This window comes from Streptomyces sp. NPDC026522, assembly GCF_055567555.1.
The window spans coordinates 200459-258129 of record NZ_JBVHQF010000010.1 but is presented as its reverse complement, the minus strand read 5'-3'; the positions used below and the strand labels follow the sequence as shown (position 1 = coordinate 258129).

General features: G+C 72.6%; 44 protein-coding genes, 1 tRNA gene, 1 pseudogene and 1 riboswitch (1 of these 47 cut by a window edge). Of the genes and pseudogenes, 25 read left to right on the top strand and 21 right to left on the bottom strand.

What is annotated here, in order from left to right:
* On the top strand, nucleotides 1-639 hold the 3' portion of the coding sequence (locus ACZ4M3_RS25875) for an acetyl-CoA C-acetyltransferase (protein ID WP_467736445.1). The gene continues 582 nt to the left of window position 1, outside the view; only the last 639 of its 1221 coding nucleotides appear in the window; the start codon falls outside the window, past its left edge; it ends in the stop codon at nucleotides 637-639.
* A 343-nt stretch (nucleotides 640-982) separates the two neighbouring features.
* A complete protein-coding gene (locus ACZ4M3_RS25870; RefSeq protein ID WP_467736556.1) occupies nucleotides 983-1816 on the top strand; it encodes a hypothetical protein in 834 nt (277 codons plus the stop codon).
* Here ACZ4M3_RS25870 and ACZ4M3_RS25865 read toward each other — a convergent pair.
* Nucleotides 1800-2159 (bottom strand): hypothetical protein, encoded by a 360-nt coding sequence (locus ACZ4M3_RS25865; RefSeq protein ID WP_467736443.1) that lies wholly within the window; start codon nucleotides 2157-2159, stop codon nucleotides 1800-1802. The genes ACZ4M3_RS25870 and ACZ4M3_RS25865 overlap by 17 nt on opposite strands.
* 98 nt (nucleotides 2160-2257) lie before the next feature.
* On the opposite strand from ACZ4M3_RS25865, the gene ACZ4M3_RS25860 reads away from it, so the two are divergent.
* The gene (locus ACZ4M3_RS25860) at nucleotides 2258-2488 is read left to right on the top strand and encodes a DUF4287 domain-containing protein (RefSeq protein WP_136213617.1); all 231 of its coding nucleotides are present in this window, start codon (nucleotides 2258-2260) and stop codon (nucleotides 2486-2488) included.
* A gap of 166 nt (nucleotides 2489-2654) precedes the next feature.
* Here the strand turns inward: ACZ4M3_RS25860 and ACZ4M3_RS25855 are convergent, their stop codons facing one another.
* Nucleotides 2655-3503 carry a Bax inhibitor-1/YccA family protein gene (locus ACZ4M3_RS25855; RefSeq protein ID WP_467736441.1) on the bottom strand — a complete coding sequence of 283 codons (849 nt, stop codon included), beginning with the start codon at nucleotides 3501-3503 and terminating at the stop codon, nucleotides 2655-2657.
* Between the two features lie 257 nt (nucleotides 3504-3760).
* Here ACZ4M3_RS25855 and ACZ4M3_RS25850 point away from each other — a divergent pair, with 257 nt between their 5' ends.
* The 13 genes from ACZ4M3_RS25850 to ACZ4M3_RS25790 all read left to right on the top strand — a co-directional run bounded on the left by ACZ4M3_RS25850 (nucleotide 3761) and on the right by ACZ4M3_RS25790 (nucleotide 20472).
* Nucleotides 3761-4150 (top strand): hypothetical protein, encoded by a 390-nt coding sequence (locus tag ACZ4M3_RS25850; RefSeq protein WP_467736439.1) that lies wholly within the window; start codon nucleotides 3761-3763, stop codon nucleotides 4148-4150.
* 97 nt (nucleotides 4151-4247) lie between these two features.
* Nucleotides 4248-5603, top strand: coding sequence for a type VII secretion integral membrane protein EccD (eccD, locus tag ACZ4M3_RS25845; protein WP_467736437.1), 1356 nt, complete (start codon nucleotides 4248-4250; stop codon nucleotides 5601-5603).
* Between the two features lie 61 nt (nucleotides 5604-5664).
* Nucleotides 5665-7293: a MinD/ParA family ATP-binding protein gene (locus tag ACZ4M3_RS25840; protein WP_467736435.1), complete on the top strand. Its 1629-nt coding sequence runs from the start codon at nucleotides 5665-5667 to the stop codon at nucleotides 7291-7293.
* 32 nt (nucleotides 7294-7325) lie between these two features.
* The gene (gene eccCa / locus ACZ4M3_RS25835) at nucleotides 7326-11300 is read left to right on the top strand and encodes a type VII secretion protein EccCa (RefSeq protein ID WP_467736433.1); all 3975 of its coding nucleotides are present in this window, start codon (nucleotides 7326-7328) and stop codon (nucleotides 11298-11300) included.
* Between the two features lie 57 nt (nucleotides 11301-11357).
* Entirely contained in the window at nucleotides 11358-12776 is a 1419-nt protein-coding gene (locus ACZ4M3_RS25830; RefSeq protein WP_467736431.1) for a DUF6177 family protein, read from the top strand.
* Between the two features lie 118 nt (nucleotides 12777-12894).
* The gene (locus ACZ4M3_RS25825; protein WP_467736429.1) at nucleotides 12895-13227 is read left to right on the top strand and encodes a hypothetical protein; all 333 of its coding nucleotides are present in this window, start codon (nucleotides 12895-12897) and stop codon (nucleotides 13225-13227) included.
* A 49-nt stretch (nucleotides 13228-13276) separates the two neighbouring features.
* The gene (locus tag ACZ4M3_RS25820; protein WP_467736427.1) at nucleotides 13277-13588 is read left to right on the top strand and encodes a pore-forming ESAT-6 family protein; all 312 of its coding nucleotides are present in this window, start codon (nucleotides 13277-13279) and stop codon (nucleotides 13586-13588) included.
* A 33-nt stretch (nucleotides 13589-13621) separates the two neighbouring features.
* Entirely contained in the window at nucleotides 13622-14062 is a 441-nt protein-coding gene (locus ACZ4M3_RS25815; RefSeq protein WP_467736425.1) for a DUF6507 family protein, read from the top strand.
* Nucleotides 14059-16863: a hypothetical protein gene (locus ACZ4M3_RS25810; RefSeq protein WP_467736423.1), complete on the top strand. Its 2805-nt coding sequence runs from the start codon at nucleotides 14059-14061 to the stop codon at nucleotides 16861-16863. The genes ACZ4M3_RS25815 and ACZ4M3_RS25810 overlap by 4 nt, the downstream gene beginning before the upstream one ends.
* A complete protein-coding gene (locus ACZ4M3_RS25805) occupies nucleotides 16860-17720 on the top strand; it encodes an immunity 49 family protein (protein ID WP_467736421.1) in 861 nt (286 codons plus the stop codon). Before ACZ4M3_RS25810 ends, ACZ4M3_RS25805 begins: the two co-directional genes overlap by 4 nt.
* A gap of 482 nt (nucleotides 17721-18202) precedes the next feature.
* On the top strand, nucleotides 18203-19105 hold the full coding sequence (locus ACZ4M3_RS25800) for an immunity 49 family protein (RefSeq protein ID WP_467736419.1): 903 nt from the start codon (nucleotides 18203-18205) through the stop codon (nucleotides 19103-19105).
* Nucleotides 19106-19151: 46 nt separating this feature from the next.
* Nucleotides 19152-19790 (top strand): hypothetical protein, encoded by a 639-nt coding sequence (locus ACZ4M3_RS25795; protein WP_467736417.1) that lies wholly within the window; start codon nucleotides 19152-19154, stop codon nucleotides 19788-19790.
* A 142-nt stretch (nucleotides 19791-19932) separates the two neighbouring features.
* Nucleotides 19933-20472: a hypothetical protein gene (locus tag ACZ4M3_RS25790; RefSeq protein ID WP_467736415.1), complete on the top strand. Its 540-nt coding sequence runs from the start codon at nucleotides 19933-19935 to the stop codon at nucleotides 20470-20472.
* Between the two features lie 62 nt (nucleotides 20473-20534).
* Here ACZ4M3_RS25790 and ACZ4M3_RS25785 read toward each other — a convergent pair.
* A tRNA-Leu gene (locus ACZ4M3_RS25785) sits at nucleotides 20535-20619 on the bottom strand.
* A gap of 406 nt (nucleotides 20620-21025) precedes the next feature.
* Between ACZ4M3_RS25785 and ACZ4M3_RS25780 the strand changes: the two genes are divergently transcribed.
* On the top strand, nucleotides 21026-21787 hold the full coding sequence (locus tag ACZ4M3_RS25780; RefSeq protein ID WP_463413988.1) for an ABC transporter ATP-binding protein: 762 nt from the start codon (nucleotides 21026-21028) through the stop codon (nucleotides 21785-21787).
* A 53-nt stretch (nucleotides 21788-21840) separates the two neighbouring features.
* Entirely contained in the window at nucleotides 21841-24393 is a 2553-nt protein-coding gene (locus ACZ4M3_RS25775; RefSeq protein ID WP_467736413.1) for an ABC transporter permease, read from the top strand.
* A gap of 89 nt (nucleotides 24394-24482) precedes the next feature.
* On the opposite strand, the gene ACZ4M3_RS25770 is transcribed toward ACZ4M3_RS25775, so the two are convergent.
* Nucleotides 24483-25871 (bottom strand): class I SAM-dependent methyltransferase, encoded by a 1389-nt coding sequence (locus tag ACZ4M3_RS25770; RefSeq protein ID WP_467736411.1) that lies wholly within the window; start codon nucleotides 25869-25871, stop codon nucleotides 24483-24485.
* A 327-nt stretch (nucleotides 25872-26198) separates the two neighbouring features.
* On the bottom strand, nucleotides 26199-27584 hold the full coding sequence (locus tag ACZ4M3_RS25765; protein ID WP_467736409.1) for an NAD(P)/FAD-dependent oxidoreductase: 1386 nt from the start codon (nucleotides 27582-27584) through the stop codon (nucleotides 26199-26201).
* A gap of 507 nt (nucleotides 27585-28091) precedes the next feature.
* On the opposite strand from ACZ4M3_RS25765, the pseudogene ACZ4M3_RS25760 reads away from it, so the two are divergent.
* Together ACZ4M3_RS25760 and ACZ4M3_RS25755 are read left to right on the top strand one after the other, a co-directional pair.
* A pseudogene (locus ACZ4M3_RS25760) lies at nucleotides 28092-28226 on the top strand (type II toxin-antitoxin system Phd/YefM family antitoxin); the annotation flags it as partial.
* Nucleotides 28227-28228: 2 nt separating this feature from the next.
* On the top strand, nucleotides 28229-28498 hold the full coding sequence (locus tag ACZ4M3_RS25755; protein ID WP_467736407.1) for a type II toxin-antitoxin system RelE family toxin: 270 nt from the start codon (nucleotides 28229-28231) through the stop codon (nucleotides 28496-28498).
* Nucleotides 28499-28574: 76 nt separating this feature from the next.
* On the opposite strand, the gene ACZ4M3_RS25750 is transcribed toward ACZ4M3_RS25755, so the two are convergent.
* The 7 genes from ACZ4M3_RS25750 to ACZ4M3_RS25720 all read right to left on the bottom strand — a co-directional run bounded on the left by ACZ4M3_RS25750 (nucleotide 28575) and on the right by ACZ4M3_RS25720 (nucleotide 35864).
* Nucleotides 28575-29516 carry a Ppx/GppA phosphatase family protein gene (locus ACZ4M3_RS25750; protein ID WP_467736405.1) on the bottom strand — a complete coding sequence of 314 codons (942 nt, stop codon included), beginning with the start codon at nucleotides 29514-29516 and terminating at the stop codon, nucleotides 28575-28577.
* A complete protein-coding gene (locus tag ACZ4M3_RS25745) occupies nucleotides 29513-30052 on the bottom strand; it encodes a DUF501 domain-containing protein (RefSeq protein ID WP_467736403.1) in 540 nt (179 codons plus the stop codon). The genes ACZ4M3_RS25750 and ACZ4M3_RS25745 overlap by 4 nt, the downstream gene beginning before the upstream one ends.
* 40 nt (nucleotides 30053-30092) lie before the next feature.
* On the bottom strand, nucleotides 30093-30581 hold the full coding sequence (locus ACZ4M3_RS25740) for an FtsB family cell division protein (RefSeq protein ID WP_136213601.1): 489 nt from the start codon (nucleotides 30579-30581) through the stop codon (nucleotides 30093-30095).
* A 115-nt stretch (nucleotides 30582-30696) separates the two neighbouring features.
* Complete coding sequence (gene eno, locus ACZ4M3_RS25735) at nucleotides 30697-31992, bottom strand: phosphopyruvate hydratase (protein ID WP_453355721.1); 1296 nt, start codon at nucleotides 31990-31992, stop codon at nucleotides 30697-30699.
* Nucleotides 31993-32242: 250 nt separating this feature from the next.
* Nucleotides 32243-32956 carry a transglycosylase family protein gene (locus ACZ4M3_RS25730; protein WP_467736401.1) on the bottom strand — a complete coding sequence of 238 codons (714 nt, stop codon included), beginning with the start codon at nucleotides 32954-32956 and terminating at the stop codon, nucleotides 32243-32245.
* Nucleotides 32957-32959: 3 nt separating this feature from the next.
* Nucleotides 32960-33131: riboswitch (cyclic di-AMP (ydaO/yuaA leader) on the bottom strand.
* A gap of 276 nt (nucleotides 33132-33407) precedes the next feature.
* On the bottom strand, nucleotides 33408-34475 hold the full coding sequence (locus tag ACZ4M3_RS25725) for a transglycosylase family protein (protein ID WP_467736399.1): 1068 nt from the start codon (nucleotides 34473-34475) through the stop codon (nucleotides 33408-33410).
* 114 nt (nucleotides 34476-34589) lie between these two features.
* Nucleotides 34590-35864 carry a cytochrome P450 family protein gene (locus tag ACZ4M3_RS25720; protein ID WP_467736397.1) on the bottom strand — a complete coding sequence of 425 codons (1275 nt, stop codon included), beginning with the start codon at nucleotides 35862-35864 and terminating at the stop codon, nucleotides 34590-34592.
* 120 nt (nucleotides 35865-35984) lie between these two features.
* Here ACZ4M3_RS25720 and ACZ4M3_RS25715 point away from each other — a divergent pair, with 120 nt between their 5' ends.
* Entirely contained in the window at nucleotides 35985-37202 is a 1218-nt protein-coding gene (locus tag ACZ4M3_RS25715; protein WP_467736395.1) for a globin domain-containing protein, read from the top strand.
* A gap of 32 nt (nucleotides 37203-37234) precedes the next feature.
* On the opposite strand, the gene ACZ4M3_RS25710 is transcribed toward ACZ4M3_RS25715, so the two are convergent.
* Nucleotides 37235-38227, bottom strand: a complete 993-nt coding sequence (locus ACZ4M3_RS25710; RefSeq protein ID WP_467736393.1) for a nucleoside triphosphate pyrophosphohydrolase — start codon at nucleotides 38225-38227, stop codon at nucleotides 37235-37237.
* A gap of 28 nt (nucleotides 38228-38255) precedes the next feature.
* The gene (locus tag ACZ4M3_RS25705) at nucleotides 38256-38879 is read right to left on the bottom strand and encodes a SurA N-terminal domain-containing protein (RefSeq protein ID WP_467736391.1); all 624 of its coding nucleotides are present in this window, start codon (nucleotides 38877-38879) and stop codon (nucleotides 38256-38258) included.
* Between the two features lie 195 nt (nucleotides 38880-39074).
* Here ACZ4M3_RS25705 and ACZ4M3_RS25700 point away from each other — a divergent pair, with 195 nt between their 5' ends.
* A complete protein-coding gene (locus ACZ4M3_RS25700) occupies nucleotides 39075-41417 on the top strand; it encodes a YfhO family protein (RefSeq protein WP_467736389.1) in 2343 nt (780 codons plus the stop codon).
* Between the two features lies 1 nt (nucleotide 41418).
* Here the strand turns inward: ACZ4M3_RS25700 and ACZ4M3_RS25695 are convergent, their stop codons facing one another.
* From ACZ4M3_RS25695 to mfd, 3 genes are all read right to left on the bottom strand, one after another.
* Complete coding sequence (locus ACZ4M3_RS25695) at nucleotides 41419-42921, bottom strand: protein kinase domain-containing protein (RefSeq protein ID WP_467736387.1); 1503 nt, start codon at nucleotides 42919-42921, stop codon at nucleotides 41419-41421.
* Nucleotides 42918-43538: a hypothetical protein gene (locus ACZ4M3_RS25690; protein WP_467736385.1), complete on the bottom strand. Its 621-nt coding sequence runs from the start codon at nucleotides 43536-43538 to the stop codon at nucleotides 42918-42920. The genes ACZ4M3_RS25695 and ACZ4M3_RS25690 overlap by 4 nt, the downstream gene beginning before the upstream one ends.
* A 155-nt stretch (nucleotides 43539-43693) precedes the next feature.
* Nucleotides 43694-47227, bottom strand: a complete 3534-nt coding sequence (mfd, locus tag ACZ4M3_RS25685) for a transcription-repair coupling factor (RefSeq protein ID WP_467736383.1) — start codon at nucleotides 47225-47227, stop codon at nucleotides 43694-43696.
* 341 nt (nucleotides 47228-47568) lie between these two features.
* Between mfd and ACZ4M3_RS25680 the strand changes: the two genes are divergently transcribed.
* Nucleotides 47569-48969 (top strand): DUF2079 domain-containing protein, encoded by a 1401-nt coding sequence (locus ACZ4M3_RS25680; RefSeq protein WP_467736381.1) that lies wholly within the window; start codon nucleotides 47569-47571, stop codon nucleotides 48967-48969.
* An 85-nt stretch (nucleotides 48970-49054) separates the two neighbouring features.
* Here ACZ4M3_RS25680 and ACZ4M3_RS25675 read toward each other — a convergent pair whose 3' ends face one another.
* Both ACZ4M3_RS25675 and ACZ4M3_RS25670 read right to left on the bottom strand, forming a co-directional pair.
* The gene (locus tag ACZ4M3_RS25675) at nucleotides 49055-51631 is read right to left on the bottom strand and encodes an ABC transporter permease (protein WP_467736379.1); all 2577 of its coding nucleotides are present in this window, start codon (nucleotides 51629-51631) and stop codon (nucleotides 49055-49057) included.
* A complete protein-coding gene (locus ACZ4M3_RS25670) occupies nucleotides 51628-52404 on the bottom strand; it encodes an ABC transporter ATP-binding protein (protein WP_467736377.1) in 777 nt (258 codons plus the stop codon). Before ACZ4M3_RS25670 ends, ACZ4M3_RS25675 begins: the two co-directional genes overlap by 4 nt.
* Nucleotides 52405-52772: 368 nt before the next feature.
* Between ACZ4M3_RS25670 and ACZ4M3_RS25665 the strand changes: the two genes are divergently transcribed.
* Both ACZ4M3_RS25665 and ACZ4M3_RS25660 read left to right on the top strand, forming a co-directional pair.
* Nucleotides 52773-54377 carry an MFS transporter gene (locus ACZ4M3_RS25665; RefSeq protein WP_467736375.1) on the top strand — a complete coding sequence of 535 codons (1605 nt, stop codon included), beginning with the start codon at nucleotides 52773-52775 and terminating at the stop codon, nucleotides 54375-54377.
* A gap of 87 nt (nucleotides 54378-54464) precedes the next feature.
* Nucleotides 54465-55400, top strand: coding sequence for a hypothetical protein (locus ACZ4M3_RS25660; RefSeq protein ID WP_467736373.1), 936 nt, complete (start codon nucleotides 54465-54467; stop codon nucleotides 55398-55400).
* Between the two features lie 48 nt (nucleotides 55401-55448).
* On the opposite strand, the gene ACZ4M3_RS25655 is transcribed toward ACZ4M3_RS25660, so the two are convergent.
* Both ACZ4M3_RS25655 and ACZ4M3_RS25650 read right to left on the bottom strand, forming a co-directional pair.
* Nucleotides 55449-56279, bottom strand: a complete 831-nt coding sequence (locus tag ACZ4M3_RS25655; RefSeq protein ID WP_467736371.1) for a cellulose-binding protein — start codon at nucleotides 56277-56279, stop codon at nucleotides 55449-55451.
* Nucleotides 56280-56471: 192 nt separating this feature from the next.
* Nucleotides 56472-57671 (bottom strand): SUKH-4 family immunity protein (locus ACZ4M3_RS25650; RefSeq protein WP_467736369.1); only part of this gene is annotated, 1200 nt, incomplete at its 5' end.

Sequence of the window (57671 nt, the reverse complement as noted above, 5' to 3'; positions counted from 1 at the left end):
GGCGTGCGGTCGCAGAACCTCGCCGAGGAAGCCATCAAGAACGGGTTCTGGGCGCGCGAGATCACCCCGGTCACCACCCCGGACGGCACGGTCGTCGCCACGGACGACGGCCCGCGCGCCGGCGTCACGCTGGAGGGCGTGCAGGGCCTCAAGCCCGTCTTCCGCCCCGACGGCCTGGTGACGGCCGGCAACTGCTGCCCGCTGAACGACGGCGCCGCCGCGCTGGTCATCATGAGCGACACGAAGGCGCGGGAGCTGGGCCTGACGCCGCTGGCCCGGATCGTCTCCACCGGCGTGACCGGCCTCTCCCCCGAGATCATGGGCCTGGGCCCGGTCGAGGCCTCGAAGCAGGCCCTCAAGCGGGCCGGCCTGACGGTCGGCGACATCGACCTCTTCGAGATCAACGAGGCGTTCGCCGCCCAGGTCATCCCGTCGTACCGGGACCTGGAGATCCCGCTGGAGAAGCTCAACGTCAACGGCGGGGCGATCGCGGTCGGCCACCCGTTCGGCATGACCGGCGCGCGCATCACCGGCACCCTGATCAACAGCCTCCAGTTCCACGACAAGCAGTTCGGCCTCGAAACGATGTGCGTGGGCGGCGGCCAGGGCATGGCGATGGTCATCGAGCGGCTGAGCTGAGCCGTAGCGGAGGGTAGGGGTGCCCCGAGGAACGAGGGGCGCACCTGCCCGCAGCGGTGGCGAGGCTCAGCGCGACCACGAGAACCAGCGGCTGAGCTGAGCCGTAGCGGAGGGTAAGGAATCAACCCCGCCGCGGCCGACCTGTGACCGAATCTCCCCCAGGATGTGACCTATGTCCTGGGGGATCGGCATTTCCGCAGGTCAGAGAAGTACGCCGGAGCGCCGAGGGACCTTTGGCCTGTCCAATTCATGACGTAATGCACTGCATGCCATTCCCAGCACAGGTCAAGCTGATGTAGGAAGTCGGGGGATCGAATCAACCAGGAGTTAGTCAGTGAGCGCCATGTCTCTTGCCCTGCTGCTGACCACGGCCGCTGCCACGGCCGTGGGCGCCGCTGCGCTGCACGCCGTACACGGACTGCGTAAGCAGGTCACGGCCCTGCGCGGCGAGCTGGCGGTGCCGGCCCACCCGCGCGCCGCGAGCGTCCCGCACGCCCGTAGCGCCGTGGAGTCCCCCGCCGCCGAGATACGAGCCGCCGTCGCCGAAGCCCTCGCCGAGGAGCGGGAGCGGGAACTGGCCGAAGCGCGGGCCTTCTGGGCCGCGCAGGAGGCCCGGGACGCCGCCGACGCCTCGCCCAGCTTCGCCGGGGAGGCCCCGACCTCGCTGCTGGGCGGCCTGCCGGGGCTCGGCGAGGACAGCCCGGTCTTCCTCCCCCGCCAGGCCGACCTGGTGGGCCTGGAGCCGGTCCTGGGGGACGATCTGCTGGACGAGTACCCCGAGGACTCGGCCGAGCTGGCCGCTGCCCGCCGACGGCACCCCTCGCACCCCGACTTCGTCCCCGTCCAGGCCCCGCACCCGGGCGTGGACCACGAGCGCACCGTCAGCCGGCTGGAGGAGCTCGCGCAGGCCCGTACGGCCCTCGCCGACGTCCGGCCCGGCCCGCTGGGCACGCTGGACGTGTACGTCTTCACCGACGGCACCACGCTCTGCATGACCCCGGGCCACCGGGAGACGGCGGAGCGGCTGGCCGAGGCCCTGCGCTCGGGTACCGCTCCGGTGCTGTTGGGCGGCTCGGGGATCTCCGGCGCCTACGCCCTGACCTTCTCCTGCGGTGACGCCGAGGACCCGGACAGCAACGTCTACATCCTCGCGGACCGCGTCATCGCATCGCTCTGACTTCCGCCTGCTCCACCAACCGCACGGCCTCGTCCAGCATCTCGGACGGGGCCGTTTCGCCGTCCCCCGCGCGCAGGCCCCGCAGCGCCTCGGCGAGGTCCTGCCCGGTGACCGCGACCTGGTCGCCGACGGTGAAGACGCCCTCGTCCGGCACGACGCGCGCCGGAGCCGCCCCCCGCGGATCCGTGGCCGCGTCCTCCAGCCGCTGGGCCCGCAGGGCCAGCTCCCGGGCCAGTTCCAGCGCTTCGGCGGCGGCGCCGCGCCGGAGCCGGCTCTGCGGGGCGGCCCGCAGCCGGTCGGCGAAACGTTCGACGGCGGCGGTCAGGGGCGAAGTATCAAGCATCCGGCCGACCTTACGCGCCGCCCCGGCGCCATTGCCAACGGGCGAACGCTGAGGCACGGTGTCGTGAAGAGAACAAGGCGATACCTCCGGAGGCGCCCATGTCCGTAGAGTTCTCGGAGCAGACACACCGCAACATGATCGACAGAATTCCCCTGACCACCGGTCGTGAAGTGTCCGACTGGCTGCGCACCGTGGACGACGGCCCGTCCCTCGTCCGGTTCGAGGAGAAGGTCAGCTGGCTGCGCGGCGCGCACGACCTCTCGTACGGCCAGGCCAAGGCGATCATCCACGAGTACGACCTGCGCAGGGCCGCCCGCAGACTCGGCTGAGCCCTGCCCCGTACGAGACCCCTGACCGGCCGAATCCCCCCGACCTACCCCCATCCGTACCGCTGCACGACCCCCTGCAAGACCCGCTCCACGACGCGGGAAGGCCCCGCGAGCGCATCGCTCGCGGGGCCTTCCTCCTGCCTGACCGGCCGGGGCCGGGGCCGGACTAGTCGTCGCCGGAGAGGATCTGGAACAGCCGCAGCAGCTCCAAGTAGATCCACACCAGGGTCAGGGTGAGGCCGAAGGCCGCCAGCCAGGACTCCTCGCGGGGGGCGCCGTACGCGATGCCGTCCTCGACCTGCTTGAAGTCCATGGCGAGGAAGCACGCGCCGAGGATCACGCCGACGATGCCGAACAGGATGCCGAGGCCACCGCTGCGGAAGCCGAGGCCGTCGCCGCCGCCGAACAGGGCGAACAGCAGGTTCGCGGCCATGAGCAGCATGAAGCCCATGGCGGCGGCCAGCACGAAGCCGGTGAAGCGGCGCGTGACGCGGATCCAGCGCATCTTGTACGCGAAGAGCACGGCGGCGAAGACGCACATCGTGCCCAGCACGGCCTGGATGACCACGCCCCCACCGAAGTAGGTGCTGGTGGCCGAGCTGATGACGCCGAGGAACACGCCCTCGAAGGCCGCGTACGCCAGGATCAGCGCGGGGACCGGCGTGCGCTTGAACGACTGGACGAGCGCCAGGACCATCGCGATGAGCGCGGCTCCGATGGCGATGCCGTACGACTTGTTGATGTTGGCCGGGTCGACGGGCAGCGCGATCCAGGAGATGACCGCGGTGAGCACCACGGTGCCGAGCGTCATGGCCGTACGGCTCACGACGTCGTCCATGGTCATCACGTGGGTGCGCGCCGGGGCCTGCGGCATGCCGGTGACGGCGTCCGCCGCGTAGGGGTTCGTCGCGTACGGGTTGGTCGCGGTCCCGGCCTGCTGCGCGTCAAAGCCCGCGTAGCCGCCGGTGTCGCGGCTGAACCCCCGTCGCGAGAAGACCGGGTTACTGCTCCTCATCTCACTCCTCCGTGGCCGCGGGACGCGGCCGTCAGCTACAAGAGTAATGCGTTCGCAAAGAAACCACCCTACTGCTGGAGGAGGATCTTAGGAGAAGACAAGGCGAACCGCGCGAGAGCCGTCGCGACGTGTCCGGCCGGTCCGCGGACGGCCGCAGCGCCGTGCGCCCGGCCGCCGTGCTGTGTTCCGAGCTGATGAATGCTTTATGTTGCACAGGCAAAACGCGGGGGGAAGACGGGGGAGGCGGCGGACGGCACATGGCACGGGACTACGACAGTCAGCTGCTGGAGTCGGTGGCGGTACGCCGCCGCAGGATGCGTGACGCGCTGCTGTTCGGCGTGCAGCGGGCCCGGCGCACGGCGGACGAACGGCTCGGGAAGATGTTCGCGGGCATCGCCATCGCGGCCGTGCTGTGCGCGGGCTGCGTCGGCTGGTCCTTCATCCAGGCCACGCTGGCGAAGCAGAAGGCGGAACAGCAGAAGCAGCAACAGCAGAGCCAGGTGCAGCAGTACGGACCGTCCCCCGCGCCGCCCGGTCCGTCGGCCCCGCCCGCCGCGACGGGGCACCCCGCCACCTCGCCGAAGCCGTCGAAGTCGCCGTCGGCGCCGGGGCCGGTGCCGAAGTCGCCGCGGCCGAGCGGCTCGTAGCGGTCCCCGGTGCAGTTCTCGTAGAGGTTCGCGTAGAGGTTCGCGCAGGAGTTCTCGTCCCGAAGGGCCGCAAGACCGCGATGGTAGGTTCCTGCAAGTGGTGAGCACAGCAACGACTTCCCGAGCACAGCTGTCCCGGGTGACCCTGGTCGGCGAGCGGCGCCGGGCCGACATGGTCCTGCCCTCCGATGCGCCGATCGGGCAGCTGCTCCCGGACATACTCCAGTTGCTCGACGACCGGGCCGCCTCGCGGCCGATGACCCGCCAGTTGCTGACCTCGGACGGCTCCGCGCTGCCGCAGGACAGCACGCTGGCCTCGGCCGGCATAGCCGACGGCGCCGTCCTGCGGCTCGTCAGGATCCACTCGGCGCCGCCCGCCCCCGTCGTCCACGACGTGACCGACCTGGTGGCCGACGACCTCGATCTCCGGGCGTGGCGCTGGCGTCCCGCAGCCCGCCGGGGCAGTGCCGGGGTGGCGACGGTCCTGTTCACGCTGACCGCCGCGCTGCTCGCCCGGCGCGAGGTCGCCCTCGACACCCTGGCCACGGGCCTGCTGGCGGTCACGCTCGTCCTGCTGGCCGCCGGCGCGCTCGGCGCCCGGATCGGGCGGGGCAACCGGGGCCTGGCCACCGCCCTGCTGTTCGCCTCCGGGGGGCTCGGCGTGCTCACGGCGTGGACCGCAGCCGACGCGCACCACTGGTCGTGGGCGCTGCGGCTCGCCGCCGTCGCGGGCGCGCTGGTCGTGACGCTCGGGATGCTCGGCTACTTCTCCCCGCTCGGCCGCGGCGGGCTCATCGGCGCCGGGGCCGTCGCCGTCATCACCGCCGTGTGGGAGGCCGTGGCCGCCGTACAGGGCGAACCGGCGCGCCTCGGCACGGTCATGGCCCTGTTCTCCGTGCTGCTGCTCGGGCTCCTGCCACGGCTCGCGCTCATGGCGTCGGGCCTGACCGCGCTGGACGACAGGCGCTCCGGCGGCGCCTCCGTCAGCCGCCACCAGGTGGGCAACGCCCTCGCCGCCACGCACCGCGGCCTGGCGCTCGCGACGATCGCGACCGCCGTCTCGGCCGCCGCCGCGGGCTGGCTGCTCACGCTGGCCGGGGAGCCGAGCGTGTGGACGGTGGTGCTGCCGTCGCTGGTCGCCGTGGTGCTGCTGTCGCGGGCGCGGGCGTTCCCGCTGGTCGCCGAGGTGGTGGCGCTGCTCGCCGCGGCGGCCGTCCTCCTCGTCCGCCTCGTGGTGCTGTGGATCGGGCACGGCGGCGGTACGGGAGCGCTGGCCGTGCTGTGCGCGGCCGCGCTGCTGCCGCTGCTGGGGCTCGCCGTGCAGCCGGCCGAGCACGTGCAGGTCCGGCTGCGGCGCACGGCCGACTTCGTCGAATCCGTGGGCGTGGTGGCGCTGTTCCCGCTGGGCGTCGGGGTGTTCGGCATCTACGGGCAGCTGCTCGACAAGTTCTGAGTCAACTCGCAGGCGGCTCCGGCCGGGGCGGCAGGTCGGTACGAGAGGGGTAGGGGCAGGGATGCCGAGCGGAGAGAACTGGCAGGGCGACGTCCTGCGCGACCTGAGGGGCGGCGCGCAGCAGCCGCTCCCCCAGGGGCCGGGGCAGGTCCGGCCCGACCCGCAGGGCGCGACCCCGTCCCAGGGCCCCGGCGCGGAGCCCCCGGCGCCCGACGGCCCCGGCCCCGCCCAGCCGCCGCCCGCGGCCGCCGCCCACCCGAGCCCGGCGGCGGCCCCGCACGAGAACCCGCCCGCGGCCCCGCACCAGCACCCGGGGCCGCACCAGAACCCGCCCGCGGCCCCGCACCAGCACCCGCCCGCGGCCCCGCACCAGAACCCCGCCGCGAGCCCGCCCCAGAACCCGACCGCCGCCCCGCCCCAGAACCCCGCCGCCGCCCCGCCCCAGAACCCCGCCGCGGCCCCGCCCCAGAACTCCGCCGCGGCCCCACACCAGCACTCCGCCGCGGGCCCGCACCAGCACTCCGCCGCAGGCCCGCACCAGAACCCCGCCGCGAGCCCTTACCAGAACCCCGCCGCGGCCCCGCCCCAGAATCCGACCGCGGCCCCGCACCAGCACCCCGCCGCGGCCCCGCCCCAGAACCCCGCCGCGGGGGCCGGTGCCGGTCCCGCCGCGTACGGGTACCCGTACCAGGCCCCGGGACCCCAGGGGCCGCCCGCGCAGGCCCCCGCGCCGCCCTACGCCGCCGGGGCCGCGGGCCGTCCGGCGCGCGCCCTGGACTCCCGTCCCGCGGTCGACCCGGGCCTCGTCGGCGCCGGCCGCAAGCCCCGCCACGGTGAGCCGTTCCTGGCCCGGGCCGCCGGCGCGCTCTGGCGAACCGTTTCCTCATCCGTCGCCCGCGAGGTCGCCGACGCCGCCCGTACCGCCGAGCTGCTCCAGCAGCCCGTGACGACCGGCCGCCAGATAGCCGTCACCTCCATCCGCGGCGGCGCCGGCAAGTCCACCGTCGCCGCCCTGCTCGGTACGACGTACGCGCACTACCGCCAGGACCCGGTGCTGTTCGTCGAGGCCGACCCGGCCCTCGGCTCGCTGCCCATCCGGCTCGGCGCCGAGTCACTGCGCTGGACCACCGGCGACGTCGCCGACATCGTCGAGCCGCAGATGTCGCTGCTCGACGTCACCGGCTACCTCGTCCAGCTCCGCGACAACGCCTGGCTGCTGCCCGGCAGCCAGGGCCAGATCGGCGCCATGCTCGACACCCGGTCCTACGAGCGGGCCATGGTCGCGCTGCGCCGCTACTTCGGCGTGACGGTGGTCGACTGCGAGACGCTGCCCGCCGAGGTCGCCCGGGTCGCGCTCTCCGCCTCCCAGGCCCGCGTCCTCACCACCCCCGCGACCCTCGACGGGGTCGCCAGCACGTACGCGGTGCTCCAGTGGATGCAGGGCCTGCCCCCGTACGTGATCGCCGGCACGGTCGTCGTCCTGACGGAACAGGCCCCGCACGCCGGCATCGACGTCGAGGAGGCGGTGCGCACGCTCCGCACCACGGGGGCGGGCGTCCACGTCCTGCCGCACGACCGCCACTTGGCGGACGGGGGCGTCCTCCGTACCGACCTGCTCGCCCGGGCGACGAGGGCGGCCGCCACCCGGATCGCGGCGGACGCCTTCCAGCTCTCCCAGCAGCGCCACTGACGGACGACGACGGACGACGACGGACCACGAAGATGAGCACCCGACTGATCCACCGCCCGGCCAGGACGGTCCGGCCCCCGGCCGCCTCCGAGCCCCGCACCATCGAGGCGCCGCCGAACCTCCCCGAGGGCAAGGCGGGCAACATCGCGATGTCGCTGCTGCCCGTGGCCGGCGTGATGTCGTCGGTGGTGATGATGACGGTCGTGCGCAACAGCCAGTTCGCCGCGCTCGGCGCCCTGATCCTCGTCGTCACCGTCATCGGCTCCGTCGGTCTCGTCTTCTCGCAGCGCGGCAAGGCCCAGCGCACCCGCCGCACCCAGCGCGAGGCGTACCTCGCCTACCTGGAGGACCTCCGGGAGGAACTCGCCGCCGAGGAGCGCGAGGGCGCCGAGCGGGCCGGGGTGCTCAACCCGCCGCCCAGCGCCCTGTACGACATCGTGCGGGACCCGGCCCGGCTGTGGGAACGGCGCCGGGTCGACGGTGACTTCCTGCGCGTGCGGGTCGGCACCGGCGAGATGCCGGTGCGGGACCTGCGGATCGCCGACCAGGGCTCGACCGTGCTCACCCCGCCCGACCGGTTCATGCTCAACGAGGCCTCGGCGCTGACCGCCCGGTTCCGTACCGGCACCGAACTGCCGCTGACCGTACCGCTGGACCGGGTCGGCAACGTCACCGTGATCGGCCCGCGGGAGGACGGCCTGCGCGTGGCCCGCGCCCTGCTGATGCAGGCCGCCGCCACCCACGCCCCCGATGACGTGGCCGTCGCGCTGGCGGTGCCCGGCGACCGGCTCGCGGACTGGGAGTGGGCCAAGTGGCTGCCGCACCTGCTGGACACCGAGCAGCTCGACGGGCCGGTCGCCGCCCGCCGGATCGCCCCGTCCACGGACCGGCTCGCCCGCCTGCTCGGGCCCGAACTGCGCCGCCGCGCCTCCTACGCCGCCGAGGTGCGCCGCGGGCTGTCCGGCAAGGACGCGCTGTCCATGACCTCCCGGCTCCTCGTCATCGGCGACGCACACGGGGAGGACGCCGTCGAACTCCCGCGCCCCGACGACGCCGTCGGGCTGCGCGAGATGGGCGTCACCGTCCTGCACCTGCTCGACCAGCGCATCCAGGAGCCGGGCCACGTCGGGGTACGGATCACCGTCGAGGGCGACCGGGTGCTCATCGAGGACCTGCGCGCGGAGGAGCCGGTCAGTGCCCACGGCACGGTGGACGAGGTCGGCGTCCCCTTCGCCGAGGGCCTGGCCCGGATGCTCGCGCCGCTGCGGCTGTCCGCCGAGTCGCTGATCGACGCCCCGCTGTCGGGCCCCGTCGACTTCGCCGGGCTGCTGGGCATCGAGGACGTGGCCCGGCTCGACGTCAACGGCCTGTGGGCGCAGCGCGGCGAGCGCGCCTTCCTCCGCGTGCCCATCGGCATCAGCGACTCCCACGAGCCGGTGCTGCTCGACCTGAAGGAGTCCTCCGAGCTGGGCATGGGCCCGCACGGCCTGTGCGTCGGCGCCACCGGCTCCGGCAAGTCGGAGCTGCTGCGCACCCTGGTGCTCGCGCTGGTGGCGACGCACCCCCCGGAGGACCTCGCCCTCGTACTCGTCGACTACAAGGGCGGCGCGACCTTCGCCCCCTTCGCCTCCCTGCCGCACGTCGCCGGTGTCATCACCAACCTGGAGAACCAGGCCGGTCTGGTCGAGCGCGTGCACGCCTCGCTCGCGGGCGAGGTCAAGCGCCGCCAGCAGGTCCTCAAGGACGCGGGCAACATCGCCGACATCGGCGACTACAACGCGCTGCGCACCGGCCGCCGCCCCGATCTGGAGCCGCTGCCGCACCTGTTCGTCGTCATCGACGAGTTCGGCGAGCTGCTCACCGCCAAGCCCGACTTCATCGACCTGTTCCTGTCCATCGGGCGGATCGGCCGCTCCATCGGGGTGCACCTGCTGCTGTCCAGCCAGCGGATCGAGGGCGGCAAGCTCAAGGGCCTGGACACCTACCTGTCCTACCGGCTGGGCCTGCGCACGTTCTCCGCCGACGAGTCCCGTACGGTCCTGGACACCACGGACGCCTTCCACCTCCCGCCGCTGCCCGGCTTCGGCTACCTGAAGGTGGACACCAGCCACTACGAACGCTTCAAGGCGAGCTACGTATCCGGCCCCTACCGGGGCCCCGTCGAGCGCACCGACGAGCAGGACACCGGGCCCCTGGCCCTCGCGTACGAGGCGTTCAACACCCTCGCGGAGCCGGAGGGCGCGCAGGGGCCGGAGCTCACGGCGCGGCGCCGCGAGACCGGCCCGACCGAGCTGGGGGTCATCGTCGGCCAGCTGGAGCGGGCCGCCGCGCCGGTACGCCGGATCTGGCTCCCCCCGCTGCCCGCCGCGATCGCCCTGGACACGGTCGCGGGCCCGCTGGACGCCGGTCCGCGCGGCGTGCAGCTCGCCAAGCGGCGCGGGCGGCTGACGGTCCCGCTCGGGGTGCTCGACGACCCGACGAAGCAGTGGCAGGGCGAGTGGTACCTCGACCTGACGGTGGCGGGCGGCCACGCCGCCGTCATCGGCGGCCCGCAGTCCGGCAAGACCACCCTGCTGCGCACCCTGGTCCTCTCGCTCGCCCTCACCCACACCCCGCAGGAAGTCGGCGTCTACGGGCTCGACCTGGTCGGGGGCGGGCTCCAGGCCCTCGCCGGGCTGCCGCACGTCGGCGGGATCGCGGGTCGCGCGGACCGGGAGCGGGCGGCCCGGACCGTGGAAGAGGTCCGCACGATGCTCGCCCTGCGCGAGGAACTCTTCCGCGAGCACGGGATCGACTCGGTCGAGCAGCTGCGCACCCTGCACGCGGCGGGCCGGCTGCCCCAGCTCGCCTCCGCCGAGATCGTCCTGGTCATCGACGGCTTCGGCGCGCTGCGCGACGACTTCGAGAACCTGGACGACGCCGTCGTGGACGTCCTCAAGCGCGGCGGCGGGTACGGCATCCACGTCGTCGCCGGCATGCTGCGCTGGAACGACGTACGGATCGCCACCCAGTCGAACTTCGGGACGCGGGTCGAGCTGCGGCTCAACGATCCCAGCGAGTCCAGCGTCGACCGCAAGCTGGCCGAGACGCTGTCGCCCGAGGAACCCGGCCGGGTGCTGACCGACGGCAAGCTCTTCGCCCAGGTCGCGCTGCCCCGGACGGACGGGCTGGCCGACGCCTCGGAGCTGGGCGCGGTGCTGGAGCGCACGGCCCGTACGGTGCGGGCCACTTGGAGCGGGGAGAGCGCCCAGCCGGTACGGGTGCTGCCGCACGTCCTGGAGCCGCACCTGCTGCCCGGTCCGGCCGCCGAGCCGAAGCGGGTGCCGATCGGCCTGGACCAGACGGCGCTGGCGCCGGTCCTGCTCGACCTGTTCCGGCACGACCAGCACCTGCTGGTGCTGGGCGACAGCGAGTGCGGCAAGACGAACCTGCTCAAGACCATCGCCGGCGGCCTCGTCGAACGCTACGGCGAGGAGGAGCTGGTCTTCGCCGTCATGGACCCGCGGCGCGGCCTGCGCGGGGTGGTCCCCGAGGAGTTCAACGGCGGCTACGCGTACAACGCCAAGCTGTGCGCGGGTCTCGCCGCCGGTATCGCCACCGAGCTGGAGCGGCGGATGCCGGACGACGGCGCGCCGCTGGAGGACCTGGAGCCGGGCAGTTGGGGCGGCGGCCCGCGGATCGTCGTACTCGTCGACGACTACGACGTACTGACCACGGCCGGACAGTCGCCGCTGGCGCCGTTCCTGCCGTACGTGCCCTCGGCCGCGGACATCGGCCTGCACTTCGTCCTGACCCGCCGGGTCGCCGGTGCCTCGCGCGGCATGTACGAGCCGTTGGTGCAGGGGCTGCGCGAATCGGGCGCCTCGGCCCTGGTCATGGCGGGCGACCGCAGCGAGGGCCAGCTGCTGCCCGGGGTGTACGCCTCCCAGCAGCCCGCCGGGCGGGGGGTGCTGGTCCGCCGGGGCCAGTCGAGCCGACTGATCCAGACCGTGTACACCCGGGTGTGAGCCCCTGCTCCGCCCGGGCTGCCCGCCCGCTCTCCGACCGAAGGAGCTGACCAGCACATGACCAAGGACGTCGTCGCCCTCACCGAGCGGATGCCCGATCCGTGGACCGTGCTCGCCGGACTGCTCTCCGGGGGGCCCGACAAGCTGGTGAACGCGGGGGCCGAGGGGGCCGTCGTACAGCTGTGCGACGAGCAGGGCCGCCCGCTCGTCTCCATCGAGGCGCCGCTGCTGGTGCAGGTCGAGGGCGAGGCCGAGCGGCTGCTCGGAGCCACCGCCCCGCCGGTCCCGTTCTGGTGGACGGAGGCCCGCGCCACCACCGGCGTCGCCGAGGCCGGCCGGCTGGCCGGCACCTTCGCCGCCCGGCTGGCCGCGCTGGCGGGCGGCTCCGCCTGGCCGCGCGAACCGGGGCGCTCGCTGGCCGTGGTGCGGACCGAGGGGGTGAGCGTGGCGCCGGAGCCGGCCGCCGCGCAGCCCGCCGTCGACGTGCTCACCGACCGGGTGGCCGTCGTCATCCAGGACCGCCCGGTGGTGGCCATGACCGCCTGGCTCGCGGACGCCTTCCGGGCCGCCGCCGACGCGGAGCTGGGCCTGCAGGTCGTCACCCCGCCGGGCACCACCCTCTCCCCCGCCGTCCGGGACGGCCTGAGCGGCCGGCCCTCGCGCTGGGTGGTGCAGGACGAGCGGGACGGCTACTACGACGGCCTCACCGGGGCCGTACTGCGCTGGCAGGGCGGGCTCTTCGCCCCGGTCGAGGCGCTCGACGCGACTCCCGAGGACCCGCGCACCCCGGTGGCGGCCGCGTACCGGGACGTCGTCGCGACCGGGGAGCGGCAGCTGGCGGTCACCTTCCGCACGGTCCACCCCGCCGACGACCGGCTCGTACTGGGGGGCGCGCTGGAGGCGGTGTGGCGGGAACTGACCGGCGCACCGCCGGCCGGTTGGGGCACAGCGGAGCCGGCCAACCTGCCGTGGTCCCCGGCGCGGCTGACCGACGTCGCGTACGCGCGGGCGCCGGAGCCGACCTGGTTCGTGGTGGTCGGCGGTCGCGAGCGTCCCGGCCTCGCCACGGTGCGGGTCCGCCGTACGGAGGCGGGCGTCGAGGAGGAGGTCACCCTCGCGTTCGGCTACGGGGCGGACGAGGAGCCCCCGTTGGACGCGCTGACCGGGACCGCGGAGCTGCTCGCCACCCGCCACCACCTCCAGTCGATGCTCGTACAGCTCCGCAAAGCCCGCCGCGACCTGGCGGTGCCGCCGCGCTTCGAGGGACCGGGCGTACCGGTGGCCTTCGTCCTCGGGGCGGAGGAGGTCCGCGCGATGCCGGGCGACCGGGCCCGCAACACGCCGCTGGCGGCACGGCCGGTGCCGCTGGGGCCGAAGGCCCGGCCGGCGCTGTACTACCCGCTGCCGGGGGACCCGTCGGACCTGTCGGGGTGGCGGGACTTCGAGGTGCTGATGCGGCATCTGAAGGGCGTATGAGCGGACCCGTTGGGATGTTCGGCTTTGGTCACAACTGGCAGATTGCAGGTTGCAAGAGCGACGCATGTTGGCAGAATTGGTCAGACTGATGGTCGTTCTATCGTGACGGGGGTGTGAGATGAAGTTCGACATGGGGACGCAGGTCCTGTCCAGCCTGATGTCGGGGTCGCGGACGTCGAGCACGGATCTGGGGACGCTGATCCGGCAGTTGATCGCGGCGGCGCATCCGTTGGAGGGGAAGTTCAACGGTCAGGGGAAGGTCGCGTTCGATTCGTTCAAGGAGCACTCGGACGGGATCACGAAGGAGCTGAACGCGGCCTTGTCGGCGATCCTGGGCGGTCAGTCGGGGATGGAGCAGGCGTTCGGGACCGGTGACGTGGAGCAGGGTGACAACGCGCGGCAGCAGATGTCGGCGGCGAACTTCGACGCGGCGCGTTTCTCGGGCCGCTGAGCGACGGCCGTCGTAAGTCTTTTCAACCAGACGGGGAGTGTGATGTGTGATGGCCGGTGGCACGGACCGTCGTTCGTATGACACGGGTGCGTCGACGGAGGCGCAGGGCAACATCCAGGTCGTGATCGGGCAGTTGGAGCAGGTGATCGCGGCGCGGGACGCGCAGGTGAAGGCGGCGATGTCGGACTTCGCGGCGGACGGTGTGGCGGATGAGTACCACGGCAAGGAACTGCGCTGGAAGAACGCCTCTCAAGAGGTGAAGAACATCATCCAGTTGTTGAAGTCGACGCTGGAGAAGAACGACGCGACGGCGCACCAGACGATCGCGCGGGCGAAGGCCGCGGTCGACAACATCGGCTGAGCCGGACGGGTCGGACGGTTTTACGGGGGACGTATGACGTCGTGGGACATCAAGCCTCAGGGTGTGCAGTCGCAGTTGAAGCTCACCGGTGAGCGGGCGGGTGAGCTGGAGAAGGCGCTGAACGCGCTGATGGGTCACATGTCGGAGGCGGCGTACGCGGCGGGCACGGCGGTGCCGGGTTCGGCGGCGACGGTGCCGAACGCGGCGCGCCAGGGTCCGGTGGCGACGGGGCAGGTGGCGTTGTCGCACCGGGGGACGACGGGCCCGGTGGGTGCGGCGCTGTCGCAGTACCTGGAGAAGCGCCAGCCGGACGTGAAGGCGATGGTGGACCGGATCCAGGCGGCGGTGCTGGGTGCGGCGAAGGCGACGAACGAGTACATCGAGGGTGATCTGGACGCGGCCAAGCATGCTCAGGACGCGGCGAAGAACGTGCGGCTGGATGAGCTGCGGGACGCGGCGGGGGGCGGCAAGTGAGCAACAACGATCCGGTCGATCCCGCCGAGGTGCCGGTGTTCACCGGTGAACTGGCGGTGCTGGACGAGAAGGTCAAGGCGCTGTCGGGGGACGGTGGGGCGCTGGCGAACGCCGGTACTTCGGTGCACACCACGTTCGGTGGTCTGTCGGCGTACTACCAGGCGCCCGAGGCCGAGCAGCTGTTCGCGGTGACGAAGCCGGTCGCGGACACCACGATGTCGTTCAGTGGTGACATGTGCACCATCGCGGGCGCGCTGGGTTCGTACGCGAACGAGATCCGTCCGCTGGTCAAGCAGCTGGAGACGCTGAAGGCGCAGGCTGCGTCGTTCAAGTCGAAGGTTTCGGACGACAGCAAGTGGAACGAGGACGGGGACCTCGTCGAGGAGAACCTCGACCGCCGTAACAAGATCGCCGAGGTGTGGTCGCAGTTCCAGGCCGCCGAGCGCACCGCACACGACAAGATCGTGGCGCTGGTGGGCGGGGCGCCGCTGAAGGTCGATGACGGCTCGCACGGCGCGAACATGTACGGCTATGACGCGGAGGCGCTCAAGCATTCCAAGTCGCTGCCGTGGGGGGAGGCGGTCGAGGAGTCGGTGCCGTGGTGGCAGGTGTGGGAGCACGCCTACGACTTCGGCAAGGGCGTCATCGTGGACGGTGTGTGGGGCACGGTCAAGGGCCTGGGCACGCTGGTCGGCTGTGACGGCTGGGAGGCCACGAAGCAGGCCTGGACGGGGCTGGCGAAGCTGTCGACGGGTATCGCGATCACCTTGACGCCGGGCGCGGCCACGGCGTTCTGGATGGCGGACGACAAGGACCTGCCGTCCTGGATCCGTGATTCGCGCACGGCGATGAAGGAGACGGGCAAGGCGCTGCTGGCGTGGGACCAGTGGAGCGAGAACCCCTCGCGGGCGGCGGGCGCGGTCACCTTCAACGTGCTCACCGCGGTGTTCACCGACGGCGCGGGCGCGGCGGCGTCGGGCGCGGGCAAGGCCGGGGTCGCGGCGAAGGCGCTGTCCTTCGCGGGCAAGGCCGGGCGGGCCATCGACCCGATGACGTACGTGTTCAAAGGCGCGGGCGCCGGCCTGTCGAAGCTCGGCGACGTGATGGCCGGCCTCAAGGGCATCGGGAAGATAGAGATCCCAAAGATCTCCGAGGGCGCGTTCGCGCTGCCCGACGGCTCCACGATGCTGCCCGACGGAACGATTCACCTCCCCTCGGGCACCGCGGTCCCCGAGGGTGCGATCAAGCTCCCGGACGGGGGCATCAAACTCCCCGAGGGCACCGCCACCCTGCCCCCGGGCACGGTCAAACTGCCCTTCGACGACAGCCCCGCGAAGTACATGGACGCGGACGGCAACCTCTACAAGAAGGACGGCAGCCTCTTCCAACGCGCCGCCGACGCCAAACCCGAAACCCCGTCGGCCCCGGCCCACGCCCCGAAGGTCGAGGCCCCCGTCCTGGCGGGCGTCGGCGCCCGCGGCGGCGACGACGTGATCCGCCTCGGCTCCGACATGTCCGACCCGGTCCACGTGGGCGACCACACCCCGACGGGCCACGCGGGCGACCACACCCCGGGCGGCCACGCCCCGGACGGCATGCCGCGCAACGACCTCAACACCACCCCGGGCACCCCCCACCCGGGCGACACCCCCTCCATCGGCGCCCACCCGGACGGCCCGGGCACGGGCAGCCACCATCCGGACGGCCCGGGGACTGGGGGCCACCCCGACGGCCCGTCCACCGGCGGCCCCCACCTCCCCGACACCCCGGGCGCGGGCAGCCACCTCCCGGACCACCCGGGCGGGGGCGGCCTGGACGACGCGGCGCGTGCGGGCGACGGGGCGGCCGGCAACGGCCCGGTCACCCGGGAGCCGGTGGAGCGGCCCGGCTTCATGCAGGACGGCGACAACCCCTACGGACCGCACCTGACAGAGACCCAAGTCGAAGAAATCCAGGTGTACCGGGCCAACGAGGAACCGGGTTATTTCGACGACTATTACAAGAACAACGGAAATCGGAAGAACCTGGACTTCGTAGACGAGAGCGGCACCACGCCACCGCAGCTCACCAGGGCGGACGAAAATTCTCCCTGGATTCGCGCGAAGGACGCTCCCGAACCGCCTACGCCGCACTATCTCGACCGGAAATACGTGCACGAGACCCCGGGTTCGGTCACCGATCCCACACGTCTTGCCGGGCTGCAGGAAGCCACCCGGAAGCGTTTCTACTCGGTATGGGCGGATCAGCTCGCCGATACGTTCAAGAAGGAAGCGGACGCCAACCACGCGCTTCACGGCACGGAGGCCACCGCGCACGACCTGGCGGAGGGCCGCGAGGCGTACCGTCACTACCACAAGTCGATGATCGAAGAGACGGGCGCCTACGGCGAGTACGTCGCGGAGCACCACTACATCGCCGAGCACTACGCCGGGTCCACGAAGGAAACCCTGCACGGCCCCAAGAACGGCAATGACCAGTTCGACCAGGTGTGGCGCACTGCGGACGGTCGTTACGTCGTGGTCGAAGCGAAGAGCAGTGTCAGCACCAAGCTCGGCGGTCGAAACCTCCCCGACGGACGCAGGGTTTCACAAGGCTCCCAGGAGTACTTTTTCGACATAATCCGCGAAATGAAGGAGCGCGGTAAGACCATCCCGAGCGAGCGGAGGCTCGCAAAGGCACTGGAAGACGCCTTCGACGACGGGAACCTGGAATACGTGGTCGTCAAGGGCGACCAAAACGGACTCCAGTACAGTGGCTACCAGTTCCAGCGCTTCGACATCAGTAAGGGGACCCTCCGGTGACCACCATTGTCAGTAGGCACTTTGCGGCACCGGGGGCCACGGAAGAAGAGTGGGCCGAGTCACTCGGTGAGGATCTGGCCGATGACATCGACAAGCTGGAGCGGCGCCCCCACGCCCTCGGGCGCGTCTTCAACAACGCGCTCCTCCACCTCGGCGCACGTTGCACGGTCGACCCTCGTGCGGCGAAGCTGGAGACCTGGGAAGCGGTCGTCAACGCCCTGCAGGTGGGATCCGCCATCTTCGCCACGGCTTCCGCGACCGAGGGGACCGTGGAATGCCGGATCAACCGTCAGATCCGAACGCTGCCGGCCACGGGTGCGGATCAGGGCCTCACGGACCTCGGGACGTGGCTGACCACGTTCTGGCTCGCCGTGGTGTGCCGGGACCAGGCTCGCATCACCGAATTGGCTCGCTTCCCGCTCGACCGCCTCCATGGCGGCGGGTTCGACGAGTTCGTCCGGCACTGGGTCGATACGTTGCAGACGTACTGGCTCCAGGGGCCCGGCCTGGTGGAGAAGTTGACCCGCGCCGTCGAAATGTCGACTCCGGGCACCGCCGTGGAGGCTCCGCGGGAAATGTTGGAGGCGGTGCTGGCACCGCCGATCAACCTCTTCTACCTGTTCATCACCCAGAACGCGGACGGGTTCAACGAGGCGTTGGTCCAGGCACTGGAGCTGCACAAGGCGTACTGGACGGCTGACGAGAAGCGAGTGGAGAGCCCGGGCGGTCATCTCGCGCTGGCCCCCTTGGCCATCGCGTGCTTCGCCTTCGACGGCAAGATGCCGATCGAGGTCGAATCGGGCTACCTTCCCCACCACCTGCTGACTCGTGGGTGGCTCGGCGAATTCCCCACGTGACAGGCGGACCGGCCTCGGTTCGCGGCGCCACGGCTCACCGCCTCCCCCTGGCCGTCGTGTGCCAGAACCAGGACCAACTGACTGGAAGCCGACGGTTCGGTACTGGAGACCCGGGAGTCGTGCACGAGGCGCGCAAAGAGCCGTGAGGGTCTGGTCGCGCTCGGACAGCCCGCCATCCCTTGCGTGGCGGATGGGATCGCGGCGGTCCGCCGACGCCAAGGTCGAAACCCCGTCCCACACCCCGGCACCGGCCAAGACCCCACGACTGGTCTCAGCCGGCGCCCACGCCATCCACCTCGGCTGCGACATCTGCGACCCGTCCACGCAGCCGACCACACTCCCACCGGCCGCACGGGCGACCACATCCACGGCGGCCATGCCCCGGGCGGGAAAGTACGGTTGGGAACGGACCAAAAGGCGATGAACGAATTGCTGTGGGCGGGCACCCGAATCGGCTTGCCGGCCGGACCGGAGGTGATTCCATGAGGGACCCGGTGCGGCGCATCGACATCGATGACCCCGACGTCAGTTCGTTGCTCGCGATCATTCCCCGCCACCCCTTTCCTACGGGGAACGCGGAAGCGGGCCTCGCCGTGCTCCGGGACAACGCACAGGAGCTGATCGACGGCCTGGAGGAACGCTCCACCAGGCTCGGCGACGCCGTGGGTACCACCCTTACGCTGGCCAAGGCGCACTGCCTCATGGACCCGAGGGGCTCGATCTACCCCACGTGGGACGCTTGGGTGACTGCGATGCAGGTGAGCTCGGCTGCCTTCGCCGCCGCCACCACGAGCGGGGAGCACGTGCAGTGCCGCATCGCGCACAAGGACCGGACGCTGCAAACCACCGGCTCCCAGTGGTACCTGCACCCGAACACCTGGCTGACCGCCTTCTACCTCGCCGTGGTATGCCGGGAACGGGACAGGATCACGACCCTGTGCCAGGTGCCGATGTCCCTGCTCCGCGAGAACGGTTCACGCTTCGACGAATTCCACTTCGCCTGGATCGATACCCTCCAAACCTACTGGATCGGCGGCCCGGAGCTCGGCCGGAAGCTGGTGGCCGCGGTCGACGGCACGGATCCGGCAGCCATCACCGACCCGGAGGCAGTGAGCAAACTGCTGTACCCGCCGATGGAAATGTTCCACCGCATCGTCCGCAACGACAACGAAGGCTTCGACAAGGCCCTCGCGGCTGCCCTCCAGTGGCACAAGGAGTACTGGAGCGAGGAGGGCCGGGCCACCACCATTCCGGGCCTCGTCGCGCTCGCGCCGCTCGCCATGGCCTGCCTCGCCCACGACGCCGGCATGCCCATCGAGGTCGAGTCCGACTACCTGCCCGCTACCCTCATCAGCCGCAACTGGGCCGGCGAGTTCCCCACGTAAGCGGCTCACTGGAAGACGGGATGCCGAGAGGTCCCAAGAGGGTTGGATGTCGGTTCTCATGCGCGCACCGCGGGAGTGCGGCTCGTGGTTCTGGGATCTCGTGGAGGTGGCGGAGCCGGGTCTTGAATCCGCACTCCGGACTGCGGCCCGTATGTCGGCCATACTGGCCGAGTACGGGTTGCTCGAAGTCCACTCGTTGGAGTGGAGCTGGTTCGAGATCGGCAAAGGCGGCCTGGGCATCCACAGCCGGCTCGACATCCACGGGGCCTCGCTCGACGATGCGGAACTGCCGAAAATGATGCGGGCATGCCAACCCGTTGGCCATCCGGCCGCGGAGATGTCCGGAATCCTCGTGCTGGGGTACGGCCGATGGGGCAATGCGGAGGGCGAGCGTCGGCGTGAATACCGCCTCGTCGAGCTCCGGGTATCACCGGACCCCGGGGACCCGTCAGCAGAGCTGTCCGTGTACCACGACATGTGGGGCGCCTGTGATTTCCGGGGCGATCCGCACCCCGCTGTCCACGCGAACAATGCCCCGCGCCTCGCCGGGGCATTGCGAGACCTCGACGAGGTGCTGGGAGTCGCGGCCGAGCCGGGCGAGCCGACTTATTTCGGCGTTGCCGAGGAGTACGGATCAAGGCTCCTGAACTCGTCGGGGGTCGCGGGCCCGATCTCACCGACCTGATGTAGCGGGCCCTGGTCGTTGTACGCGGTTCCGGAACAGCCGATGCAAGCCCGCCGGGGCGAGCGAGGACGCGTAGGGGCGTGCGTGGCCCTTCTTCGACATCGCGGAGCACGTCGACGCCGACGTGCGGACGCCGGCCGACGTGGCCGCCGAGGTGGAAGGTCTGGTGCGGGGGCCGGCTCCGGAGTCGCTGCGGGCCCTGTGCCGCGCGGTCGTCCGCTGGGGCTGCCTGGGTGGCGCCCGCACCGGGCCGACCGCCGGTCTGCCGGACCCGTACGAGCCGCTCCTGCTGCTGTTCGAGCGCGGTGGCGGGTTCTACCTGGAGGAGTACCTCGACCTCAACGGCGTGATGATCCCGCTGGGAACCGTGGAGACCAACGCCTCCGCGCCACCCTTCCTCACCGTCGCCCCCGCCACCCTCGACGCCGAGGGCGAGATCACGTACCACGCGAAGACCGACGAACGGCACCCCCGGCAGAGCCCGAGGGGCATCGTCCGCCGCCGGGTAGACGAGGACGGGAGTCATGACGAGGCATTCACCCGCGACCTGCGCTGGGAGCCGACCGAGTACCTCAGGCTCTACGCGCTCGGCCACGACGACGTCGACCACGTCCGCGTCGTCGAACACGAGGCGGCCGCCTTCATCGAGTCGGTGACGGCGAACCCCACGGGCTCGGGCTGAACGGAAGCGAACGTTTCCGCCGGGGCGGCCGTGGTCACCGGCGCGCCCCTGCCCTGGGTGAGTGGTGCCCGGAGCCGGACTTGAACCGGCACGGCCCGAAGGCCAGCGAGGTTTAAGCTCGCCGTGTCTGCATTCCACCATCCGGGCAGGGCGTGGCGACCCCCGTGGAAGATCTGTGAACGCTACGGGTGAGCCTATCCGTAGTATCCCTGCTCCGACCTGGGCGTCTGTCCGATGTTGTCTGATTTTATTGGCGCTTGAGTGGTCGTCAGGCGCGATAACACGCGGTCGGCCCCTTCCCGGCGACGATCTCCCCCACGCGCAATTGACGGGATTTCGCCTCCCCGCGCCACCCCGTCCGCCACCCCGTCCGCAAGGGCGGCCACAGCGGCGGAGTCATACCAGAGGAGGAGGCGGGCCGCCCCGTGGTCAGCCTCCGGTGGGCCGTCGAACCGGCACCGCGGCTGATCCGGGGCGGGGGTGCGCGCGGGGAGGATGGGAGGGTCCCGCCACAGCGCAGCACCCCGCTCGACAGGAGTCCCCCGTGACCGCCATGAACTACGCCCCCACCACCCAGGCGGTGGCCGCCCGCGCCACGCAGCTGTCCAAGGTGTACGGCCAGGGCGAGACCCAGGTGGTGGCGCTGGACAACGTCTCCGTCGACTTCGGCCAGGGCCGGTTCACCGCGATCATGGGCCCCTCCGGCTCCGGCAAGTCCACGCTGATGCACTGCGTCGCGGGCCTGGACACCTTCTCCGGCGGCTCCGTGCGCATCGGCGACACCGAGCTCGGCTCCCTCAAGGACAAGCAGCTGACCCAGCTGCGCCGGGACAAGATCGGCTTCATCTTCCAGGCCTTCAACCTGCTGCCGACGCTGACGGCCCTGGAGAACATCACGCTGCCCATGGACATAGCCGGCCGCAAGCCCGACCAGCAGTGGCTGGACTCGGTGATCCGCATGGTCGGCCTCTCCGACCGCCTCGGCCACCGCCCGACGCAGCTGTCCGGCGGCCAGCAGCAGCGCGTGGCCGTGGCCCGCGCCCTCGCCTCCCGGCCGGAGATCATCTTCGGTGACGAGCCCACCGGCAACCTCGACTCCCGCTCCGGCGCGGAGGTGCTCGGCTTCCTGCGCAACTCCGTCCGCGAGATGGGCCAGACCGTCGTGATGGTCACCCACGACCCGGTCGCCGCCTCCTACGCGGACCGCGTCATCTTCCTCGCCGACGGCCGCATCGTCGACGAGATGCTGAGCCCGAGCGCCGACGGCGTCCTCGACCGCATGAAGGCCTTCGACGCCAAGGGCCGCACCAGCTGAGGGACCGCCCCTCCCCGTCCCCGCTGACCTCCGACCCCCTGGACGCCTCCACCATGTTCCGTACCGCCCTGCGCAACGTCCTCGCGCACAAGGCAAGGCTGTTGATGACGGTGCTCGCCGTCGTCCTCGGCGTGGCCTTCGTCTCCGGCACGCTCGTCTTCACCGACACCGTCGGCAAGGCCCTCTCCGGCCAGTCCGCCAAGAGCTTCGACGGCATCGCCGTCTCCGTCACCGCCGACGGCCGCTCCCGCAACGACGCCGGGACCAAGGAGGGCGAGCCGGGCATCAGCGCGCAGACCCTCGACAAGGTCAAGGCCCTTCCGGGCGTCGACACCGTCTCCGGCCGCGTCTCCGGCTTCGCCGGGGTCGCCGACCCCGACGGCAAGCTGATCGGCAGCGGCTGGGCCAACCGCGGTTCCAACTTCGCCCCGGTCAAGGACGGCAAGGACCCCCGCTACACCTTCACCGAGGGCAACGGCCCCGCGAAGGCCGACCAGATCGCCCTCGACGAGGAGACCGCCCGGCGCGGCCAGTACGAGGTCGGCGACAAGGTCCGGGTGGCCTCCAACGGCCTGCCCTCCGAGTACACCCTCGCCGGCGTGTTCACCACCGAGGACGGCCAGGTCAACGCGGGCGGCTCGCTGGTGCTGTTCGACACCACCACCGCCCAGCGGCTCTACCTGGCCCCCGGCTTCTACGAGGAGCTCTCGGTCAGCGCCGCGCCCGGTACCACCGCCGACCGGCTGCTGTCCGAGGTCAAGCCGCTCATCGGCAAGGACGCCACGGCCAAGACCGGCGCCGAGCTGGCCGCCGAGCAGGCCAAGAACATCGAGCGGCAGATGGACACCACCAACCAGATGCTGCTGACCTTCGCACTGATCTCGCTGTTCGTCGGCATCTTCCTGATCTACAACACCTTCACGATGCTGGTCGCCCAGCGCACCAAGGAGCTGGCCCTGCTGCGCGCCATCGGCGCCAACCGCGGCCAGGTCAAGCGGTCCGTGCTGGCCGAGGCCCTCGTCGTCGGCGTGGTCTCCTCCGCCGTCGGCCTGCTGGCCGGCGTCGGCCTCGCGGTCGGCATGCGCTCCCTGATGGACTCCATCGGCGCGAAGATCCCGGCCGGTCCGCTGGTCGTCAGCCCGGGGACCGTCCTGACCGCGATCGTCATCGGTGTCCTCGTCACGCTGCTCGCGGCCTGGCTGCCCGCCCGCCGCACCGCCAAGATCGCCCCGGTCGCCGCCATGGGAAGCGCCCACCTGCCGGCCACCGCCAAGTCCCTGGTGCTGCGCAACAGCATCGGCGGCGCGCTCACCCTGTTCGGCCTGGCCGGGATCCTCGGCGGCGCGCTGGTCGGCAAGGACGGCAAGATGATCATCGGCGCGGGCGCCTTCCTCACGATGATCGGCATCATCGTCCTGCTGCCCGCGCTCTCCCGCCCGGTCATCGCCGCCCTGCGCCCGGCGCTGCGCAAGGCCTTCGGGGTGGCCGGCAAGCTTGCCGCACAGAACGCCGTGCGCAACCCGCGCCGTACCGCCGTCACCGCGGCCTCGCTGGCCATCGGCCTGACCCTGGTCACCGCCCTGTCGGTGCTGGGCGTGACCATGGGCAAGGCCGTGGACCGGATGACCACGGACCAGCTCAAGGCCGACTACAAGGTCTCCCTGTCCGGCGGTTTCGGCAGCCTCGACCAGAGCGTGATCGGCGCGCTGGCCAAGGCGCCGGGCGTCAAGGCGGTCTCCCCGCAGCAGGCCGGGTCGCTGCGCTTCGGCGGCGGCAAGGAATTCAGCTCCGTCTCCGGCGTCGAGCCGGCCGCGATCGGATCGCTCCTCAACATCGAGGTCACCGCCGGTTCGCTGGACAGCCTCGGCAAGGGCCAGGTCGCGGTCGCCGACACGACGGCGAAGTCCCACGGGCTCAAGGTCGGTTCGGTCCTCAAGACCGCATTCGACGACGACAAGAAGGGTGATCTGGTCGTCGGCGCCGTCTACAAGGAGATGGACGGCATGCTCTCCCCCTACCTGATCGACTACAAGATCCTCAGCCAGCACGAGGAGAAGCCCTACCTGCCCGAGGTCTTCGTCAAGATGGACGGCGGCCCCTCCGCCAAGGCCCAGCAGACCCTGGTCGACGCACTCGGCAAGAACCCGGCGATGAACATCGCCACCCAGCAGGACATGCGCAACGAGCTGGGCGGGGCGATCAACACCGCGCTCAACATCATGTACGGCCTGCTGGGCATGGCGCTGATCATCTCGGTGCTCGGCGTCGTCAACACCCTGGCCATGTCCGTCTACGAGCGGACCCAGGAGATCGGCATGCTGCGCGCCATCGGCCTGGACCGGGGCCGGGTCAAGAACATGATCCGCCTGGAGGCCATCGTGATCTCGCTGTTCGGCGCGGTCATCGGTGTCGCCCTCGGTACGTTCATCGCCTGGGCCGTCGGCCAGACCATCAAGGACGGCGTGCCGCACTACGCGCTGGTCGTCCCGTTCGACCGGATCGCGATCTTCATGCTGCTGGCCGGTGTGGTCGGCGCCCTGGCGGCCATGTGGCCGGCCCGCAGCGCCGCCCGGCTGAACATGCTGACCGCCATCAAGACCGAGTAGCGGCAGGCACCGTACGGGAAGGGCCCCGCGACCGGAGTTCCGGTCGCGGGGCCCTTCCCGTACGCCGTACGCGGCCGTGCCGCACCCGACTACGGAGCCTGCGGCGCGCCCCACTCGCGGGCCCGCAGCGGCATCCCGGACAGCCCGCCGCTGCCGGGGCGGACCGCGAGGACCTGGTTGACGCCGAGCCGGTTGTGCTCGAAGCCGAGCGCCGAGGCCGCCATGTAGAGCAGCCACACCCGGGCGCGGCCGGGCGAGGTCAGCCGGACGGCCTCGTCCCAGTGCCGCTCCAGCCGGGCCACCCAGGCCCGTAGCGTCAGCGCGTAGTGCTCGCGCAGCGCCTCGACGTCGCGGACCTCGAAGCCGGCCCGCTCCAGTTCGCCGACGGTGGTGCCGATCGGCGAGAGCTCGCCGTCGGGGAAGACGTAGGCGTCGATGAACTCGTCGATCCGGTAGGCCTCTTCATCGGGCTCCGGCGGCCGGGCGATCTGGTGGTTCAGCAGCCGGCCGCCGGGGCGGAGCAGTTCGTGCAGGGTGCGGGCGTACTCGCGGTAGCGGGCGGCGCCGACGTGCTCGGCCATGCCGATCGAGGAGATCGCGTCGTACGGGCCGTCCTTGACGTCCCGGTAGTCCTGGATCCGGATGTCGATCCGGTCGGCCAGGCCCTCCTCGGCGACCCGCTTGCGCGCGTAGACGGCCTGCTCCTGCGAGAGGGTGACGCCGGTGACCTGGACCCCGTACTCGCGGGCCGCGTGCAGGGCCATGGAACCCCAGCCACAGCCCACGTCGAGCAGCCGCTGCCCCGGGGCCAGGTCGAGCTTGCGGCAGACCAGGTCGAGCTTGGCGCGCTGGGCGTCCTCCAGGGTGCCGCCGGGGCTCCAGTACGCGCAGGAGTACACCATCGAGGGGCCGAGGACGCGCTCGTAGAAGGCGTTGCCGACGTCGTAGTGGTGGCTTATCGCCCGGCGGTCGCGGCCCTTGCTGTGGATGGCGCCGCCGCGCCGGACGGCCTCCTCCGGAGGCGGTGCGGGCGCCGGCCAGGGCCGGGCCAGGGCGATGAGGTCGCGTACGGCGGCCCGTACCTCGGGGTCGCGCAGCAGCTTGGCCGTACCGGCGGTGCCGGAGGCGGCGGCGGGCAGGTAAGGGCGCAGCGCGGCGAGTTTGGCCAGCCCGGTGGTGGTGGCCTTCGCGGCCGGGGCGGGGGCGGGCTCGCGCTCCCAGAGCAGTCCGGCCACCCGGTCCAGCAGCTCGAACAGGTCCCCCTCGACGGTCAGGTCACCGGCCACCCAGGCGCGGGCCAGCCCCAGCTCGCCCGGCTTCCACAGCATCCGGCGCAGCGCCCGGCGGTGGTTGAGGACCAGGGTGGGGCCGGTGGACGGGCCGGCCTCGCTGCCGTCCCAGGCTCGTATGCGCACGGGCACGGGGGCGCCCAGCAGGGTTTCGGCGAGAGCGGCCAGCCGCGGCGCGGCGTCGGTCATGGCAGGCACCTCCATAAGTTCCGACCGAACGGCCTACCCATTTCCGGCGGGGGTTAGGCCCTGTCCGGACGATCTTCGCGGAGGCGGCTCAAGGAACGCCCCAGGGCGGCACGAGGGCGTGGTGCAGGGGGCCCGGGGGGCAGCGGGTCAGGGGAGCGCCGGGAGGGACGGGGAACGGCGCGAGGGGCCCGGGAGCAGGGTGGATCGCCCCCTGCTCCCGAGCCCCGGCGGCCGGAAACGCCGAAGGGGCCGCCCGCACCACGGATGGCGGGCGGCCCCTTCGGGGACGTACTGGTCTTACTCAGGGGTGACGCGGCTCGCGCCGCGTCAGGAGGCCTTGGCCTTCTGGGCCGGAGCCTGGGCGGCGGCCGGGGCCGGGGCCGGCTTGGCGGCCTCGTAGAACTCCTCGCGCGGGGATTCGAGCGCCCCGAGGGAGACGACCTCGCGCTTGAGGAACATGCCGAGGGTCCAGTCGGCGAAGACGCGGATCTTGCGGTTCCAGGTCGGCATGGCCATGCCGTGGTAGCCACGGTGCATGTACCAGGCGAGCCGGCCCTTGAGCTTGATCTTCATCTTGCCCATGACGATCATCGCGACGCCCTTGTGCAGGCCGAGGCCCGCCACCGCACCCTTGTTGGAGTGCGAGTACTCGTGCTGCGGGAAGCCCCGCATGCCCGAGATGACGTTGTCGCCGAGGACCTTGGCCTGGCGCAGCGCGTGCTGGGCGTTCGGCGGGCACCAGGCGTTCTCGACGCCGGCCTTGCGGGCGGCGACGTCCGGGACCTGGGCGTTGTCGCCCGCGGCCCAGATGTAGTCGGTGCCGGTCACCTGGAGGGTCGGGGCGGCGTCGACGTGGCCGCGGGGGCCCAGCGGGAGGCCGTAGCGGGCCAGGACCGGGTTCGGCTTGACGCCGGCGGTCCAGACGATGGTGTTGGAGTCGACCTCGAGGCCGTTCTTCAGCACCACGTGGCCGTCCACGCAGGAGTCCATGGAGGTGTTGAGGTAGATCTCGATGCCGCGGGACTCGAGGTGCTCCTTGCCCCAGGTGCCGAGCTTCGGCCCGACCTCGGGAAGGATCTTGTCGGCCGCGTCGACCAGGATGAAGCGCATGTCCTCGCGCTTGATGCTGGAGTAGTACTTGGCCGCGTCGCGGGCCATGTCCTCGACCTCGCCGATGGTCTCCGCGCCGGCGAAGCCGCCGCCGACGAAGACGAAGGTGAGGGCCTTGCGGCGGACGTTCTCGTCCGTCGTGGACTCGGCCTTGTCGAGCTGCTCGAGTACGTGGTTGCGCAGGCCGATGCCCTCTTCGACGCCCTTCATACCGATGCCCTGTTCGGCGAGGCCGGGGATCGGGAAGGTGCGGGAGACGGCGCCGAGCGCGATCACCAGGTAGTCGAAGGGCAGCTCGTACGCCTCGCCGACCAGCGGCGTGACGACGGCGACCTTGCGGTCCTGGTCGATGCTGGTGACCCGGCCGGTGAGAACCTCTGCCTTGGGCAGCACGCGTCGCAGCGGGACGACGACGTGCCGAGGCGAGATGCTGCCTGCGGCCACTTCGGGGAGGAAGGGCTGGTAGGTCATGTACGAGCGCGGGTCGACAACCGTGACGGTCGCCTCGCCGTAGCGCATCTTCTTCATGATGCGCTTGGCTGCGTACAGGCCTACGTACCCACCTCCTACAACGAGGATCCTGGGACGCTCCGTGGTGCTCATGGAACGAGTATCCAGCACCCCCAGGGGTGACGCTCGTGAGCCCCTTCACAAGGTGCTCGGGACCCTCTGCTACACTGCGCCGCCCACGTGACCCAGATCATGGCGCCGAACGGGAACCACCGTGTAACGGAAGTCGTTGTTCACCCGTCCTGAACTGGCCTCCTGGGCCGAAAACGGAGTAGACCACCGGGTTCGTGGATACCTACCGACCCGCGCCGACCACCTCCGCCAATCGCACGAACGCTCGCACAAAAAGGGCCCGCTGGGCGCGGGAACGCCCCGAAGGACCCTCCGCTTCACCCTGCGCGCCTCTTTTCCTTGTGAAGAACTTCACGAAGCTCGTGCATTCGAAGGCACTTCCGTCTCCCGAACAGGCCCCCACAAGGTCCTGTCCACGCCCGCTCCAGGCCCGAACGACCCGCGAACCAGGCCGACTCAGCACGCCGCGGGCCCGCTTCGGATACCCGAGTCCGCCCCCGTGTACACACATGCGCGTGCACTGACGTCATGACCGACAACACCGTGACCGTACGGGAAGCACGGGCGCACTGTGCGGACCACATCAACCGGGCCGAGGACGGCCCCACCGTGACGATGGCCGAACTGCTGGCGGACCTGTTCAGCGAGCACGCCGAAGACGCAGGGTGGAGTACGCGTTCCGGTTCACCACCGCGGCACAACGGCAGCTCCGGGCCATCAGCCGGCCCGACGCCATGCGAGTCCTGACCGCGCTGACCGCCCTCGGCGAAGACCCCTACCAGGAGGACGCCGACGTCAAGGCACTTGCCGGCCCGGCGGGGCTCTACCGGCTGCGGGTCGGAAGCTACCGGGTCGCCTACCAGATCAACGAGGGCGAACTCGTCATCCTCGTCGTCGAAGTGGGCGACCGGCGGGACGTCTACCGCAATCCGTGACGCCCCGCCCGGGTGTCGTTTCGCCGCCGCCGGCGGCCGGTGGTGCCGGATCCGCCGCGGGCGACCGCGGGCCCGCTCAGGCCACCGACCAGGCGATGCCGTCGAGGATGTCGTGTTCCGAGACGACGACCTCCGAGGCGCCGATGCGCTCCATGATGGCGAGCAGGACCAGGGCGCCCGCGCCGATCACGTCGACCCGGCCCGGGTGCATGACCGGGATGGCCTCGCGCTCGGCGTGGGTGGAGGTCAGCATCCGCTCGGTGACCGCGCGGACCTCCTCGTACGGGATCCGGGAGTGGTGGATCGCCGACGAGTCGTACTCCGCCAGGCCCAGCGAGACGGCGGCGACGGTGGTCACCGAGCCCGCGAGGCCCACCAGGGTGCGGGCCCGCTCCAGCGGCACCGTCTCGGCGGCCAGGTCCAGGGCGGCCTCGATGTCGGCCCGTATGGCGGCGACCTGCGCCCCGGTCGGCGGGTCGCTGACCACCCCGTCCACCACCAGGTGGCGTTCGGTCATCCGGACGCAGCCCACGTCCACGGAGCGGGCCGCCTCAACGTGCTCCGAGCCGACGACGAACTCGGTGGAGCCGCCGCCGATGTCCACGACCAGGAACGGCCGCTCCAGGTCGGCGCGGCCGGTGAGCTCCTTGGTGGCGCCGGTGAAGGAGAACTCCGCCTCCTGGTCCCCGGTGATCACCTCGGGCTCCACGCCCAGGATCTCCAGCACCCCCTGGACGAACTCCTCCCGGTTCTCGGCGTCCCGCGAGGCCGAGGTGGCCACGAACCGCACCCGCTCGGCGCCCAGCTCCTTGATCACCGCGGCGTACTCGCGGCAGGCCGCGAAGGTGCGCTCCAGCGCCTCCGGGGCCAGCCGGCCCGTCCTGTCCACGCCCTGACCGAGCCGGACGATGGTCATCCGGCGGTCCAGCTCCACGAGCTCACCCGTCTGCGGGTCGCAGTCCGCGACCAGCAGCCGGATGGAGTTGGTACCGCAGTCGATGCCCGCGACCCGGGTCACCGCGCCGCCTCCTGCTCCCCCGCGCACGGCGTGACGCAGGGCCCCTTGGCCCACCACTCCGGCAGCATCGCCAACGCCTCGTCACCGAACGGGTTCACCCCGGGACCGGCCGCCAGCGAGTGGCCGACCAGGACGTGCAGGCACTTCACCCGGTCCGGCATGCCGCCGGCGCTCGGGAAGCCCTGGAGCACCTCGATGGCGTCGCGGCGGGTGATGTAGTCCTCGTGCGCGGCCCGGTAGGCGGCGGCCAGCTCCGGGTCCTCGGCGAGCCGGGCCTGCATCTCCTTCATCACGCCATTGGCCTCCAGCGTGCCGATCGCACCGGCGGCGCGCGGGCAGGTCAGGTAGTACAGCGTCGGGAAGGGGGTGCCGTCGGGGAGCCGCGGGGCGGTCTCCACCACGTCCGGCTGGCCGCAGGGGCAGCGGTGCGCGATGGCGCGCAGGCCGCGCGGCGGGCGGCCGAGCTGCTGCTCGAACGCCTCGATGTCCGCGGCGGTCGGCTCGGTGCGGTCGGTCTGGGGCGGGGGCGTCTGCATGCCTGGAGTGCGTCTCTTCGTTTCGTGTGGGTGGTCTGGGTCAGTCGCCGGGCCGGTCGGCCTTGTCGACGCCGTCCCAGACGTTCGAGTACCAGGGCCGGTCGGAACCGGCCTGCCCGGTGCGGCGGTGCTCTGCGGCCTCGGCCCCGGGGTCGTTCATGATGTAGCCGATCTCGCCCGGGCGCAGGAAGTGCAGGTGCTTGCGCGCCTGCTGCTCGGCGTAGGCCGGGTCCTGCCAGCGGGCCTTCTCGTCGCGCAGCTGTTCGAGGCGCTTGCGCGCGCCGTCGGCGGCCCGCTGCTGGTCCGCGATCTCCGAGCGCTGGGACACGTACTGGCGCATCGGATACGCGAGGGCGACGACCAGCGTACAGAGGACGAGGACGAGCAGCGCCGCGCGGCCGGTGAGCCGGCTGCGGCGGACCTGGCGGCGCGACTGCGAGCGGTACACGTGGGCGGCGGTCCGCTCACCGAGCTGCTTGAGCCTCGTCGCGGTCGAGAAGGTGGAGAACCGATCCCGGTTCCCGGCCATGGTCCCGCCTCCCCTTCGCACGCGGTACGCAATACGTCCCCGCACACGGTACGGGACCGAGTGCGGGGACGTACGGAGGCCAGCGCCGCGAGGCGGTGATTGGCCCTTGTCGTGCTTACTGGTCCGCGGACCTGAACCGCGGGAAGGCCGAGCGGCCCGCGTACACGGCGGCGTCGTCGAGGATCTCCTCGATGCGCAGCAGCTGGTTGTACTTGGCGACGCGGTCCGAGCGGGCCGGGGCGCCGGTCTTGATCTGACCGCAGTTCACGGCGACGGCGAGGTCGGCGATGGTGACGTCCTCGGTCTCGCCGGAGCGGTGCGACATCATGCACTTGAAGCCGTTGCGCTGGGCCATCTCGACGGCGTCGAGGGTCTCGGTCAGCGAACCGATCTGGTTGACCTTGACCAGCAGGGCGTTCGCGGAGCCCTCCTCGATGCCGCGGGCCAGCCGCTCCGGGTTGGTGACGAAGAGGTCGTCGCCGACGATCTGGACCTTGGCGCCCAGCCGGTCGGTGATGGTCTTCCAGCCGGCCCAGTCGTCCTCGAACAGCGGGTCCTCGATGGACACGAGCGGGTACGCCTCGACGAGCTCGGCGTAGTAGTCGGTCATCTCGGCGGCCGAGCGGGACTGGCCCTCGAACTCGTACTTGCCGTCCTTGTAGAACTCGGACGCGGCGACGTCGAGCGCGAGCGCGATGTCCTTGCCCGGGGTGTAGCCGGCCTGCTTGATGGCCTCGAGGATGAGGTCGAGCGCGGCGCGGTTGGACTCCAGGTTCGGGGCGAAGCCGCCCTCGTCGCCCAGGCCGGTGGACAGGCCCTTGGTGTGGAGGACCTTCTTGAGGGTGTGGTAGACCTCCGCGCCCCAGCGCAGCGCCTCGGAGAAGGACTCCGCACCGATCGGGGCGATCATGAACTCCTGGATGTCGACGTTGGAGTCGGCGTGCGACCCACCGTTGAGGATGTTCATCATCGGGACGGGCAGCAGGTGCGCGTTCGGGCCGCCGAGGTAGCGGAAGAGCGGCAGGTCCGAGGCTTCGGACGCGGCGTGCGCGACGGCCAGGGAGACGCCGAGGATGGCGTTGGCGCCGAGGGAGGCCTTGTTGTCGGTGGCGTCCAGGTCGAACATGGCCTGGTCGATCAGCCGCTGCTCGGTGGCGTCGTAGCCGACGAGCTCCGGGCCGATCTGCTCGATGACGGCGAGGACGGCCTTCTCGACACCCTTGCCCATGTAACGGTTGGGGTCACCGTCACGGAGCTCGATGGCCTCGAATGCGCCGGTGGAGGCGCCGGACGGGACTGCAGCACGGCCGGTGCTGCCATCGTCGAGGCCCACCTCGACCTCGACCGTGGGGTTGCCTCGGGAGTCCAGGATTTCCCGGGCTACGACGACGTCGATGGACGGCACGAGCATCTCCTTCTGGGATGTGACGCTGGGTGTGCGGTGGCAGGCGGCCGTGGGACGGCCCTGCCGACTAGAGCCTAACCGGCTCCGGGCACTGGACCCGCCGACCGCCCGGGTCCTGGGACGAAAAACCGGCCGGACACCCGCTTTCCCGGACAAAGGGTCCGCCGATCGGCCGTGGTCCGGCCGCGGACGCGCCACCGCCCGGCGCGTGGGGGTACGCGCCGGGCGGTGGCCGGAGTCGGTGTTACCCGATGGTTCAGCTGAGCTTCAGCTTCTGACCCGGGAAGATCAGGTCGGCGTCGGGGACGATGTCCTTGTTCAGCTCGAAGAGCTTCTCCCAGCCGCCCTTGACGCCGTTCACCTCGGCGATGGTGCCCAGGGTGTCGCCCTCCTTGACCTCGTACGAGCCGTTGCCCGTCTTCGGGGTCTCGGTCTTCGGGGCGGCCTTGGTGGTGGGGGCCTCGGCGCGCTCGGAGCGGGTGACCGGGGCCTCGGGCCGCTTGGTCTCCTTCTTCGGCGCCGGGGCGGCCTTGGTCTCGGTCTTCGGCTGCGGCTTGGGAGCCTCGGCCGCGCCGCCGCCGCTGTACGAGGAGTTCGACAGGCCCACGCCACAGGACGGCCACGCGCCCTTGCCCTGGCCCTTGAGGACCTTCTCGGCGATGGCTATCTGCTGGGCCCTGGAGGCCTGGTTGGCCTGCGCGGCGTACGCCTTGCCGCCGTAGGCGGCCCAGGTGGAGGACGAGAACTGCAGGCCGCCGTAGTAACCGTTGCCGGTGTTGATGGCCCAGTTGCCGCCGGACTCGCAGGCCGCGACGCGGTCCCACTCGGAGCCGGTGGCAGCGCTCGCGGAGCCGGCTGCCATGAGCGGCGCGGCGACGGCGACACCGGCGACGCCGGCGAGCGTGACGATACGGGTGGTCCGCTCAATGGCCGTGGCGCGGCGGTGCTTGCCCTTGCCGGAAAGCAGCATGGAGTTTCTCCTCACCGACGCCTGCGAGGTGAGCTGTCGGGTTCGGGCGAGTGAGTTGCCCGGCCGCGCGACCAGCGCGCGGCTTAACCCCTAGCCGGTTCCGTGGCCGTCTCTCAACGGCCGGTCCCGGCGCCTACCTTGGTTCCCCCGCTCCTGCCTTCGGCGCTTTACGCGACGACTGTTCCCTCCGTCCGCCGGCAGGATTCGGCGATGCGGTCGAAGGGGCCCGCGGTGGCGAGCGATTCAGAAGGTAGACAGGTCTCTCCCCGATGTTCAACGAGGGACATCGGGGAGAAATCGGCCTGCTTGCGTTCCGCTTAGGGGCGTTTTCGCAGGTGAGGGCGGGGTTTGCGGGAGCTTCGGTACGAGACACGCCAGTTGACCGGAAGAGACGCATGTCTCACTTGCGGATAACGGGCATTCAGCTCTTTACGGCCGCCCGAAGTGCCCGTTATTTCTTGGTTAGATCCAGATTCTGCCCGGGCTTGATGAGGTCGGCGTCGTTGCCGATGACCTGCTCGTTGGCCTGGTAGAGCGCGTTCCAGCCCCCCTTGAGGCCCTGGGCGTCGGCGATGGCGGTCAGGCTGTCGCCCGCCTTCACCGTGTACGTGGGGTCCGACGCGGCGTCAGGCGCCGCGGGCGTCTCGACCGCCGCCGGGCCGCGGTGCTTGCCGCCGCCCTCGGCGGTGGAGCCGGTCGCGGAGTCGGCCGCGGGGGCGTTCGGCGTGGCGGAGGGGGTCCCGGCGGCCGGGACGGTCGGCGTGGCGGGCGTCCCGGACGGGGCGGGCGTGGCCGGAGCCGTCGGGCTGCCCGGGGTCGTCGGGGTGGCCGGGCCGGTGGTGGCCGGGCCGGTGGGCTGCGTCGGGCCGGTGGGCTGCGTCGGGCCGGGCGTCGTCGGCAGGTCCGGCTCGGGCATGACGGGCAGTCCGCTGTTGGGCGCGAGCGGCGCGACGGGCAGCGCGAACGGCGCCGTGGCGGACGGGCTCGGGGCGCCGGGGGCCGGGGCGGCCGGGGTGGGTGCGCCGAAGTCGGTGGCGGGGTCACCGGAGCCGGTGTCCGGGACCGCGTTGTCGGGGCGGGACGGGCTGGGGGCGACCTGCCGGGGGGTGCCCGGTGCGCCCGGGTCCACGTCGGCGGCGGGGCCGTCCTTGACCAGCCCGGAGGAGGCGGCGCACAGCGGCCACGCCTGGGGGCCCTGCGAGGCCAGCACCCGCTCGCCGACGGCTATCTGCTGGGACCGGCTCGCGAGGTCGGGGCGCGCCGCGAATTCGAGACCGCCCGCGTTGTTCCACTGCTCCTGGGTGAACTGGAGTCCGCCGTAGGCACCGCTGCCGAAGTTGGCGCTCCAGGTGCCGCCGCTCTCGCACTCGGCGACGCTGTCCCACGTGGAGGTGTCGGCAGCCGAGGCGTTGGTGGCCGCCAGCAGCGGCAGGGCCAGCGCGGAGCCCGTGACTCCGGCGGTGACGACGATGGCGGGTACCTGGCGGGGGCGTCTGTGGCGGCCGTTCCCGGAACGCATGTAGTGCACCTTTCGCATAACGGCGGGGTAACGGCAGAACCTAGCCCCCTTCGAACGCATGTCACAAGTTCGGCCGGTAGCTGACTCCGGGTCAGCAGGTGCCCCGTTATGGCCTCAGGTGTTTCGGGGTGTGAAGCGGACCGGAAGGGTGCGCAGGCCACGCATGATGAGTCCGCCGCGCCAGCGCAGGTCCGCAGGTGGAACGGCGAGTTCCAGATCCGGCAGACGCATCAGCAAACTCGCGAGGGCGGTCTGGCCTTCGAGCCGGGCCAGCGGGGCGCCGAGGCAGTAGTGGATGCCGTGGCCGTACCCGAGGTGCTGATTGTCACTGCGGGAGAGGTCCAGGGTGTCCGGATCCGCGAACCGCCGGGGGTCCCGGTCGGCGGCCGCGAGGACCACCAGGACCGGGTCGCCGGCGGCGATGTGCTGCCCGCCGAGGACGAACGGCTCGGTGGCGAAGCGCCAGGTCGCCAGCTCCACCGGGCCGTCGTAGCGCAGCAGTTCCTCGACCCCGGTGGCGAGCAGGGCGTCCTCCCCGGCGGCCAGCGAGGCCTGGAGGCGCTCACGCTGGCCGGGGTTCATGAACAGGGCGTGCAGCCCGTTGCCGATCAGGTTGACCGTCGTCTCGAAACCGGCGAAAAGCAGGATGAAAGCCATGGCGGTGGCCTCGGCCTCCGTCAGGTGGTCGCCGTGGTCGCTGGCCCGGATCAGGTCCGAGATGAGGTCATCGCCCAGATCATCCCTTTTGCGGTGGATGAGTTCGCCGAGGTACGTCCGCATCTGCTTGACCGAGCGGGCGACGCCGCCGCGCGGCCCACCGCCGTGCCGGATCATCATCCCGGCCCAGTCCCGGAAGTCGTCCTGGTCCTCGCGCGGTACCCCGAGCATCTCGCAGATGGCGTAGATGGGGAGCGGGAACGCGAACTCGTGGATGAGGTCCGCCTCGCCCCGGCCCTCGAACTGCCCGATGAGGTGGTCGGTCAGCTCCTGCACCCGCGGGGTGAACTCGGCCACCCTGCGCGGGGTGAACGCCTTCGACACCAGCCGGCGCAGCCGGGTGTGGTCCGGCGGGTCGATGTTCAGCAGGTGCGTCATCAGCTCCGCCTTGCGCTCGCCCGGGATCCCGGTCTTGCCCTTGGCGTGCGCCGGCTCCGCGTGGTGCGCCGGGTTCTTGCTGAGCCGCTGGTCGGCGAGGGCCTGGCGGGCATCGGCGTACCGGGTCACCAGCCAGGCCTCCACCCCGCTGGGCAGTTTGGTCCGGTGCACGGGGGCGTGCTCCCGCAGCCAGGCGTACGCCGGGTACGGGTCGGTGGCGAACTCCCAGTCGAACAGGGTGGGGCCCTGGGGGGAGGCGGGGTCTTCGGGGGCTGCGGGAGTCGGCTCGTGCACCCGTCGACCGTATCCCGGCCGCCGGCCGGCATCCGCTTTGGGCGGTTCGCCCGGGCTGGCCGCAGATACGCTCCCGCTTGACGCGGCCGCGTTCGCCGTTCCTACTTCGGTGCTGTGGACGTGAGGATCTTGAAGAGCAGCTTCGCCGTGGTGGAGAGACGCGCCGAGCACGCGGCCAGGTTCTTCTACTCCCACCTCTTCTGGCACCACCCCGAGCTGCGCGGGCTCTTCCCCGCCGCCCCCGAGGAGATGCAGCGGCAGCGGGACCGGCTGTTCGCCGCCCTCACCCATGTCGTCGCCCAGTTGGAGAGCGAGTCGCTCCTCCCCTATCTACGCGACCTCGGCCGCGACCACCGCAAGTTCCTGGCCGGTCCCGAGCAGTACGCGGCCGTCGGCACCAGCCTGCTCGCCGCGCTCGCCGAGGCCGCCGGCGAGGCGTGGACCCCGGCCGTGGCACGGGCCTGGGCCGAGGCGTACCGGGTGATCGCCGGGGTGATGACCGCCGCGGCCGCGCAGAGCGAGGACCCGCCCTGGTGGGACGCCGAGATCGTGCGCCACCTGCGCTACGGACGGGACGTCGCCGTACTGACCCTGCGGCCGCACGCCCCGCTGGGCCACCGGCCCGGCCAGTACGTGAGCGTGAGCAGCGACCGGGTCCCGGCCACCTGGCGCACGTACTCCCTGGGCAACGCGCCCCGCCCCGACGGGACCGTCGACCTGCACGTGAGCCGGATCGAGGGGGGCCGGCTCAGCACCGTCCTGGTCGGCGGCGCGGACCCGGGCGAGCTGCTGCGCCTCGGCGCGCCCGGCGGCGCGCTGACACTGCGCCGCGACGGCCGCCCCGTCACCCTGATAGCCGCCGGCACCGGCTGGGCCCCGGTCCGGGCCCTGCTGGAAGAGCTCGCGCAGCGCCCGTCCGGAGGTGCCGTCCGGCTCTTCGTCGTGGCGCGGGACGCCGCGCACCTCTACGACCGGCCCTTCATCGACGCGTACGCCGCCGCCTTCGGGTGGCTCGCCGTCACCTACATCACCCCGGCCCCCGGGCAGCACCGCGCCGGGGCCACCGGCCGGCTGGCGGCGGCGCTCGGCCGGCGCGGGCTGTGGTGGGAGCAGGACGTCTACCTCAGCGGGCCGGCGCCGTTCATCGCGGGAACCGCCCGCCTCCTGGAGCAGCTCGGCGCGCACCCCGGCCGCGTCTTCCACGACGAGGTGCCGCCCACCGGGACCGGCGGCGGGCACGGCCCGGACGGGCGGCCCCTCGGCTTCGGGGAATGGTTCCTCAGCCGCCCGGCACCGCACTGGCACGACCCCGCGGCCCGCGCGCCCCGGGAACCGTGACCCCCGCTCCCCTCCTGCCTACGACCGCTCCGCTACTCCCCGACGCCCTCCGCCGCGCGGATCGCCGCCCGGTAGGCGCGGGCCGCCGCGCGCAGCGCCGTCTCGGGGTCGATGCCCTGCGCCTCGGCGCGCGCGGCCAGTTCGAGCAGTTCGTAGCCGATCCCCTCGCCGCGCGGCAGCTCCACGGCCACCGCGGCCGCCCGGGCCCGGCCCGCCAGCTTGGCCGCGAGCGCGAGCCCGGGCTGGCCGAGCGGAACGCCGTCGGTGACCGACTCCCGCTGCTTCTCCACCGCTTTGGTGCGCTGCCAGTGCGCGCTGACGTCCTCGGGGGTCTCGGCCTCCGCGTCGCCGAAGACGTGCGGGTGCCGCCGGATCAGCTTCTCGACCAGGTCCCCGGCCACGTCGTCGATGGAGAACGGCTCGGCCCCGTCTTCCGGGCGGCCTTCCTGGGCGATCCGCGCGTGGAAGAAGACCTGGAGCAGGACGTCGCCCAGTTCCTCCCGCAGTTCCTCGCGGTCGCCCGCCTCGATCGCCTCGACCAGCTCGTACGCCTCTTCGATGGCGTACTTCACCAGACCCTCGTGGGTCTGGCGCGAGGTCCAGGGGCATTCGCGGCGCACCCGGTCCATCACCTGCACCAGGTCGAGCAGGCGGGCGCCGGGCAGGTCGTAGGAGCCGGGCAGCAGTTCCAGGTCGGGCATGGCGACCCGGCCGGAGCCGGCCAGCCGGGCCAGTCCGTCGGTGAGCCGCTGGTCGCCCTCACCGGCCGGCAGCACCACGACGGTACGGCCGCCGGCGCACGCCTCGACGAGGGCGTGGGCGTCGGGGCTCTCGTGCGCCACCTCCACCCCCGCCTCGCGCAGGTACGGCAGCTGCGGGTGGCCGGGGTCGGCGCACAGCACCCGGTCCGCGGCATGCAAGGTCTGCCACGCCGACCAGGACAGCAGACCGGGGGCGACCCGGTGGCTGGTGGTCAGCAGGACGATGCGGCCGGTGGGCTCGGAGGGCGGCGCGTGCTCAGTCACCCTCCGAACCTACCTCCGCGGGTCCGGCTCAGGCCCCGGCGGGGGCCTGCTCGGGCCGGGTCTGCTGGGTGATCCACGGGGTCGTCTCGTCGCCGAGCAGGATCTGCCGCGCGTCCCAGCGGCCGTAGCGCGGGTTGACCTGGACGTGCAGCGCGTTCGCCGCGGCGGAGAGCTTCGCCAGCGCCTTGTCCTGGTCGCCGTAGTGCTCGAACAGCTTGTCGCGCAGCAGCTTGAAGCGGGTGTCCGCGTCCATCTGGCCCGGGGCCAGCTGGGCCTGCTGGAGGGCCGCCGTCTCCAGTGCCGCGGGGGTGCCCGCCTGCTGGAGCTGCGCCTTGCGGACGTCCTCGATCTCCTTGGTCGTCACGGTGACCCCGGCGTCCTTCGCCGCCCGCTCCAGCACGGCGGTCTGGATCATCCGGTTCAGCTTGGACCGGTCCAGGCGGGGGGTCGCCTCGATCAGCTGGTCGCCCTGCCCGGAACGGTTCTGCGCGTTGCGGACGTCGTTCACCTGGGCCTGGAGCGCTGAGGTGGTGATCCGTTCACCGCCGACGACGGCCGCCGTGCCGGGATGTGCCTGACCGGAGCAGGCGGACAGCAGGGGGGCCGCCGCGAGCAGGGCGGCGGAGACGGAGAGCGCTGTGCGACGGTGCAAAGGAGCCTCCAGGGCCGGGAGATTGTGCGGCGATGCACAAGAAGGCCGTGCGGTGATCGATGGTATGCAGTCGGGGGGTTCCGAGCCACCGGTTCGACCAACGATTACCGGGGTGTCGGGGTGCGGCGCATGTTCGTGCCCCCGCCACCCCGCTGTCATCCGGCGGACCGGTGCCGCTGCCAGGGTCGGCCCACCATGTCGACACCGCACCGCTCCCGGCGCCGCACCTCACTCATGGGCGCCGCGCTCGCCGCTCTGCTCACGACGGTGGCCGTGTGTGCGGGGGACGCCGTCGCACGCGTCTTCCCGTACGGGCACCGCCACCGCAGCGTCAACGACCTCGGCAACCAGTTCGTGCCCTTCCACGCGCACCTGTGGGACCTGCTGCACGGCCGCGCCGCGGGCGGCCTGCTGCTCAACTGGCAGTCCGGGTACGGGACGAGCTTCCTGCCCGACTACGGGACGTACCTGAGCAGCCCGTTCGCGGTGCTGGTGGGGCTCTTCCCGCGCACCGACATCGACCTGGCGGTGTACGTCGTCACCGTGTTCAAGACGGCGGTGGCCGGGGCGGCGATGGCCTGGCTGCTGCGCACGCAGCGGCCCGGGCCGTGGTGGGGGGCCGGGCTGCTGGGCGCCTCGTACGCGCTGTGCGGCTGGTCGTTGATCGAGGCGTCCTACAACCCGATGTGGCTGGACGGCCTGATCGCGTTCCCGCTGCTGTGCCTGACGGGCGAGTGGGCGCTGCGCGGGCGGCGGCCGGTGGCGGGGGTGCTGGTGGTGGCCGTCTGCTGGACGGCGAACTTCTACACCGCCTACATGGCGACGCTGGGCGCCGCGCTGGTGCTGCTGGTGCGGGTGGTGCTGGCCCGGGAGGGCGTGCGGGACCGGCTGCGGGTGTGCGGGCGGGCGGCGACGGCGACCGTACTGGGGGTGGCGCTGTCCGCGCCGGTGCTGCTGCCGGTGTTCCTGAGCTCGAAGCAGGCCTACCCGGGCTGGTTCAAGGAGTTCCGGCCGGTGCCGGCGTCCGACCTGCTGGCGCGGCTGCTGCCCGCCACCTACTCCTTCTCCTCCCCGGCGCTGTTCGTCGGGACCGGCACGCTGCTGCTGGCGGCGGCCCTGCCGTTCCACCGGGCGCTGCCGCTGCGGACCCGGCTGTGCTGGGCGGGCCTGGTGGTGGCGGTGCTGCTGTCCCTCCAGTGGACGCCGACCCATCTGGCCTGGCACGTCTTCGCGACGCCGAACGGCAGCCCGTACCGGCAGACCTTCGTCCTCGCCGGGATCGTGGTGATCGCCGCCTGGACCGCGCTGGCGGCCGGGCCGCCCGGCTTCGCGGCCCTGGCGGCGGGGGCCGGGGTGCTGGGCGCCGTCGCGCTGGGGGCGGCCGGCAGCGGGCTCGCGACGGGCTGGGGGTACGGCCTGTTCGGCGCCGGAGCAGCCCTGGCGGTGGCCGCCTGGGGGCTGCTCGGACGCCGGGGGCGGGCCGCCCGGCCGGCGGCCTCGGTGCTGGCGCTGGTCCTGGTGGCGCAGGCCGCGGCGACGACCGCGTACGGGCACCAGGGCACCCTGCGCGGCCTGGACGACTACCCCTCCTGGGGCCCCGCGCACTCCGCCCGGGCCGCCGCGCTGGCCGGCGCCGAGGACTGGCCCGCGTACCGGACCGACCCGGGCCGGCCCGCCCTGACGGGCAACGACCCGCTGCTGCTGGGCGGGGAGGGCGGCGCCTACTACAGCAGCCACACGCCCGACGTGTTCACCCGCACGATGGTCGCCCTGGGGGCCGGCTGGACCTCGCGCGGCCGCAACGTGCAGAGCCTGGACAACCCGGTGACCGACGCCCTGTTCGCGGTCGGCGCCCGGCTGCGCCCCGACGGCACGATCGCCCGCGCCGCGACCCTGCCGCTGGTCACGCTCCGCCCGCCGGGACCGGCGCCGGCCTACGGGGAGTCGCCGTTCGCCAACCAGGAACTCCTGCTGGGCGCCCGGGTCTACGAGGACCCCGTCGCCCCCGGGGTGTGCCGGGCGGGCACCGAGGCGTTCCTGTGGGCCCCGCAGTACAACGCCACCGCCCGGCTGGCGGACGGGCCGGCGTTCCGCTTCAACGCCACTCCCCCGCGCAACCGGGCCGCCCTCCAGCCGATGGGCCCCTCCCACGGCGCCTCCTCGGCCCTGGTCTTCGACGGGGCGGCGCCCGCGCGGTGGCTGCTCGGCTGCCTGGACCGGACCCGGCTGGACGCGGCGGTGGCGGCGCTGCGCGCATCGGCCCCGGTCCGGGTGCGGGTCGGCGCGTCCGGGGTCGGCGCCACCTTCCGCCCGGGCACCACGGGCACCGCCGTCCTCGCGGCGCCCGGCATCGCCGGCTGGACCTGCGACGGGCGTCCGGCCGGCGCCCGCCTGGGGCTCGTCGCCGTCCCGCTGGACGGCCGTGCCACCACGGTGAGCTGCGCGTTCCGGCCCCCGGGACTGCTGCCGGGGGCGGCCCTCGCGGCGGCGGCCCTGCTGCTGGTGGCCGTACGGGCCCGGTGGCGCCGCCGGGGGTGAGTCAGCGGACCTGGCCCAGCCACTGGAGGGTGCGGCGGATCTCCGAGGGGAGCGGGTGCGCCGGTCCGTGCAGCCGGTCCGCGTCGAACAGGAGCCGGACCAGGGTGTCGTGGGCCGCCGCCCGGTCGCCCATGGACAGCAGCAGGTGCGCTATCCGGCGCCGGACCTCCAGCGGCAGGCCCGGGTCCGGGTTGGCGTAGTGGTTCTCGAACAGCGGCAGCAGGGAGCGGTATTCGGCGAGGGCCGCCGCCGGCTCCCCGAGCTGTTCCAGGCACTGCGCGGCGTCGTAGCGGAAGCGCAGCGCCTGGGCGTCCCCGGCCGGGAACTGTTCGGCGAGCCGGCGCAGTTCGGGCAGCGCCCGGCGGTACTGGCCGTCGTCCATCAGCGTGGCCGCGTACTGCTTGCGCAGCGAGCGGACCACCGGCGAGTGCTCCCCGTGCTCGGCGGCCGCCGCCGGGAGGATGCCGCCGAGGATGTCCCCGGCCTGGGTCAGCTGCCCCTGGTCCAGCAGCTTGCGCGCCTCGTCCACCGCTCCCGGGATGTCCGGCCGGGGCGCGGCCGGGGGCTGCGGCGGGGCCTGCGGGGCGGTGGCGCGGTCGGGCCAGGGGGCCTGGGGGCGCAGGAAGGGCCGGGTCGGGTCGAGCGGCCCGGAGGGGGCGCCGCCCTGGCGGGGCAGCAGCGGCGCGAGGGCCTCGTAGACCGCCTGCGCGGAACCGGGCCGGTCCTGCGGATCCTTGGCCAGCAGGTGCAGGAGTACGGCCTCCAGCGCGTGCGGGATCTCGGGCCGTACCCGGCGCACCGGCGCCGGGGGCTCGTACAGGTGCCGGTGCAGCACGCCCAGCGCGGTCGACCCGGCGAAGGGGACGGTGCCGCTGAGGAGTTCGTACAGCAGCACGCCGAGCGCGTACAGGTCGGTGTACGGCCCCACGGCGCCGCCCATGGCCTGCTCGGGGGCCATGTAGGCGGGGCTGCCTATGGGCGTGCCGGTGCTGGTGAGGCGGGTGGTGTCGGTGTCCATCACGGAGGCGACGCCGAGGTCCAGCACCAGCACGGTGCCGTCCGGGCGGACCATCACGTTGCGGGGTTTCAGGTCGCGGTGCACGATCGGCACCGCGTGCACCGCCGACAGCACGGAGCACAGCTGCGCGGCCACGGCGACCGCCCACGGCCACGGGTACGGGCTGTGCTCCACGAGGTGGTCGGCCAGGTTGGAGCCCTCGACGTGGCCCATCACCAGGAAGAGTTCGTCGCCGTCGTTGCCCGCGTCGTGCACCGTGACCAGGCCGGGATGGTCGACCTGCGCCGTCACCCGGCATTCGCGCACGAAGCGGCGGCGCAGCTCCTCGGCGACGGTGCCGGGACCGGCGACCTTGTCGGGGCGCAGCAGCTTGACGGCGACGCGGCGGTCCAGGCGCCGGTCGTAGGCGGTCCACACCTGGCCCATGCCGCCCTGGCCGAGGACGGAGGCGAGCTGGTAGCGCTCGCCGATCAGCCGGTCGGTCACTGCTCCGGGCCCTGCACGGCGGTCCGGTCCGGGTCCTGGTGGGGGCCGCCGGGCGGCGGAGTCTGCTTGCGCAGCAGTTCGCTGAGCTCGTCGAGTTCGGCGCGGACCTGCCCGATGCGCGGCGGCGGGGTCGGCTGCGGCGGGACCTGCGGGGGCGGGGGCGCCGGGACCGGCGTCGTCGCCGCGGGCGGGTAGCCGTAGGCGGGCGTGGTCTGCTGCGGGTTCGGGTAGGGCGGCTGCTGCGCCGGGTACCAGGGGGCGGCGGGCGCGGCGGCCCGCTGCTCGTGGTGACGGATGTCGGCGACGAGGAAGTACACGCAGGTGGCGAAGCCGGTGAGGAGGATGGTGCCGGCGCCGGCGTTGCCCTGCCAGCCGCTGGTGTCCGGTGTCGGGTCCGCGCCGATCAGCGCGACCGAGGCCACGGAGAGCACGCAACTGAGCGCGAGCAGCGTCCAGTCCCGGGCGGCGCGGGTCACTATCGCGAGCCGCAGCATCGTGCCCCAGGCCAGGAATCCGCAGCTCAGGACCGGCAGCAGCGCGAACAGCACGCGCAGCGCCACCACGCCCTCGGTACTGGGCCGGTGGTGATGCTGCGGCGGGATGCCGGGGGCGTGCATCGGTGCTCCTGACGGGCCGAGCGGAAGGGTTGCGGGTAGAGCGTATACAGCGATTCCGGCCATGGTGAGGGGATGTGCCCAACCGTTGTACGGTCGCCGCACGATCCCCGGCGAGGCGGCCGGAACACGGGGTTCCGGCCGCCTCGCGTGCGCTGTTACGAGCCGAGGACGGTGGTGAGGAATTCGCCCGTCCACGCCAGCAGTTCCCGCCCGACCAGCGGCTTCCCGCCGACCTTGGCGGTCTTCGGGCGCGGGATCAGGACCTGTGAGGCGGCCGGCTTGAGCACCGCCCCGGGGTAGAGCCGCTTCAGCCGCAGCTCCTGTGATTCGCGCAACTCCACCGGGCCGAAGCGGATGTTCGGGCCCTGGAGGGTGATGTCGCCGACCCCGCAGGCGCGGGCCAGCATCCGCAGCCCCGCCACCAGCAGCAGGTTCTCCACCGGCTCGGGCAGCTTGCCGTAGCGGTCGGTCAGCTCCTCCCGTACGGCCTTGATGTCGGCCTCGGAGTTCGCCGACGCGATGGACCGGTAGGCCTGGAGGCGCAGCCGCTCGCCGGGCGCGTAGTCGTGCGGGACGTGCGCGTCGACCGGCAGCTCGATCTTCACCTCCAGCGGCGGCTCCTCCGCTGCCCCGCCTTCCACGGCGGCCCGGTAGTCGGCCACCGCCTCGCCGACCATGCGGATGTACAGGTCGAAGCCGACGCCGGCGATGTGGCCGGACTGCTCGCCGCCCAGCAGGTTGCCCGCGCCGCGGATCTCCAGGTCCTTCATCGCCACGTACATGCCGGCGCCCATCTCGGTGTGCTGGGCGATCGTCGCGAGCCGCTCGTGCGCGGTCTCGGTCAGCGGCTTCTCCGGCGGGTAGAGGAAGTACGCGTACCCGCGCTCGCGGCTGCGGCCGACACGGCCGCGCAGCTGGTGCAGCTGGGAGAGGCCGAAGTTGTCGCCGCGCTCCACGATGAGGGTGTTGGCGTTGGAGATGTCGATGCCCGACTCGACGATCGTGGTCGAGACGAGCACGTCGAACTTCTTCTCCCAGAAGTCCACCACCACCTGCTCCAGGGCCTGTTCGGACATCTGCCCGTGCGCCGTCGCGATCCGCGCCTCGGGCACGATCTCGCGCAGCTTCGCGGCGGCCCGGTCGATGGACTCGACCCGGTTGTGGATGTAGAAGCACTGGCCCTCGCGCAGCAGCTCGCGCCGGATGGCCGCGCCGATCTGCTTCTCCTCGTACGGGCCGACGAACGTCAGCACCGGGTGCCGCTCCTCGGGCGGGGTGGTGATGGTCGACATCTCGCGGATGCCGGTCACCGCCATCTCCAGGGTGCGCGGGATCGGCGTCGCGGACATGGTCAGCACGTCGACGTTGGCCCGCAGCTTCTTGAGCTGCTCCTTGTGCTCGACGCCGAAGCGCTGCTCCTCGTCGACGATGACCAGGCCCAGGTCCTTGAACTTCGTCTCCTGCGAGAACAGCCGGTGCGTGCCGATGACCACGTCCACCGAGCCCTCGCGCAGCCCCTCCAGGGTGGCCTTGGCCTCGGTGTCGCTCTGGAACCGCGACAGAGCCTTCACGTTGACCGGGAACTGGCTGTAGCGCTCGGAGAAGGTGCCGAAGTGCTGCTGCACGAGCAGGGTGGTGGGGACGAGGACGGCGACCTGCTTGCCGTCCTGGACCGCCTTGAAGGCGGCGCGGACCGCGATCTCGGTCTTGCCGTAGCCGACGTCGCCGCAGACCAGGCGGTCCATGGGGACGGACTTCTCCATGTCCTCCTTGACCTCGGCGATGGTGGTCAGCTGGTCGGGCGTCTCCGCGTACGGGAAGGCGTCCTCCAGCTCCCGCTGCCAGGGCGTGTCCGGGCCGAAGGTGTGGCCGGGAGCCGCCATCCGCGCGCTGTACAGCTTGATCAGATCGGCGGCGATCTCCTTGACGGCCTTCTTCGCGCGGGCCTTCGTCTTCGTCCAGTCGGCGCCGCCGAGCCGGTGCAGGGTCGGGGCCTCGCCGCCGACGTACTTGGTGACCTGCTCCAGCTGGTCGGTGGGGATGTACAGCCGGTCGCCGGGCTGGCCCCGCTTGGCGGGCGCGTACTCCACCAGGAGGTACTCGCGGGTGGCGCCCTGGACGGTGCGCTGCACCATCTCGATGTAGCGGCCCACGCCGTGCTGCTCGTGGACGATGTAGTCGCCGGTCTCCAGCGTGAGGGGGTCGATGGACTTGCGGCGCCGGGTCGGCATCCGGCCCAGGTCCTTGCTGGCGGTGCGCTGGCCCGTCAGGTCGGTCTCGGTCAGGACGGCGATCTTGCGGTCCGGGTCGACGAAGCCCTGGTCGAGCGAGGCGCACGCCACGTGCACGATCGACGGCTCCAGGGTGCGCAGGTCCGCCTCCAGGCGGGCCGCGATGCCCTCGCCGCCGAGCACCTCGACGGTACGGGCGGCCGGGCCGTGGCCCTCGGTCAGGTAGACGGTGTGCCAGCCGTCGGCGATCCACGCCTTGGTGTCGGCGAGCGCGCGGGCGGTGTCGCCGCGGTACGCCTCGGGGGCGTGCATGCCCAGCTTGAGGGTGTCACCGCCGAGGTCGGTGTCGTCGGCGGCGAACGGGGACACCGACCACCACATCATGCCCAGCTCGCGGGCCCGGTCGCGGACGTCCGCGATGGCGCGCAGCGAGGCCGCGCCGACGTCGATGGGCGCGTCCCCGCCGCCGGCGGTGGCCGCCCAGGAGGCCATCAGGAACTCCTGCGAGGTCGCCACCAGGTCGGCGGCCCGCGTCCGGACCCGCTCGGGGTCGCAGACGACCGCCATGGACCCGGCCGGCAGGACGTCGATCAGCAGTTCCATGTCGTCTACGAGGACGGGCGCGAGGGACTCCATGCCCTCGACGGCGATCCCTTCCGCGATCTTGTGCAGCAGTTCGCCGAGCTCGGGGTGGGCCTCGGCCAGCGCCGCCGCCCGCTCCCGCACGTCGTCGGTGAGCAGCAGCTCCCGGCACGGCGGCGCCCACAGCCCGTGCTCGGCGATCTCCAGCGAGCGCTGGTCGGCGACCTTGAAGTAACGGATCTCCTCGACCTCGTCGCCCCAGAACTCCACGCGCAGCGGGTGCTCCTCGGTGGGCGGGAACACGTCCAGGATGCCGCCGCGCACCGCGAACTCGCCGCGCTTCTCGACCAGCTCGACCCGCGCGTACGCGGCGGCGGCCAGCGCCTCGGTGACCTGCCCCAGATCGACGCTCTCGCCCTGCCGCAAGCTCACCGGAACCAGCTCGGCCAGCCCCTTGACCTGCGGCTGGAGCACCGAGCGGATCGGCGCGACCACGACGCTGACGGGGCCCGCGGCCGGGTCGTCCTTGCTGGGGTGCGCGAGCCGGCGCAGCACCGCGAGCCGCCGGCCCACGGTGTCGCTGCGCGGCGAGAGCCGCTCGTGCGGCAGCGTCTCCCAGGAGGGGTACTCCGCCACCTCGTCGGCGGGCAGGAAGGACCGCAGCGCCGCCGCCAGGTCCTCCGCCTCGCGCCCCGTGGCGGTCACCGCGAGCACGGTCCGCTCGGTGCGCCGGGCCAGCGCGGCGATCGCGAAGGGCCGCGCGGCGGGCGGACCCACCAGGTCGACGTGCATCCGGTTGCCGTCCCCGGCCGCCGCGACCGCCTCGGCGAGGGCGGGATCCCGGGTGACGGCGTCGAGCAGTCCGTGCAGGCTCATGAAAGCGGCTTTCCGTCCGGTGAAGGGGCAACGCGAAGGACCCGACACGTGAACGGGCCGGGGGATCCCAGCGTACGACGCGCCGCCGACACCCGCGCGAGGGATTACCGCCCCGCCACCCCGCCGGTCGCCCCCGGCGTCCGACCGCGCCGATGCGCCCCGCCGCCCCGACCCCGCCGATGCGCCCCGCCGCCCCGACCCCGCCGATGCGCCCCGCCGCCCCGACCCCGCCGCTCCGCTCGCCGCTGCCGTCCTACGATGTCCGGACGTACCGACCGAGCGTGCCGCGTCGCCCTGCCGCGCAAGGGTTCACCCCCGACCGGCAGAGGGAGCAGCACCGCGTGACGACAGACGCCATAGCCGGGCCCGCCGCCGTCCCCCGGGACGCGGCGGGCCGCTACCCGCGCCGCGCCGAGCCGTACGCACTGGCCGCCCTGCTGTTCGCCGCGTACGCCGTGCTCTCCCTCTCCCGGCACCGGCGGATGGAGGCCACCTCCTGGGACCTGGGCATATTCGAGCAGGCGGTCAGGGCCTACGCCCACCTCCAGGCGCCCGTCGCCGACCTCAAGGGCCCCGGCGCGAACATCCTCGGCGACCACTTCAGCCCCGTCATCGCCGTACTCGCCCCCCTCTACCGGCTGTTCCCCGGCCCCGCCACCCTGCTCCTCGCGCAGGCCGCCCTGTTCGCCGTCTCCTCGGTCCCCGTCACCCGCGCCGCGGCCCGGCTGCTCGGCCGGGCCCGGGGCCTGGCGCTGGGTGCCGCGTACGGGCTGGGCTGGGGCATCCAGCGGGCCGTCGACTTCGAGTTCCACGAGGTCTGCTTCGCCGTGCCGCTGCTCGCCTTCGCCCTGGAGGCACTGCTCGCCCGGCGCCCGCGGGCCGCGCTGCTGTGGGGGCTGCCGCTGCTGCTCGTCAAGGAGGACCTCGGCCTCACCCTCGCCGTCCTGGCCCTGCTCGTCGCCCGGCGGGCCCGGCACACCGACCGGCGGGCCGCCCTGGCCGCCACCGCGACCGCGGTCCTCGCCGTGCTCGCGGCCGCGCTGGTGTTCACCGTCGTGATACCGGCCTTCGGCAGCGGCTACGCCTACTGGGAGAAGGCCCGGCACGGCTCGCCGCTGGCCGGGCTCCCCACCAAACTCGGCACGCTCGCCTGGGTGCTGGTTCCCACGTCCGGGCTGCTGGCCCTGCGTTCCCCGCTGCTGCTGGTGGCCCTGCCCACCCTCGGCTGGCGGTTCCTGTCCGGCGACGCCCACTACTGGTCCACCGACTGGCACTACAGCGCCGTCCTCATGCCGGTCACCGCCCTCGCCCTGGTCGACGCGCTCGCCGCCGCCGATGCCGGCACCCGGCCGTGGCTGCGCGCCTATGCCCACCAGCTGCCCGGCGCCCTCCTCGCGGCCGCCCTCGCCCTCAGCGCCACCACCCTCCCCCTGGAACGGCTGGGGCACGCGGCCACGTACGCCACGCCCGCCCGCGTGACCGAGGCCGACCGGCTCCTGGCCCGGATCCCCGACGGGGCGAGCGTGGAGGCCGACATCCCGCCGCTGTCCCGGCTGACCTCGCGCTGCCGGGTGTACTGGATCGGCTCCGCCCCGGGCGTGCTCCCGGCCTTCGTCGCCTTCGACGTCTCCTCCGGCTGGGCGGGCGACGACCCGGTCGACTACGCCCGCCGGCTGCACCCCGGCGCCAGGTTCGGGGTGCTCGGCGAGGCCGGCGGGATCATCGTCCTCCAGCGGCTGTGAACCCGGGTACGACACCGGCCCCGGCCCCGCCCCCGCGGGCAGGACCGGGGCCGGTGTACCCCCGTTGGCGACCGCCTCCCGACCGTCAGTCGGTGGCGATCGCGTTCAGTACGTTCATCCGCCCCGCCCGGAACGCCGGGACCAGTGCGGCGAACAGGCCCACCAGGGCCGAGCCGGCGAACACCCCGAGGATCGTCGGCCACGGGATCTCCAGCACCTTCAGGCCCTCCAGGGCCAGCAGCCGCTGCGCCGTCGCGCCCCAGCCCATGCCGAGCCCGAGCCCGAGCAGGGCGCCGAACAGGGCGATGACCACAGACTCCAGGCGGATCATGCGGCGCAGCTGGCGCCGGGAGAGACCGATGGCGCGCATCAGGCCGATCTCCCGGGTCCGCTCGACCACCGAGAGCGCCAGGGTGTTCACGACACCCAGCACCGCGACGATGATCGCCAGGGCGAGCAGCCCGTACACGATGTTCAGCAGCTGGCCGATCTGGTCGCGCAGGAGCTGCTTGTAGTCGGCCTGGTTGAGCACCTTGTACTGCGGGTACTGCGCCAGCGCCGCCTTGACCCCGGCGTACGCGGCATCCGCCTGGCCGGACTTGGCGGTGGCCAGCAGCATGAAGGGGCGCGGCAGCTTGTCGGCCGGGAGGTTCGCCTCGGCGACGGCGGTGCTGGTGTACTTCATGCCCTTGTCGAGGTTGCCCTCGTCACTGGTGATCGCCGCGATCCTCAGCTTGGCCGTCCTGCCGCCGTTGAAGGCGACCGTCAGCTCGTCGCCGAGCCTGAGGTGGTGCTCGCTCGCGTACTGCGAGCCGACCGACATCGCGTTCGGCCCGTACGCGGCCGCGTGCTCGCCGGCCGTCATCGTGCGCCGGATGTCCTTGGCGTACGTGGGGTCCTGCGCGCCCAGGGCGTCGTCGGTGCTGGACCCGTCGGGAGCGGTGATCTTCACCGGGATCTCGCGGTACGCGGTGACGTGGTCCAGGTTCGCGGCGGCCCGCAGGGCCTGCTCGGCCTGCGGCACGACCGGCTGGCCGGAGGGGGCGTTGACGATGTAGTCCGCGCCGACCGACTTGTCGAGCTCGGCGGTCGCGGAGGCCACCATCGAGGAGCCCACCACCGACAGGCAGGCGACCAGCGCCAGACCGATCATCAGCGCGGCGGCGGTGGCGCCCGTACGGCGCGGGTTGCGCAGCGCGTTGCGCTCCGCGAGCCGCCCGACGGAGCCGAAGGGCCGCAGCACGGGCGCGGCCAGCACCCGTACGACGATCCCGGCGAGGAGGGGGCCGACCACGATGAACCCGATGAGGGTCAGCACGACGCCCAGCCCCAGCCACAGCGAGCCGCCGGTGGCCTCGTCGGCCACCCCGGCGAGGCAGAGCGCGGCGCCGCCGAGCCCGGTCAGCACCAGACCGAACGCGGCCCGGACCCGGCCGGCCCGCTTGTCGCCGGGGGTACCGGCCTCGCGCAGCGCGGCCATCGGCGAGACCTTCCCTGCGCGGCGGCCGGGGACGTAGGCGGAGACGACGGTGACGAGGATGCCGAGGAACAGGCCGACGGCGGGGGTGGTCCAGGCGACGGTCAGGTCGTCGGTGGACAGGTCCATGCCCATCTGGCCCATGAGCTTCATCAGGCCGACGGCCAGACCCACCCCGGCTCCGACGCCGAGGAGCGAGCCGACGACGCCGAGCAGGAACGCCTCGACGAGGACGGAGCGGTTGATCTGCTTGCGGTCGGCGCCGATGGCGCGCATCAGGCCGATCTCGCGGGTGCGCTGGGCGACCAGCATCGAGAAGGTGTTGAAGATCAGGAAGATGCCGACGAGGAAGGCGATCAGCGCGAAGCCGAGCATCGCGTACTTCATCACGTTGAGGAAGGAGCCGACGCTCTTGCGGTTGGCGTCCGCGGCTTCCTTGGCGGTCTGCAGCTTGTACGTGTCCGCGCCGAGGGCCTTGGCGATGTTCTGCTTGAGCTGCTCGTCGCCGACCCCGTCCTTGGCGGTGACGTTGACGTGCGTGAAACTGCCCGGGGCGCCGAGCAGCAGCTGCTGGGCGGTGGCGGTGTCGAGGTAGACGACGGTGGCGCCCGGGTTGGTCACGGTGAAGGACGCGATACCGACGATCTTGGCGCGGTTGTCACCGGTGACGGCGATCGTGCGGATGTCGTCCCCGAGCGCGAGGTGGTGCTTCTTCACGGTGTCGGCGTCGACCATCACCTCGGCCGGCCCGTGCGGGGCGTGACCCGAGGTGATCTTCATGGACTTCAGTTCGTTCTCGGTCCAGCTGCCCGCGAGGGTCGGGGCGCCGCCGTCCGAACCGAGGTTCTCGTTGCGGGCGTTGACGACGGTGACGGACGCCGAGATCACCCCGCCCTCGGCGGCCTTGACGCCTTCGACCTTCGAGATCCGCTCGACGACCGGGCCGGCCAGCACCTCGGGCTTGCCGCTGTCGCCCGGCGCCCGGGCCGCGGCGGGCTCCTTCGGGCTCACCGTGACGTCGGAGCTGGTGACCGCGAACAGCTTGTCGAAGGTGGTGTTCATGGTGTCCGTGAACACCAGCGTGCCGCAGACGAAGGCGACGGAGAGCAGTACGGCGACGGCGGACAGGGCCATGCGCCCCTTGTGCGCGACGAAGTTGCGCCGCGCGGTCTTCATGACGGTCACGAGGTCCGCCCGCGTGCGTCGAAGTCCTTCATCCGGTCGAGGACCTGGTCGGCGCTCGGGTTCGCCATCTCGTCCACGATCCGGCCGTCGGCGAGGAAGATGACGCGGTCCGCGTAGGAGGCGGCGACCGGGTCGTGGGTGACCATCACGATGGTCTGGCCCAGCTCGTCCACCGACTGGCGCAGGAAGCCGAGGACTTCGGCCCCGGCCCGGGAGTCGAGGTTGCCGGTCGGCTCGTCACCGAAGATGATCTGCGGCCGCGAGGCGAGGGCGCGGGCGACCGCCACGCGCTGCTGCTGGCCGCCGGAGAGCTCGGTCGGGCGGTGCTTGAGCCGGCCCGCGAGGCCCACGGTCTCCACCACCCGGGCCAGCCACTGGGCGTCGGGCCTGCGGCCGGCGATGTCCATGGGGAGCGTGATGTTCTCCAGGGCGTTCAGCGTCGGCAGCAGGTTGAACGCCTGGAAGATGAAGCCGATCTTGTCGCGGCGCAGCTGGGTGAGCTTCTTGTCCTTGAGGCCGGTGATCTCGGTGTCGTCCAGGTGGATCCGGCCGCTGGTCACGGTGTCCAGACCGGCCAGGCAGTGCATCAGGGTGGACTTGCCGGAACCGGAGGGGCCCATGATCGCGGTGAACCGGCCGCGGTGGATGTCCACGTCCACCCGGTCGAGGGCGACGACCCGGGTCTCGCCCGAGCCGTACGCCTTGACGACCTCGCGCGCCCGGGCCGCGACGGCGGAATGCCCCCCAGTGCCCCCCTGCCTGGTTTCGGTCATTGCCGTTGTCACGGTGTTTCCCCTCGTCGGTGTCCGGCGCTGCTCGCCGTTCGCATTCTGCTGAGCGGGGGCGGCGCGGCGCACTGGTGCCCGTAGCCGGGTCCGTACGGGGGTTACCCCCACCCCCGACCGGGCCCGCTCATATGAACCAGTTAAGGACCCGCCGGCCCCCGCCACCTCCTCCGCCGGGACGAAAGGCCCCTCGCTCTTTGTGTGGAGGGGACCCTTAGGGGTCTCCACCTTTCGGGACAGCAGGTCTCGGGGTCTCCACCTTTCGGGACGGCGGGCCTCGGGGATACCCTCGGCCGCGGCCCGGTGAGAGGGTGTTCCCCGCACACGCGTGCACAGTGGAGGGGACTTCGGTGGCCATGGGGGAGAGCACGGGGAGCCGCCCTGGGGAGGGCGCGCCCAACCGCATCAGGCGAAACGTTTCAGCCAAACCCGGGAAGGCGGAGCCGGGGGCGGCACAGGCGGAGCCGGCCCCCGCCGGGCGGCCGAAGGCCGCCGTCGTCGCCGCCCTGATGCTGACCATGGGCCTCGTCGCCCTCGACGGCGCCATCGTCTCCACCGCCGTCCCCCAGATAGTCGGCGACCTCGGCGGCTTCTCCGTCTTCTCCTGGATCTTCGCCGGCTACGTACTCGCCGGAACCGTCACCCTGCCCGTCTACGGGAAGCTCTCCGACACCTACGGCCGCAAGCCCGTCCTGCTCATCGGCATCAGCCTGTTCCTCGTCGGCTCGCTGTTGTGCGCGGCGGCCTGGAACATGGCCGCCCTCATCGCCTTCCGCATCCTCCAGGGCCTGGGCGGCGGCGCCCTCCAGGGCACGGTCCAGACCCTGGCCGCCGACCTGTACCCGCTCAAGGACCGCCCCCGCATCCAGTCCCGGATGACCGTCGTCTGGGCGACCTCGGCCGTCGGCGGCCCCGCGGTGGGCGGCATCATCGCCACCTACGCGGACTGGCGCTGGATCTTCCTGCTCAACCTGCCGCTCGCCCTCACCGCGCTCGCCGTCATCGTCCGCCACCTCACCGAACCCGTACGCTCCCCGGGGCGCCGCGGCCGCATCGACTGGGCGGGCGCGCTCGGCGTGTTCGCCTGCGGCGGGGTGGTGCTGTTCGCCCTCGTCCAAGGCGGTGTCGCCTGGCCCTGGCTCTCCGCCCCCTCCCTCGGCCTCCTGGCCACCGGCGCCCTGCTGGCCGCCCTGGTCGTCCGGGTGGAACGCCGGGCCGAGGAGCCGATCCTGCCCGGCTGGGTGTGGCGCCGGCGCACCATAGCCGCCGTCAACCTCGCCATGGCCGCCCTCGGCCTGCTCATGGCCGCCCCGCAGGTCTTCATGCCGACCTACGCCCAGGCCGTGCTCGGCCTCGGCGCCGTCAACGCCGGCCTGGTCGCCTCCGCCATGACCCTGACCTGGCCCGTCACCGCCGCCTTCGCCCAGCACGTCTACCGGCGCATCGGCTTCCGCGACACCGCCGCCACCGGGGTCGCACTGGCCGCGCTGGTCCTGTTCTCCTTCACCCTGCTCCCCTACCCGGCCCGGCCCTGGCAGGCCGCGGTGGTCATGCTGCTGCTCGGCGCCGCCCTCGGGCTCTTCCAGCTCCCGCTGATCGCCGGGGTCCAGTCCACGGTGGTCTGGGCGGAACGGGGCACGACGACGGCCTCCGTCCTGTTCTCCCGGCAGGTCGGCCAGAGCGTGGGAGCAGCCCTGATGGGGGCCGTCGCCAACGCCACCATCGCCGCCCGGCTGGCGCGGGCCCCCGTTCCCGGGCTGCCGGACCGCCTGGACGACGTGTCGAAGGCACTGGACCGGCCGGAACTCCTCCCGCGGGCCGCCGCCGACCACCTGCGGGGCGCCGTGAACGCCGCCGTGCACCACATCTTCCTCGGCGCGGCGGCGGCCGCCGTGGCCGCGCTGCTGATCCTGCTGACGGTGGCGCCCCGCAAGTTCCCGGTCCTGCCGGGCCAGGAGTAGCCGGCCCCGCGAGTTGTCATGCTCTGGGCGGGCGGGTATCTCTTCGGGGGGGCGACTCGCCGCCCTGCGACACCACACGGGGGACCCATGACTTCCACACTCCTCGCCCTGGCCTTACTCGCCGCCCTGGCCGGCCCGGCCGCCCTGCGGCTCTACCACCACCCCGGCTTCATCACCGGCCGCGACGGCCGGCTCTCCACCTCCACCACCCTCGCCCTGGCCTGGACCGTCATCCTCGTCTGGCTGCTGCTCACCTGCCTCGGCTACGGGCTGACGGCCGGGGGCGGAATCACGTGGCTCCAGGGCGAACACGGCCCGCTGTCCAACCTGGCGACGGTCTACCTGCCGCTGCTCGGCGGCCCCTACCTGGCGCTGATCGGGGCCAAGACGGTCGTCGGCATCCGCGTGGAGAACGGCAGCCTCGCCAAACCGGCCCCCAAACCGACCACCACGGGCCGGCGGCCGCTGCGGGAACTGATCGCGAACGACAGCGGCCGTACGGACCTGGTCGACCTCCAGTACGTGGCGCTGAGCGCGGTCACGATGCTCTACGTCGTCCTCTTCTTCCTCGCCGACGTCGGCGGCGGACTGCCGCGGCTGCCCGGGGAGATCTGGGCCCTGACCGGAGCCCCGGCGGGGGCGTACCTGGTGAACAAGCTGGCCACCCGGGCCAATCCGGTGATCACCCACGTCACCCTGGCCGACGGCGTCCTCACCGTCGAGGGCGGCGGCTTCGACGACGCCCGCCTGACGGTGGCCGACACCGCCGTCCCCGCCACCTGCGACCCCCTGACGGGCCACCTCACCGCCCCCCTGCCGAGCCCGCCGCCCACTCCGTTCCCGGTGGTGGTCACCTCCCACGGCCTGCGCAGCGACCCGTACCTCGTCACCACCCCGGCACCGACGCCGGTGCCGGCATCCCCGGCCGCCCCGACGCCGACTGCGGAACCAGCACCGACTACAAAACCGGTACCAGCACCGACTGCGGAACCGGCACCGGTCAGGAACAACGTCCAGCGGTAACCTCCCGCAGCCCCGCCGGCGTTCGGGGCGGGGGCGCGGAGGGCCCGCTCAGCCCTCCGCCGGAGCCCGCCCCGTCAACGCCGCCAGACTCGACCGCACATGGTTCATGTGCGCCCGCATCTCCTCCTGCGCCTGCGCGTGCTCGCGCAACAGCCGCTCCGTCTCCCGCCCCACCCGCTCCTCCCGCACCCGCGCCGCCGCGACCAGCTCCGCGCCCCGCGCCTCCGCGTCCTCCTGCCCGTGCCGCGCCGCCTCCTCCGCCTCCGCGAACCCCCGCCGCGCCCCCGCCAGCCGGGACTCCGCCAGCCGCTCCAGCTCCGCCAGCCGCGCCTGCGTCTCCGCCTCCCGCGCGGCGATCTCCCGCTCCGCCGCCTCCCAGCGCTCCCGCTGCTCCTGCTCCCGCTCCGCCACCAGCACGTCCGCCCGGCGGCGCGTCTCCACCAGCGCCGCGTGCGCCTCCGCCCGCCACCGCGCCGCGTCGTCCCGGGCCGCGCCCCGCGCCTCGTCCGCCTCGCGCTGCGCCCGCTCCAGCCCCTGCCGCGCCCGCACCTCGGTCTGCTCGACCACCGCGTGCGCGTCCTGCCGCGCCAGCTCCGCCACCCGCTCCGTGTACGCGTCCGCCGCACCCAGCGTCGCCGCCGCGTCCGCGCGCGCGTCCCCCCGTACGGCCTCCGCCTCCTCCTGCGCCAGCGCCAGGATCCGCCGCGCCCGCTCGCTCAGCTCCTCGTACGTCTGCGGCGCCAGCGCGGCCACCGCCTCCCGCAGCCGGTCCGCCTCGGCCTCCATCCGCTTCGCGAGGACCGTCAGCCGTGCCACCCGCTCCCAGGCCTCGTCCCGGCTGCCCGACAGCCGCGCGAGATACCGGTCGACCTGATCCACCCGGTAACCACGACCGCGCGCGGTCGCCAAACCCTGAGGTCCCTGAGGTGACATCGGTGCACTCATCCTGGAAGCGCCTCTCTCGCGGGGATTCCCGTCAAGGATGCGCCATTTGCCCCCCGAAGCCGGAGTGGCCGGGCCGGGAACCCCCGCACGAGGGTCCCGGCCCGGCCACCGCGGCGACGGACGCAATCAGAGCAGCCCGTCCCACATCTGCTCCAGCAGCACCGACCACCAGCTCTCCGGCGAAGCCAGCGCCGCACTGTCGAGCCCCGCCAGATTCGCCTGGAAATCGACGGTCCAACGCCCCGCCTGCTCCGGCGTCAAATGCTGGCGCAGCCGCCACATCTGACCCAGCATCGCCAGCGACCGCACGAACTGCGGCAGACTCGAATTCACGAACTGCGGCGGCACCGGCGCCCCGCCCGGCCCGGCCTCGACCGGAACCGCCACGATGTGCGCCGTCCCGTACTGCACGCACAGCGCCTTGCCGAAGTCACTGCCGACCACCAGGTACGAACCCGCGTCCGACGCCGGCTGCACCTGCCGCTGCGCCGCCAGCTCCGCCAGCGTCGGCAACGGCTGACCCGGCACCGCCTGCGCCCAGAAGAACGGCCCGAAGTCCACCGGCAGTCCCGACCACATCAGCGTTTGCGCCACGATCTCCGGCACACCCTGACGCGACACCGCCCGCTGCTCGAACCGGAACACGCCCTGCGGCCCGAACGCCCCCGCCAGCTCCTGCGCGATCGCCTCCAGCGGGATCGCCGGCTGCAACGGAACCTGCGGCAGCGGCGCCCGCACCGGCGCCGGGCGCGCCGGACCGTCCGCCACCTGGTGCAGTTCGCTCTGGTGGGTGATCAGATGGCGCATGCCCTGCTGACGGCTGCCGTGATCCGTCCCGTACGGGGCCACGCTCGTGATCCGCACCTGCGGCCACGTCTCCCGGATCATCCGCGCGCAATAGCCGCCGGGCAGCTCGCACGACGCCAGCTCCGTGTGCAGCTCCAGCACCTGCTGCGGCGGCACGTTCATCGCCCGCAGCTCGTAAAGGATCTGCCACTCCGGGTGCGGCGTACCCGGCGCCGACCGCCGGATCAGCTGCTGCTCGGACCCGTCGGGCGCGCGGTAGCGCAGCACGGCCTGGTAGCCGGGACCCACCGTGGGGACCCCGGGCTGCGCCACGGGAGCAGGACCGTGCTGCGGGCCGCCGGGCCCGGGCGGGGCGGGCGGGCCGGGCGGCTGCGGCACGCCGGGATGCGCCAGCATCGTGGCGGCGTGGTGCGCCCCGCCACCGGGCACCCCGGGCGGCGCGGGCGGAGCCGGCGGCCCCACCACAGCAGGGCCCGCCAGCATCGTCGCAGCGTGATCGAGACCGCCACCCGGCCCACC

What these genes read in the sequence shown, in the direction of transcription:
- ACZ4M3_RS25665 (WP_467736375.1), top strand. Translation starts at nt 52,773, where the DNA reads ATGGGGGAGAGCACGGGGAGCCGCCCTGGGGAGGGCGCGCCCAACCGC.
- ACZ4M3_RS25860 (WP_136213617.1), top strand. Translation starts at nt 2,258, where the DNA reads ATGTCCGTAGAGTTCTCGGAGCAGACACACCGCAACATGATCGACAGA.
- ACZ4M3_RS25670 (WP_467736377.1), bottom strand. Translation starts at nt 52,404, where the DNA reads ATGACCGAAACCAGGCAGGGGGGCACTGGGGGGCATTCCGCCGTCGCG.
- mfd (WP_467736383.1), bottom strand. Translation starts at nt 47,227, where the DNA reads ATGAGCCTGCACGGACTGCTCGACGCCGTCACCCGGGATCCCGCCCTC.
- eccCa (WP_467736433.1), top strand. Translation starts at nt 7,326, where the DNA reads ATGAGCACCCGACTGATCCACCGCCCGGCCAGGACGGTCCGGCCCCCG.
- ACZ4M3_RS25725 (WP_467736399.1), bottom strand. Translation starts at nt 34,475, where the DNA reads ATGCGTTCCGGGAACGGCCGCCACAGACGCCCCCGCCAGGTACCCGCC.
- ACZ4M3_RS25770 (WP_467736411.1), bottom strand. Translation starts at nt 25,871, where the DNA reads ATGACCGACGCCGCGCCGCGGCTGGCCGCTCTCGCCGAAACCCTGCTG.
- ACZ4M3_RS25660 (WP_467736373.1), top strand. Translation starts at nt 54,465, where the DNA reads ATGACTTCCACACTCCTCGCCCTGGCCTTACTCGCCGCCCTGGCCGGC.
- ACZ4M3_RS25780 (WP_463413988.1), top strand. Translation starts at nt 21,026, where the DNA reads ATGAACTACGCCCCCACCACCCAGGCGGTGGCCGCCCGCGCCACGCAG.
- ACZ4M3_RS25820 (WP_467736427.1), top strand. Translation starts at nt 13,277, where the DNA reads ATGGCCGGTGGCACGGACCGTCGTTCGTATGACACGGGTGCGTCGACG.
- ACZ4M3_RS25740 (WP_136213601.1), bottom strand. Translation starts at nt 30,581, where the DNA reads ATGGCCGGGAACCGGGATCGGTTCTCCACCTTCTCGACCGCGACGAGG.
- ACZ4M3_RS25870 (WP_467736556.1), top strand. Translation starts at nt 983, where the DNA reads ATGTCTCTTGCCCTGCTGCTGACCACGGCCGCTGCCACGGCCGTGGGC.
- ACZ4M3_RS25815 (WP_467736425.1), top strand. Translation starts at nt 13,622, where the DNA reads ATGACGTCGTGGGACATCAAGCCTCAGGGTGTGCAGTCGCAGTTGAAG.
- ACZ4M3_RS25700 (WP_467736389.1), top strand. Translation starts at nt 39,075, where the DNA reads ATGTCGACACCGCACCGCTCCCGGCGCCGCACCTCACTCATGGGCGCC.
- ACZ4M3_RS25800 (WP_467736419.1), top strand. Translation starts at nt 18,203, where the DNA reads ATGAGGGACCCGGTGCGGCGCATCGACATCGATGACCCCGACGTCAGT.
- ACZ4M3_RS25765 (WP_467736409.1), bottom strand. Translation starts at nt 27,584, where the DNA reads ATGAGCACCACGGAGCGTCCCAGGATCCTCGTTGTAGGAGGTGGGTAC.
- ACZ4M3_RS25830 (WP_467736431.1), top strand. Translation starts at nt 11,358, where the DNA reads ATGACCAAGGACGTCGTCGCCCTCACCGAGCGGATGCCCGATCCGTGG.
- ACZ4M3_RS25850 (WP_467736439.1), top strand. Translation starts at nt 3,761, where the DNA reads ATGGCACGGGACTACGACAGTCAGCTGCTGGAGTCGGTGGCGGTACGC.
- ACZ4M3_RS25730 (WP_467736401.1), bottom strand. Translation starts at nt 32,956, where the DNA reads ATGCTGCTTTCCGGCAAGGGCAAGCACCGCCGCGCCACGGCCATTGAG.
- ACZ4M3_RS25690 (WP_467736385.1), bottom strand. Translation starts at nt 43,538, where the DNA reads ATGCACGCCCCCGGCATCCCGCCGCAGCATCACCACCGGCCCAGTACC.
- ACZ4M3_RS25745 (WP_467736403.1), bottom strand. Translation starts at nt 30,052, where the DNA reads ATGCAGACGCCCCCGCCCCAGACCGACCGCACCGAGCCGACCGCCGCG.
- ACZ4M3_RS25855 (WP_467736441.1), bottom strand. Translation starts at nt 3,503, where the DNA reads ATGAGGAGCAGTAACCCGGTCTTCTCGCGACGGGGGTTCAGCCGCGAC.
- ACZ4M3_RS25775 (WP_467736413.1), top strand. Translation starts at nt 21,841, where the DNA reads ATGTTCCGTACCGCCCTGCGCAACGTCCTCGCGCACAAGGCAAGGCTG.
- ACZ4M3_RS25865 (WP_467736443.1), bottom strand. Translation starts at nt 2,159, where the DNA reads ATGCTTGATACTTCGCCCCTGACCGCCGCCGTCGAACGTTTCGCCGAC.
- ACZ4M3_RS25795 (WP_467736417.1), top strand. Translation starts at nt 19,152, where the DNA reads ATGTCGGTTCTCATGCGCGCACCGCGGGAGTGCGGCTCGTGGTTCTGG.
- ACZ4M3_RS25840 (WP_467736435.1), top strand. Translation starts at nt 5,665, where the DNA reads ATGCCGAGCGGAGAGAACTGGCAGGGCGACGTCCTGCGCGACCTGAGG.
- eno (WP_453355721.1), bottom strand. Translation starts at nt 31,992, where the DNA reads ATGCTCGTGCCGTCCATCGACGTCGTCGTAGCCCGGGAAATCCTGGAC.
- ACZ4M3_RS25825 (WP_467736429.1), top strand. Translation starts at nt 12,895, where the DNA reads ATGAAGTTCGACATGGGGACGCAGGTCCTGTCCAGCCTGATGTCGGGG.